44 protein-coding genes and 1 pseudogene (1 of these 45 running past the window's edge) are annotated in these 57,671 nt (G+C 65.1%); 24 read left to right on the top strand and 21 right to left on the bottom strand.

What is annotated here, in order from left to right; all coding sequences use genetic code 11:
* Nucleotides 1-664: the 5' portion of a hypothetical protein gene (locus ASH04_RS06375; RefSeq protein WP_156394493.1), read on the bottom strand. 227 nt of this gene lie to the left of the window's left edge; only the first 664 of its 891 coding nucleotides appear in the window; the start codon lies at nt 662-664; its stop codon lies beyond the left edge, outside the window.
* Nucleotides 665-764: 100 nt separating this feature from the next.
* Between ASH04_RS06375 and ASH04_RS06370 the strand changes: the two genes are divergently transcribed.
* Nucleotides 765-1,505, top strand: coding sequence for a lysophospholipid acyltransferase family protein (locus ASH04_RS06370; RefSeq protein ID WP_032371702.1), 741 nt, complete (start codon nt 765-767; stop codon nt 1,503-1,505).
* A 9-nt stretch (nt 1,506-1,514) separates the two neighbouring features.
* Nucleotides 1,515-2,000, top strand: coding sequence for a GNAT family N-acetyltransferase (locus ASH04_RS06365; protein ID WP_057473091.1), 486 nt, complete (start codon nt 1,515-1,517; stop codon nt 1,998-2,000).
* A 25-nt stretch (nt 2,001-2,025) separates the two neighbouring features.
* Here ASH04_RS06365 and ASH04_RS06360 read toward each other — a convergent pair whose 3' ends face one another.
* Nucleotides 2,026-3,441: a sensor histidine kinase gene (locus tag ASH04_RS06360; RefSeq protein WP_235579946.1), complete on the bottom strand. Its 1,416-nt coding sequence runs from the start codon at nt 3,439-3,441 to the stop codon at nt 2,026-2,028.
* Nucleotides 3,438-4,121 (bottom strand): response regulator transcription factor, encoded by a 684-nt coding sequence (locus tag ASH04_RS06355; protein WP_072691980.1) that lies wholly within the window; start codon nt 4,119-4,121, stop codon nt 3,438-3,440. The genes ASH04_RS06360 and ASH04_RS06355 overlap by 4 nt, the downstream gene beginning before the upstream one ends.
* 118 nt (nt 4,122-4,239) lie before the next feature.
* On the opposite strand from ASH04_RS06355, the gene ASH04_RS06350 reads away from it, so the two are divergent.
* Nucleotides 4,240-4,836 carry a hypothetical protein gene (locus tag ASH04_RS06350; protein ID WP_057473089.1) on the top strand — a complete coding sequence of 199 codons (597 nt, stop codon included), beginning with the start codon at nt 4,240-4,242 and terminating at the stop codon, nt 4,834-4,836.
* 83 nt (nt 4,837-4,919) lie between these two features.
* Here the strand turns inward: ASH04_RS06350 and ASH04_RS06345 are convergent, their stop codons facing one another.
* From ASH04_RS06345 to ASH04_RS06320, 6 genes are all read right to left on the bottom strand, one after another.
* Nucleotides 4,920-5,753: an LLM class F420-dependent oxidoreductase gene (locus tag ASH04_RS06345; protein ID WP_057473088.1), complete on the bottom strand. Its 834-nt coding sequence runs from the start codon at nt 5,751-5,753 to the stop codon at nt 4,920-4,922.
* A gap of 61 nt (nt 5,754-5,814) precedes the next feature.
* Nucleotides 5,815-6,273, bottom strand: coding sequence for a nitroreductase family deazaflavin-dependent oxidoreductase (locus ASH04_RS06340; RefSeq protein ID WP_052053248.1), 459 nt, complete (start codon nt 6,271-6,273; stop codon nt 5,815-5,817).
* A gap of 393 nt (nt 6,274-6,666) precedes the next feature.
* Nucleotides 6,667-7,260, bottom strand: coding sequence for a DinB family protein (locus ASH04_RS06335; protein WP_051365305.1), 594 nt, complete (start codon nt 7,258-7,260; stop codon nt 6,667-6,669).
* Nucleotides 7,261-7,265: 5 nt separating this feature from the next.
* A complete protein-coding gene (locus ASH04_RS06330; RefSeq protein WP_027494825.1) occupies nt 7,266-8,009 on the bottom strand; it encodes a CPBP family intramembrane glutamic endopeptidase in 744 nt (247 codons plus the stop codon).
* Nucleotides 8,010-8,028: 19 nt separating this feature from the next.
* Nucleotides 8,029-9,327, bottom strand: coding sequence for a YhgE/Pip domain-containing protein (locus ASH04_RS06325; protein WP_370878641.1), 1,299 nt, complete (start codon nt 9,325-9,327; stop codon nt 8,029-8,031).
* 51 nt (nt 9,328-9,378) lie between these two features.
* Nucleotides 9,379-9,972 carry a TetR family transcriptional regulator gene (locus ASH04_RS06320; RefSeq protein ID WP_057473087.1) on the bottom strand — a complete coding sequence of 198 codons (594 nt, stop codon included), beginning with the start codon at nt 9,970-9,972 and terminating at the stop codon, nt 9,379-9,381.
* Between the two features lie 94 nt (nt 9,973-10,066).
* Here ASH04_RS06320 and ASH04_RS06315 point away from each other — a divergent pair, with 94 nt between their 5' ends.
* On the top strand, nt 10,067-11,113 hold the full coding sequence (locus ASH04_RS06315) for an NAD(P)-dependent alcohol dehydrogenase (RefSeq protein ID WP_032366747.1): 1,047 nt from the start codon (nt 10,067-10,069) through the stop codon (nt 11,111-11,113).
* Nucleotides 11,114-11,163: 50 nt separating this feature from the next.
* On the opposite strand, the gene msrA is transcribed toward ASH04_RS06315, so the two are convergent.
* Both msrA and ASH04_RS06305 read right to left on the bottom strand, forming a co-directional pair.
* Nucleotides 11,164-11,676, bottom strand: coding sequence for a peptide-methionine (S)-S-oxide reductase MsrA (gene msrA, locus ASH04_RS06310; RefSeq protein ID WP_057473086.1), 513 nt, complete (start codon nt 11,674-11,676; stop codon nt 11,164-11,166).
* 55 nt (nt 11,677-11,731) lie between these two features.
* Nucleotides 11,732-12,763 (bottom strand): NADP-dependent oxidoreductase, encoded by a 1,032-nt coding sequence (locus tag ASH04_RS06305; RefSeq protein WP_057473085.1) that lies wholly within the window; start codon nt 12,761-12,763, stop codon nt 11,732-11,734.
* Between the two features lie 75 nt (nt 12,764-12,838).
* Between ASH04_RS06305 and ASH04_RS06300 the strand changes: the two genes are divergently transcribed.
* Nucleotides 12,839-13,675, top strand: a complete 837-nt coding sequence (locus tag ASH04_RS06300; protein ID WP_027494821.1) for a Cof-type HAD-IIB family hydrolase — start codon at nt 12,839-12,841, stop codon at nt 13,673-13,675.
* Nucleotides 13,676-13,753: 78 nt separating this feature from the next.
* Here ASH04_RS06300 and ASH04_RS06295 read toward each other — a convergent pair whose 3' ends face one another.
* The gene (locus ASH04_RS06295) at nt 13,754-15,922 is read right to left on the bottom strand and encodes an N-acetylmuramoyl-L-alanine amidase (RefSeq protein ID WP_057473084.1); all 2,169 of its coding nucleotides are present in this window, start codon (nt 15,920-15,922) and stop codon (nt 13,754-13,756) included.
* Between the two features lie 249 nt (nt 15,923-16,171).
* Here ASH04_RS06295 and cobM point away from each other — a divergent pair, with 249 nt between their 5' ends.
* The 16 genes from cobM (at nt 16,172) to ASH04_RS06215 (ending at nt 40,405) form a co-directional block, all read left to right on the top strand.
* Nucleotides 16,172-16,915: a precorrin-4 C(11)-methyltransferase gene (cobM, locus tag ASH04_RS06290; RefSeq protein WP_057473083.1), complete on the top strand. Its 744-nt coding sequence runs from the start codon at nt 16,172-16,174 to the stop codon at nt 16,913-16,915.
* Nucleotides 16,912-17,661, top strand: a complete 750-nt coding sequence (gene cobF / locus ASH04_RS06285) for a precorrin-6A synthase (deacetylating) (protein WP_032407198.1) — start codon at nt 16,912-16,914, stop codon at nt 17,659-17,661. Before cobM ends, cobF begins: the two co-directional genes overlap by 4 nt.
* A gap of 67 nt (nt 17,662-17,728) precedes the next feature.
* Complete coding sequence (gene glf / locus ASH04_RS06280) at nt 17,729-18,958, top strand: UDP-galactopyranose mutase (protein WP_032366753.1); 1,230 nt, start codon at nt 17,729-17,731, stop codon at nt 18,956-18,958.
* Complete coding sequence (locus tag ASH04_RS06275; protein ID WP_057473082.1) at nt 18,955-20,862, top strand: glycosyltransferase; 1,908 nt, start codon at nt 18,955-18,957, stop codon at nt 20,860-20,862. Before glf ends, ASH04_RS06275 begins: the two co-directional genes overlap by 4 nt.
* A complete protein-coding gene (locus ASH04_RS06270; protein WP_174557191.1) occupies nt 20,840-21,376 on the top strand; it encodes a phosphatase PAP2 family protein in 537 nt (178 codons plus the stop codon). Before ASH04_RS06275 ends, ASH04_RS06270 begins: the two co-directional genes overlap by 23 nt.
* Nucleotides 21,373-22,278 (top strand): decaprenyl-phosphate phosphoribosyltransferase, encoded by a 906-nt coding sequence (locus ASH04_RS06265; RefSeq protein WP_027494814.1) that lies wholly within the window; start codon nt 21,373-21,375, stop codon nt 22,276-22,278. The genes ASH04_RS06270 and ASH04_RS06265 overlap by 4 nt, the downstream gene beginning before the upstream one ends.
* The gene (zomB, locus tag ASH04_RS06260) at nt 22,256-24,121 is read left to right on the top strand and encodes a flagellar motor control protein ZomB (RefSeq protein ID WP_057473081.1); all 1,866 of its coding nucleotides are present in this window, start codon (nt 22,256-22,258) and stop codon (nt 24,119-24,121) included. The genes ASH04_RS06265 and zomB overlap by 23 nt, the downstream gene beginning before the upstream one ends.
* 213 nt (nt 24,122-24,334) lie before the next feature.
* Entirely contained in the window at nt 24,335-25,345 is a 1,011-nt protein-coding gene (locus tag ASH04_RS06255) for an alpha/beta hydrolase (RefSeq protein WP_174557192.1), read from the top strand.
* Nucleotides 25,346-25,676: 331 nt separating this feature from the next.
* The gene (locus tag ASH04_RS06250) at nt 25,677-26,690 is read left to right on the top strand and encodes an alpha/beta hydrolase (RefSeq protein WP_057473080.1); all 1,014 of its coding nucleotides are present in this window, start codon (nt 25,677-25,679) and stop codon (nt 26,688-26,690) included.
* A gap of 219 nt (nt 26,691-26,909) precedes the next feature.
* Nucleotides 26,910-28,811 carry an alpha/beta hydrolase-fold protein gene (locus tag ASH04_RS06245; protein ID WP_082519181.1) on the top strand — a complete coding sequence of 634 codons (1,902 nt, stop codon included), beginning with the start codon at nt 26,910-26,912 and terminating at the stop codon, nt 28,809-28,811.
* An 83-nt stretch (nt 28,812-28,894) separates the two neighbouring features.
* On the top strand, nt 28,895-29,446 hold the full coding sequence (locus tag ASH04_RS06240) for a DUF732 domain-containing protein (RefSeq protein WP_032374174.1): 552 nt from the start codon (nt 28,895-28,897) through the stop codon (nt 29,444-29,446).
* A gap of 9 nt (nt 29,447-29,455) precedes the next feature.
* On the top strand, nt 29,456-30,409 hold the full coding sequence (locus tag ASH04_RS06235; protein WP_027494808.1) for a cutinase family protein: 954 nt from the start codon (nt 29,456-29,458) through the stop codon (nt 30,407-30,409).
* Nucleotides 30,410-30,698: 289 nt separating this feature from the next.
* Nucleotides 30,699-31,697, top strand: coding sequence for an LLM class F420-dependent oxidoreductase (locus ASH04_RS06230; RefSeq protein WP_057473079.1), 999 nt, complete (start codon nt 30,699-30,701; stop codon nt 31,695-31,697).
* A 179-nt stretch (nt 31,698-31,876) separates the two neighbouring features.
* Nucleotides 31,877-33,775, top strand: coding sequence for a long-chain-fatty-acid--AMP ligase FadD32 (gene fadD32, locus ASH04_RS06225; protein ID WP_032382997.1), 1,899 nt, complete (start codon nt 31,877-31,879; stop codon nt 33,773-33,775).
* Nucleotides 33,776-33,817: 42 nt separating this feature from the next.
* Nucleotides 33,818-38,857, top strand: coding sequence for a polyketide synthase Pks13 (pks13, locus tag ASH04_RS06220; RefSeq protein ID WP_057473078.1), 5,040 nt, complete (start codon nt 33,818-33,820; stop codon nt 38,855-38,857).
* Between the two features lie 3 nt (nt 38,858-38,860).
* Nucleotides 38,861-40,405 (top strand): acyl-CoA carboxylase subunit beta, encoded by a 1,545-nt coding sequence (locus ASH04_RS06215; RefSeq protein ID WP_027494804.1) that lies wholly within the window; start codon nt 38,861-38,863, stop codon nt 40,403-40,405.
* A gap of 163 nt (nt 40,406-40,568) precedes the next feature.
* On the opposite strand, the gene ASH04_RS06210 is transcribed toward ASH04_RS06215, so the two are convergent.
* The 5 genes from ASH04_RS06210 to ASH04_RS06190 form a co-directional block, all read right to left on the bottom strand.
* Nucleotides 40,569-41,540 carry a hypothetical protein gene (locus ASH04_RS06210; RefSeq protein ID WP_032366761.1) on the bottom strand — a complete coding sequence of 324 codons (972 nt, stop codon included), beginning with the start codon at nt 41,538-41,540 and terminating at the stop codon, nt 40,569-40,571.
* Between the two features lie 305 nt (nt 41,541-41,845).
* Entirely contained in the window at nt 41,846-45,163 is a 3,318-nt protein-coding gene (locus ASH04_RS06205) for an arabinosyltransferase domain-containing protein (protein WP_057473077.1), read from the bottom strand.
* A 75-nt stretch (nt 45,164-45,238) separates the two neighbouring features.
* The gene (locus ASH04_RS06200; RefSeq protein WP_235579945.1) at nt 45,239-48,415 is read right to left on the bottom strand and encodes an arabinosyltransferase domain-containing protein; all 3,177 of its coding nucleotides are present in this window, start codon (nt 48,413-48,415) and stop codon (nt 45,239-45,241) included.
* A 10-nt stretch (nt 48,416-48,425) separates the two neighbouring features.
* Entirely contained in the window at nt 48,426-50,195 is a 1,770-nt protein-coding gene (locus ASH04_RS06195) for a hypothetical protein (protein ID WP_057473075.1), read from the bottom strand.
* Nucleotides 50,196-50,291: 96 nt separating this feature from the next.
* Nucleotides 50,292-50,990: a nitroreductase gene (locus ASH04_RS06190; protein ID WP_052053690.1), complete on the bottom strand. Its 699-nt coding sequence runs from the start codon at nt 50,988-50,990 to the stop codon at nt 50,292-50,294.
* 79 nt (nt 50,991-51,069) lie between these two features.
* On the opposite strand from ASH04_RS06190, the gene ASH04_RS06185 reads away from it, so the two are divergent.
* Entirely contained in the window at nt 51,070-51,522 is a 453-nt protein-coding gene (locus ASH04_RS06185) for a winged helix-turn-helix transcriptional regulator (RefSeq protein WP_032371687.1), read from the top strand.
* 45 nt (nt 51,523-51,567) lie between these two features.
* On the opposite strand, the gene ASH04_RS06180 is transcribed toward ASH04_RS06185, so the two are convergent.
* The 3 genes from ASH04_RS06180 to ASH04_RS06170 are packed head-to-tail and all read right to left on the bottom strand — an operon-like array spanning nt 51,568 to nt 55,744.
* A complete protein-coding gene (locus tag ASH04_RS06180; protein ID WP_057473074.1) occupies nt 51,568-53,526 on the bottom strand; it encodes a galactan 5-O-arabinofuranosyltransferase in 1,959 nt (652 codons plus the stop codon).
* A gap of 5 nt (nt 53,527-53,531) precedes the next feature.
* Complete coding sequence (locus ASH04_RS06175) at nt 53,532-54,296, bottom strand: decaprenylphospho-beta-D-erythro-pentofuranosid-2-ulose 2-reductase (protein WP_027494796.1); 765 nt, start codon at nt 54,294-54,296, stop codon at nt 53,532-53,534.
* Complete coding sequence (locus ASH04_RS06170) at nt 54,293-55,744, bottom strand: FAD-binding oxidoreductase (protein ID WP_057473073.1); 1,452 nt, start codon at nt 55,742-55,744, stop codon at nt 54,293-54,295. The genes ASH04_RS06175 and ASH04_RS06170 overlap by 4 nt, the downstream gene beginning before the upstream one ends.
* 47 nt (nt 55,745-55,791) lie before the next feature.
* On the opposite strand from ASH04_RS06170, the gene ASH04_RS06165 reads away from it, so the two are divergent.
* Together ASH04_RS06165 and ASH04_RS06160 are read left to right on the top strand one after the other, a co-directional pair.
* A complete protein-coding gene (locus ASH04_RS06165) occupies nt 55,792-56,310 on the top strand; it encodes a GtrA family protein (RefSeq protein ID WP_080729430.1) in 519 nt (172 codons plus the stop codon).
* Nucleotides 56,311-56,483: 173 nt separating this feature from the next.
* A complete protein-coding gene (locus ASH04_RS06160; protein ID WP_057473072.1) occupies nt 56,484-57,512 on the top strand; it encodes a TerC family protein in 1,029 nt (342 codons plus the stop codon).
* Nucleotides 57,513-57,574: 62 nt separating this feature from the next.
* On the opposite strand, the pseudogene ASH04_RS26765 reads toward ASH04_RS06160, so the two are convergent.
* A pseudogene (locus ASH04_RS26765) lies at nt 57,575-57,671 on the bottom strand (dTDP-4-dehydrorhamnose 3,5-epimerase); the annotation flags it as partial.

Raw genomic sequence — 57,671 nt, 5'->3', positions numbered from 1 at the left:
ACGTGCCGCGGCTGTCGCACACCAGCGGGTAGCTCTCCTCGACGTCGCCCCGATTGACGGGGATACCGGCGATGCGTCCCAGATAGCGATCGACGGTGTACACCGCGTCCGTCGCGTCGAACACCGGCGTCGTGCCGGTGGGATAGACGGTCGGGCAGGCGTAGCCCGACGCGATCTCGCTGCGTTTGATGGCGACCGTTGCCATGGGTCCGGTCCACGTCACCGCGTACTGACCGTCGACCGCGGGAGCCGCCACCGCAGCGAGGATGGCGCCGGTGTCGAAGTACATCGTCGGAATGTCGGTCGGCGGCACAGTCCAGCACCTCGCGGTGACGACACCTATTCCGCCGCCGGTGAGATCGTTGACGAACGGCCGTAGCGCCGCGGCGGCCGCAGGATTTCCGGGGGCTTCGCCGACGGGCGGACCTGGTGGGATGGGCGGCGGTGCCGGGGTGGTGGTGATCGTCGGCTCAGGGGTGCTCGACCCGGCGGAATTCGCGGACTCGGCGGTGGACTCGGCACTGCCGCTGGACGGGGCTGCGGCCTGATCGGATGGGATCCCGACCGCGGAATCGCAGGCACCGACCAGCGCAATCAATGCGATCAGCGGCAGCGTGGTTCGGCAGACTCGGCTGCGCCGCGGTGAAGCCGCTCTGTTCTTCACGTGAATTCTCTCCCCCGTAGCTTCTCGAACTGCGCACGACCCGACCGCGCTCCTGGCCGGACCTTTCTCCGACCCCGTCCACCGACTACGCTAACCGACTGTGGAACCCGTCTACCGATCAGTCATCGGCATCGCTCGCACAGTGTTCGCGTTCGAGGGCCTGAAGTTCGAGGTCGAGGGCGAGGACCACATCCCTGCTACCGGTGGAGCGGTCATCGCCGTCAACCACACCGGATACATGGACTTCACCTACGCCGGGTTGCCGCCGCGGCGAGTGAAGCGCTACATCCGCTTCATGGCCAAGAAGGAAGTCTTCGACAACAAGATCTCCGGCCCCATCATGCGCGCACTCAAGCACATCCCCGTCGACCGCGGTGCCGGTGCGCAGTCGTACAAGGCGGCCGTCGACAGTCTGCGTAAGGGCGAACTCGTCGGCGTGTATCCCGAAGCCACCATCAGCCGGAGCTTCGAGATCAAGGAATTCAAGTCCGGTGCAGCGCGGATGGCCATCGAGGCCGGCGTCCCCATCATCCCGACGGTCATCTGGGGTGCGCAGCGAGTGTGGACCAAGGGCTACCCGAAGCGATTGGGCCGCACCAACACTCCGATCTCCATTGCCGTCGGTGAACCGATTGCGCCGGTCGGGCCGCCGAACGAACTGACCGACAAGCTGCGGTCGGTCATGCAGAAGATGCTGCTCGAGCTTCAGGAGGGCTACCACCACGAGCCCGGCGCGTACTGGGTTCCGGCCCGACTCGGTGGCAGTGCCCCGACCCTGGAGGAAGCCGACAAGCTCGACGCCCAGGATCTGGCGGCACGCGCAGCCAAGCGCGTCGAGTAGTCGGCGGGCATGAACCTCCGCGGTGAACGGGTTGTGTTGCGGCCGATCACCGCCGAGGACGTGCCGGAGCTACGCCGAATACTGCACACCCCCGAGGTGCATGCGCGGTGGGGTGACGAGGACGCCGACGAGATCTGGCCGTTCGACAACCCTGAAGAGACTCGCCTGGTTGTCGAATTGGGCTCCGCAACAGTGGGTTTGATTCAATACGGCGAAGAGACCGACCCGATGTACCGGCACGCGTCGATCGACATCTTCCTCGATCCGGCGGTGCACGGTCGCGGCATCGGGAAGGACGCGGTAGGCACGCTGGTGCGGTACCTCACCGTCGATCTCGGTCATCACCGCCTGGTGATCGATCCGGCCGCCGACAACGCGGTAGCGATAGCCTGTTACAGCGCAGTCGGTTTCGAGCCTGTCGGGATCATGCGCAAGTACGAGAAGGGACCGGACGGCTGGCACGACAGTCTGCTGATGGACCTGATCGTCGAATAGCTGACATGTTCGGGGTTTCAGGTGTTCACGCGTTCAGGGGGAGAGTCAGCCGGAATCGCGCGCCCGAAGGCCCTGCGAGGCAGACGAGTTCGCCGCCGTGGGCGCGCGCCAATGTCCGAGCGATCGACAGCCCCAGTCCGACGCCACCGGATGCGCGGTCACGGGCGGAGTTCAGCCTGACGAGTCGTTCGAAGATGCGCTCACGGTCTGCCTCTGCGACACCTGGTCCTTCGTCGTCCACGGTGATGAATGCGTGGGTGTCCCGGCCGACCGCTACCCGAATCGTGCCGCCGGACGGGGTGAAACGACCGGCATTGTCGAGCACGTTGGACAGGATCTGTTCGATGCGTCCGACGTCGAGGTGAACCGTAATCGGTTGCGCGGCATCGACATCGAACCGAATCTCCGGCATGAGTAGAGCTGCTCGCTCCACTGTGCGCCGGGTGATCTCGACGAGATCGATATCGGTTGCATCGAGATCCGACGTGCTCTCCGCACGAACGGAATCGAGCATGTCGCCCACCAATCGTGACGCCCTGCTCGATTCCCCGACCAGCAGCTCGCTCCAGCGCGCGACTCGATCGGGACGATGCTCGGCGTCGCGCTGCAACGACTGCGCCAACGCCGAGATCCCGGCGACGGGAGTGCGCAGCTCGTGTGCGGCGTCGGCCAGAAAGCGCCGCATGTCCTCCTCGGCGAGGCGGGCTGTGCGCGCCGCTGCTGCCTCGCGGCGCTCGGCGTCCTCGAGGGCGTCGAGCATCTCGTCCACGGCCGAGGCGGTACGGCCGAGGTCGGTGTTCGGTTTGGTGGGAAGTAGCCGTCTGCCCCTGTCGCCATTGGTTATTCGGCGCGCGACCGATGTCATCGAGTCCAGCGGGGACAGCGCTCGCCGCACGGCAAAGGTGAGTGCAGCGGCGGCCAGTAGCAGCGTCACAGCACCCGCTACCAGCATGAGGATGCGCAGTTGTCGCCGAACATCGGCGATGGCGGTGGTATCGCCGAGGAGAGACAGCGTCGAACCGTCGGGCAACGGTTCGGTGATCTCGAACGAATCGGACGGGGGCGCAGGAGGATCGGGCGGACCAGGGGGACTCGGAGTTCGCGACTGGCCCGCAGGCGGAGCCGGGGTGGCAGGCCGGATGTCCGGGCCAGGCGGTCCGCTGCCGGGAGCCCCGTACACCGTGCCGTCCGCAGCCGTGACCCGAACTCGGATGGCGTCGCCCTGCAGGGCCTGCACCAGATCCCCGGGCCCGACGCCGCTCTCCACGAGCTCGACAGCCCGAGTTGCCCGGTCCGACAACCGTGCCTCAAGATCACGCCGAAGCTGTTGACCCAGAACGACATCCACCGACGATCCGACAATCACCAGCAGTGCCGCGAACAACACGACGACGGTGGCGACCACCCGCATCCGAAGCGACGGGGTCGGCGTCCGCTTCACTGCGGAGCCCGCAATGCATAACCCAAGCCGCGGACGGTATGGATCAACCGCGGCCCATGCGCTTCCATCTTGCGACGCAACGCACTGATGTGAACTTCCACCAGGTTACCGTCGTACGCGCCGTAGCCCCAGACCGATTCCAGGATAGAGGTTTTGGAGACGGTACGTCCGCGTTGTGCGACGAGGAACGTGGCCAAACGGAGCTCCGTCGCCGTCAGATCGAGAACCTGACCTGCCCGAGTGACCACTCCGGCGGGCTCGTCGACCAGTAGATCACCGACCTGGACCGCGTCGGAAGAACGACCACGACGCCGCAGCACGGATTTGGCGCGGGCGACCACCTCGTCGAGTTGGAAGGGCTTGACCACGTAGTCGTCAGCGCCGTCGCCCAGGCCCCGCAATCGGTCGGCCAGCTGATCTTTCGCGGTGACCATGATGATGCCCGCGTCGCTGCTCTGCCTGACGACGTCGATGAGATCGAACCCGTCCCGTGCACCGGGCAGCATGACGTCGAGGATCACGACATCGGGACGGAAGCCTGCCATCGTGGTCTCGAAGTCGTCGCCGTCGGGTAGGGACACGGCGGTGAAACCCGCGTCCTCGAACGCCGCTACGAGCGCTTCCCTGATGGGTAGCGAATCCTCCACCACCATCACCCGGGGAGCGGAACTGTATGTCATGCCTCGATTGTCACCCACCAGCTGAAGTGATCCTGAAGATGCGCTCGGCTTCAGGGTGACTTCAGCTAGCGGCGGCAGTGTCGGAGACAGACCGAAACAGTCCGAACAAGGAGTCAACGTGAACGATCAGACCCAACCGATTCCCGCCGCATCGAACCCCGAGCCCGGCACCGCTCGGGAGAACAAGCCCAAGCGGTGGAAGGGACGGGTGCCGCTGGCCGCGACCGCAGCAGCGGGACTTGCCATCGGAGCCCTGGTGACGGCGGCGGTGTTCGCAGCCACCGGACCCGCCGCCTCGCCTGGCGTGTCGACCTTGGCGTCGTCTTCTGCCCTCGGACAGCGAACCGACGGTGGTGGCGGTGTGGATGCATCGGAGGTGCCTGCGGCTCCTGCGGCACCCGATTCCGGTGACGGATCGACGGTTCCCGCAGTTCCGACCCCACCGGGTGATGGCGCAACACCACCGGCACCGGATAACGGCGCAACTCCGCCTGCCCCGCCCGCGGGTGGTCCGGGCAAGGGCGGACCGGCCGATGGTGGTCCGGGTAAGGGTGGGCCGGGCGCAGGTGGCCCGGGAGCGGTGTGCGCACCAGAAGACGGAGCGACGCCGCCCGCGCCGCCGGCACCGGCCGATGGCACAACTCCGCCCGCGCCGCCGGCACCCGCTGATGGTGCGACGCCTCCCGTACCGCCGGCAGCGCCGTCCGGTTCCTGAACGCAAGCTAGGTCGGTCCCCGCACCGGATCGGTGCGGGGACCGGTGTGGGTGGACGCGCGACTTCCGAACGCGCCCAGGGTTTTATCTCCCGCGGTACGCGGACGCCAGCGCGGCGTACTCGTCGAGGATTTTCAACGATTCGTCGTGCGGCGCGGTGGGCAGCATGAGCGCAAGCTGCCCGAATCCCAACTCTTCGCAGGCGTGCCAGTACTCGGGATCCGCGGGGGTGCCGAACTGTAGCAACGGAACGTCGTGCCCGAGTCCTTCGCGCATCGCATCGATGCGCGCGGACATGACATCGACGGGCTGTGGGTTGGCTATCCACCCGGCGTCGTGCCGGATGACGCGCTTCACCGTCGCATCGGAGGCACCGCCGATGAATATCGGGGGGTGCGGTGTCTGCACCGGCTTGGGACGGAGGTAGGAGGGTTCGATATCGACGTGCTTGCCGTGATACTCGGCCGGCTGGTTCGTCCACAGGGCTTTGATTGCTTCGATCTGCTCGTCCAACAGTGCACCCCGTGTCTTCGGGTCGGTGCCGTGGTTGCGGATCTCCTCGAGGAGCCAACCCGCTCCCACGCCGAATACGAACCGGCCCCGTGAGATCAGGTCGATACTGGCGGATTCTTTTGCAGTGGTGATGGGATCACGCTGAATGAGCAAGGTGATACCGGTGACCAGCTCGATCTTCGATGTCACCGCTGCGGCCGCTGCCAGAGTGACGAAGGGGTCGAGCGTCCGATAGTAGAAGTCGGGCATCTCTTCGCCGGTGGGAAACGCCGTCTCCCTACTGGCTGGGATGTGAGTGTGCTCGGCAACAACCAGCGAGTCGAATCCACGCTCCTCGATGGCGCGAGCCAGCGACACCGGGTCGATCCCGTCGTCGGTGACGAAGGTGGAGATTCCGATTTTCAAGGCTGTTCCTAACGTCGGGTGTCGCCCGTGCACGGGGCGTGAAGTGGGATCACAGCCGGGGTCACTCCAGGATGAAGACGGGGAGTTGCCGGTCTGTCTGGGACTGGAATTCGGCGTACTGAGCGAAGGACTCGACGGCTAGCGTCCACCATTTCTCGCGCTCGGCCCCGTCGAGCTCGCGGGCCTGGAGGGTGAGAACCTTCGTCCCGTCTTGCACCGTGACGGTGGGGTTTGCCTTGATGTTGTAGTACCACGACGGGTTCGTGGCACCGGCACCGTTGGAACCGACCATGGCGTACTTGCCGTCGGCTTCGACGCGCATCAAGGGCACGTACCGCTTCTTGCCGGACTTCGCCCCGGTGATCGTGAACAGCACGACAGGCAGACCCTGATACTCGGCCCCCTCGGTGGTGCCCTGCTCGAGAATCTGCTCGGTCAGCTCGCGGACCCAGGACTTGGGGCTCAGCTCGGTTTCGGTGGCGGTCTCGTTGTTAAGCACGTGGGCGCCAACAATCGCCATGGCCGGAAATTCCTGACACGTCTCGCTCACCGAAACTTTGCCCCTCTCCTGGTAATTCCACCCCCTTCCACACCGGGGATCGTGGCATCGATGCGTGGGCAACGCGTGGTTGGCCGCGGGCGCAGATTATTGCCGAAGACATTTTGGGGTACATCCGTGTCGGACGTGCATCCGATGCGCGATCGGGCAGGCTGGGGTCTTCGCTTCGATAGCAGGGGCGACACCGGTATCGAAGCTGCGCTCCGGGAAGGCCGTGAGAATCGAGAAAAAGAACGGTAGACGGACAGTGATCACTGCCCGGGATTTCCGCGCAGGCTGTCGTCGCGCTGAATCGGGTCATCGATCGCGGTTGGACAGGTACACCGCGAAAATAGCCGTCGAGCCGAAAATGGCTCAGTCGGCGGGACGGGCTTGATCAGCCTCTAGAGCAACGGTTTCCAACTCGGATCGGTACTCTGCCCACCATGCTGCGTCGCCGTCGGCCATGTTCTCGTTGCCGAGGCGCAGTCCGACGGAGTTGTCGATCAATTCGCGCAGTATGTCTGCGTGTCCGGCATGTCGATTCGTTTCGATGCACAGATGCACCAGTACGCGATGCAACGTCACTTCTTGTTTGTCCGCAGGCCAGTGCAGGACGCGTCCCGCTGCATCCAGGTCGAGTGAATCGATGGTCTTGTCGGCATACGTCCACGCCTCGCGGTACAGGGCGACAATGGATTCCGACGATTCTTCGGCGGTGGCCCACATGTCGGAATTCAGCCGGGCCATGCCCTCTGCTTCCAATTCCGCGAAACGAGCTGGAAACTCACGACCGAACGTGAGGCCGAAGTAGCCGTATTCGACGATGGCGAGGTGTTTGACCAACCCCAAGAGGTTGGTTCCCGTCGGCGTCATCGGTCGTCGCTTCTGGTATTCGGTGAGGCCGTCGAGCTTCCACAGCATGTTCTGGCGAGCGATCCGAAGGTATTGGTGCAGCTCGTCTTTCATGTCGCTCAGCTCGTCGATGCGTGCCACACGAGGGCTGCGGCCAGTGCGCCGAGTCCGTTCAACGACCAGTGCAGGGCGATGGGTGCGATGAGACTCCCGCTTCGACTGCGCAGCCAGGTGAAGACGACCCCGGCTGCTGCGGTCGCGACGACTGCGAGCGCGATCCCGACGATTTGCCCGAACAGCCCGCCGCCGAGAAATCCGCTGAGTCCCACGTTCCCGGCGGTCAGTCCGAGCGAGGACGCGATGTGCCACAGACCGAACAGTAGGGATCCCGCCGCGAAGACTCCGCGGGCACCGTAGATGCGGCCCAACGTGCCGTGCAGCACCCCACGGAACGCAAGTTCTTCCGGGATGACCGTCTGCAGCGGAATGACGATCATCGAGGCGACCAGCGCCGCAGAGATGGTGGCATAGCGATCGGCCATGAAGAAGGGCCGCGTCATCGGTAGCAATGCACCGATGGCGATGACCGTCAGGACGATGCCGACGGCACCGAGTGCGTAGAGCGAACCCGTCTTCCACTGCTTGGGTGACAGTCCCAGCTCGGCCCATCCGAGTCCGCGACGGTTCGACAGGATCACCAGGAGAACGGCGGCGATCGGAACCGTCGCGATACTCGCCCACACCGTGGTGAAGTGTGCGATGAGGTTGGTGCCCACGAGGACGAGAACGACGATGGCGACGTCGAGATAGGCGCGGACGGCCCGTCGGGGTGCCACGCTCCCGGCTGGATTGACGGCAAGCATTGGATCGAGTGTACCGGCGTCAGCTGATGACACCCGGAGAATCGAGGCCTCTGTCGAGGCCCTTACGGTCGTAGAGAAGGGTGAACACCAGGCCGAACACGAGCCCGATGAGCAGCCCGAGGGACGTCATACCCACCGAATGCAGCAGGCCGGCGTCGGGCGAGGCGTTGAAGTACAGGATCGATCGGGTGCCGAGGAAAATCTGATGCATCGGCTCGAACTGGGCCAGCCACGTGAAAATCGGCGGGCTCGCCTCGAGAGGAATCGTGCCACCCGAGGACGGCAGGGCCAGGATGATGAAGACGACCAAGTTGACCAGCAACCCTGCTGTGCCGAATGCGGACATCACCGCCAGCGCCGTGAATCCGACGGCGGTGATCGCGAACGCGCCGTACATCCACAGGGTCCACGCATGGGTGATGGGCATGCTCAGCAAGTGGCTGATCAGTAGGTACAGGGCGGATACGAGCATGGCCAGAACGAACATCACCAGCCACTTGACCAACAGCGTCTGGAACCGGCTGATCCGGGTGGGTCCGCGGTGGATGTACTTCGGGCCGATTTCGGTTGGAGTGAACCCCAACAAGCCGTCGACGAGGGTGCTGACGATGGTCGCACCGGTGAATCCCGCCAGGACGAGCAGTAGCGCGTAGTAGAACGCAGACAGGCCACCGCCGGTACCGTCGGGCAGTGGATCGTGCTGGGCAACAATCACATTGATCGGCTGCGCCAACGTCAGAGCGCTCGCGCCCGCCAGGGGAGTGTCGCCGAGCTGCTGGCGAACCTGATCGGTGATCTGTTGGCCCACGGTCTGATTCACCGATTCGAATGCAGGAGTGGCAACTCCGGTCACGAGCGACATTCCGAAGCTACCCGCCCGCGGATTGGTGTAGACGGTGATGATCGGCTTCTCGATATCACCGGGAACGATGCTGCCCTCGGCCAGGATTCCCATTCTCTTGGTGAAATCACTGGGGATGACGATGGAGCCGTAGACCTCGGCCGTGGACAGCAACGATTCGGCCTGCGCCGGGCCTACCTCGCGGAAAGCGACCTTCTCGGAATCGACGTTCTGAATCAATCCGTCGACGATGTCGTTGCCGATATTGCGTTGCTCACCCGCGAGGGTGTCGCCCTCGTCCTGGTTGACGATCGCAATGGGCAGATCGTGCAAGTTGCCCCGTGGATCGAGAACACCGCCCAGATACAGGGCCGCGAGAAACGACATGAGGGTCGAGACGACAAGGATCGGAGCGAGCCAGAAGCGCGGCGAACGAAGGACGTCGGCCATCGACCGAGGGGTTCTGTCGGGTGTCACCGGATCAGTGTCGCAAGTTCGGCTCCCATGTGCGCGGTAGTTCGACCCCTGCTAGGAAGTCCCGCCCTTCTGGACAGGTCGGCAGAATGCACGCCGGACGGTGGCGGCGAGGGCGGCCCGGCGTCGGTCGTGGTCCGTCTCGGGCTCACTACGGTCGGCGGTGTGAATGATCGCCGCCTGAGCCCACGTGCCGGCCAACGCGATCAGCATCGACCAGATATCCGCGGGGTCTACGTCGTCCACGAGCAGCCCGGCGCGTTGAGCCTCGGCGATCATGACGAATTTCTCATCGTCGTGTCCGGGTCTGCGGTCGAACAGCGGCCCGGTCGGGGTTCGCTCCAGCCGGGCCCACGTCAGCAGACGTACCAGCGTGGGGTCGCCGAGGTACATGTCGTAGAGCTTCATCGCGTACCCGGGCAGGTCGCCGGGAGTGAAGGCGATGTTCTCGACATCGGTGTCGACTCGCGTGTCGAAGGCGGTGTCGAACAAGGTGTCCTTGTTGCCGAAGTAGCTGTAGATCAACGATTTGTTCGATGCGGCCGTCGCCGCGATTCGGTCCACTCGTGCTCCGGCGATGCCGTGCGTCGCGAACTCCTCGGTGGCGGCGGCCAGCAGCCGAGCTCGGGTAGCCGTCGAATTGCCCATGCGAGAACCATACATTTCCAACTGGTTGGTTGAAAACTGTCCCACGACCCGCTACCGTTTCCAACCAGTTGGTTATTTCTGAAGGGATACGAACATGCGGACAGCTACCGGATACAGAGCCGTCGACGAGACCGCGGCACTCGAGCGGTGGACATTCGACCGGCGGGATCTTCGCGACGACGACGTTGCCGTTCGGGTAACGTACTGCGGGGTGTGCCACACCGATCTGCACTCGACGCGGAATCCCGGTGACTTCCCTGTGGTGCCCGGGCACGAGTTCGTCGGGGAGGTGACCGAGATCGGTCCCGGAGTCACGGATTTTGCCGTCGGCGATGCGGTGGCCGTCGGAAACATCGTCGACTCGTGCGGGCGGTGCGATATGTGCACGGTGGGTCAGGAAAATTTCTGTCGAGAGTTCCCGACCCTGACCTATGGAGGGCGCGACAGACACGATGGAATTACCACTCGCGGTGCGTATTCCGACGAATACGTGGTTCGCGATCGGTTCGTCTACCACCGCCCGGAGAACCTCGACCCAGCGGCAGTGGCACCCCTGATGTGTGCCGGCATCACCGTGTGGGAGCCGTTGCGCCGCTGGAACGTCGGCCCCGGCGTGAGGTTGGGGGTGGCCGGAATCGGCGGGCTCGGCCATCTGGCGGTCAAGCTGGGCCGCGCACTCGGGGCGGAGGTCACCGTATTCACCACCAGTGCAGGCAAAGCCGCCGACGCGAAGGAGCTGGGTGCTCATCACGTGGTCGTCTCGACCGACGACGCCGCGATGAACGCACTGGCAGGTGGTCTCGATCTGATCATCGACTGCGTGCCCGTCGAGCACGATCTCGCGCCGTACCTACGTTGCCTCGCACTCGACGGAACGCTCTGCACAGTGGGCTATCTCGGCTCGACGACGGTCGATTTCCTGGATTTACTGATCGGCCGGAAGAGTCTGGCGTCGGCGGGCAGTGGTGGACGCCGATACACCCAGGAATTGCTTGATTTTTGTGGCGAACACGGCATCGTCGCCGAGGTGGAGACGATGCCGTCCGCTCGAGTGAACGAGGCTTTCGATCGGTTGGCAGCCAACGACGTTCGGTACAGGTTCGTACTCGATATGTCGGACCTGGCTGCCCTACCCATGTGAGTGGAACTTCGTAGCAGGCTACGAAGTTCCATGCACATGCGGCGCAGCCGCTAGGCGGTTGCCCGACGCGGCAGCTTCCAGTCCGGGCGAACCCAGTGGCAGGTGTAGCCCTCGGGGTACTTCTGCAGGTAGTCCTGGTGCTCGGGTTCGGCTTCCCAGAAATCTCCTGCCGGGGTCACCTCGGTGACGACCTTGCCCGGCCACAGCCCCGACGCGTCGACATCGGCGATCGTGTCCTCGGCCACGCGCTTCTGCTCGTCGTTCAGGTAGAAGATGGCCGAGCGGTAGCTGGCGCCGATGTCGTTGCCCTGACGATTCTTCGTGCTGGGATCGTGAATCTGGAAGAAGAACTCCAGCAGATCCCGGTACGACGTCTGGGTGGGGTCATAGATCACTTCGAGGCCCTCGGCATGGTTGCCGTGGTTGCGGTACGTCGCGTTGGGGATTTCGCCGCCGGTGTAGCCGACGCGAGTGGAGACCACCCCGGGCAGCTTGCGGACGAGCTCCTCGGCTCCCCAGAAGCATCCTCCGGCGAGAATGGCGGTTTCGGTGGCTGCAGACATGTGCTCTCCTAGTTCTCTATCGAGCGATACGTGGGGTTCAACGAACGAGTTGTCCTCATAATTCCGAATCGTGGGTGCGTTCGCCGACCTCCAGGACGAGTTTGCCGGTATTGGCACCGTCGAACAACAGATTCAGCGTCGATCCGAACGCCGTGATTCCGCCGATCTCGATCTGCTCGTGCGCGGTCATCTTGCCGCTGGTGAGCAGCTCCGACAGAGCGTCGACGCCTTCCTGGTAGCGATCGAGATAGTCGAAGATGATGAACCCGGTCATCGACGCACGGTTGATCAGCAGGGACAGGTAGTGCGCGGGTCCGGGCTGCGGTTCGGTGGCGTTGTAGCCGGAGATGGCCCCGCACAACACCACTCGCGCACCCTTACGCAGGCGCGAGAGCGCCGCATCGAGAATCTCGCCGCCGACGTTGTCGAAGTAGACGTCGATGCCCTTCGGTGCAGCAGCCTTCAGGGCCTTGTACACCGACTCGTTCTTGTAGTCGATCGCCGCGTCGAAGCCCAGCTCCTCGGTGAGCCAGGCGCATTTCTCGGGTCCGCCGGCAATTCCGATCACGGTGGCTCCCTTGGCTTTCGCGATCTGACCCACGATGCTGCCGACGGCACCAGCCGCCCCGGAGATGACGACGGTATCGCCCTCGGCCAGCTTGCCGACGTCCATCAACCCGAAGTAGGCCGTCAATCCCGGGAAGCCGAGGGTACCGAGCCAGGTGGGTGCCGGTGCGATCGATTCGTCGACCTTCTGCACCCCCGACCCGTCCGAGATCGCATGCTCGGTGACGCCGAACGAGCCCGAAACGACTTCGCCGACAGCGTAATCCGGATGCCGGGACTCGAGGACGCGGCCGACGGCATGAGCACGCATCACCTCACCGATGCCGACGGGAGGCACGTACGAGCGCGCATCGTTGAGCCAACCGCGCATGGCGGGATCGAGGGAGACGTAGTCGACGGTGACGACGAATTCCCCGTCGCCCGGGGTGGGGATGGGTTCCTCGGTGAGATCCCACGTCGACTCGTCGGGACGCCCCACGGGCCGCTGAGCCAAGCGGATCTGACGGTTCACGGATGTCATCTACCGTTCCTTCCACATCGAAGACGTGCATGTCGAAAACAGGGTCCTTCGACACTAGGGCAGAATGACGTCACGATGACCAACGCGCCGAACACCACCCGCCTCGCCCCTCGCCTCGTCGCCAGCGATGTCGACGGGACCCTGCTCGACCAGCACGAACGTGTCAGTGAACGCACCAAGCGAGCTGTCGCAGCCGTCGTAGCGGACGGAGTGCCGTTCGTGCTGTCCACCGGCAGGCCGCCGCGGTGGATCCACCCCGTCGTCGACGGTCTCGGATACGCGCCGATGTCGGTGTGCGCCAACGGTGCGGTCATCTACGACGCGGCCACCGATCGCGTGCTCAGTGCGGAGACCCTCGATGTCGAGACGTTGCAGTGGCTGGCCGACGTCGCGTACCGCGCGCTACCCGGCTGCGGTCTCGCGGCCGAGCGCGTCGGTCGATCGGCGCACGACGCGGCGACGCCGCAGTTCGTCAGCTCGCCCGGCTACGAGCACGCGTGGCTCAATCCCGACAACGTCGAAATGTCCGAGGACGACGTCGTCGACGTCCCCGCGGTGAAGTTGCTGATACGACTGTCGGGATCGACCAGCGGCCACATGGCAAACATTCTCTCGCCGCTGATCTCCGGCCGCGCCGACCTGACCTTCTCCACCGACAACGGGCTCATCGAACTGTCGGCGCCGGGCGTCACGAAGGCGTCGGGCCTGGCGAAGGTCGCCGAGACCCTGTCCGTGGACGTCGCCGACATCGTCGCCTTCGGGGACATGCCCAACGACGTCCCGATGCTGTCGATGGTCGGCCTGGGCGTCGCCATGGGCAACGCGCATCCGGCTGCCGTCGCCGCCGCGGACGAAGTGACCGTCACCAACGCAGACGACGGAGTGGCGCAGGTACTCGAACGCTGGTGGTGATACGCCGGTACAGGGGCGCATCGAACACGACAAGGGCCGAGTCACCACGGTGACTCGGCCCTTGTCGACTGTCTGAACTCAGCCCGCGGGTGCGGGCTCCGGTGCGGGTGCCGGCTCCACCGGCGCGGCGACCGGCTTCTGCATTTCTGCGTTGTAGGTGTCGTTGTACGTCTTGATCACCGTGGTCACGATGCCGGTGAGCTCGTTGAAGATGAGCGAACCGTTCTCGAAGTCCGTTCGGAAGCCCTCCGGCACCTTGAACTCGTCGGTGAGCGGCAGACCGAGGACGCCGTCGACGCCACCCTGCTGCAGGTACTGCTGGAAGATCTTGCCGATGACGGCCACGGCCTGGCCGGCCATGTTGGTGATGATCTCGCCGTTCTGGAACTGAGCCTTCTCGCGGCCGCCGCTGACCTGAACCAGGCCGCTGACCGGTACGCCGAGAGCGCCGGTTTCGCCGCCCGAGGACAACCACTTCTGCGCGACGGGGCTCGTCGACGCCAGGCGCTGCAATTCTGCGACCAGGGCCGGGATGTTCTCGCCCAGAGTCGAACTGACGTCCGTGCCCGGGCGTGACGGTGCCGGGTCGGTCACCGCGGTATCCGGTGCGGTGGCATCGGGCGCGGTCTCGGGTGCTGCCGGTGTGACGTCGCCGCCACCGCCGAGGTTCGCGGCCGCGATGTCGCGGATCTCCCCGAGCCTGGCGTATCCGGCGTCACCGGGGCATTCGGTGTTGCCGACGTCGCGGTGACCGAAGATCACCGGCAGGTCGACGCTCTTGCCTTTGCCGATGAACGTGAAATCCGTTCCCTCGGAGGTCATCGTCGTGGTCCCCTTGGGATCCAGACCTGCCTTGCCGAGTCGCCAGCCGAGGAACTTGCCGACCGAATCGACGGTCTCCTGCGACGGATCCTGAGTGGAGTAGTCGCCCATCATGGCCACTCCGACGGTGTTCTCGTTGAATCCACCGGCGTGCGCACCCTGGACCGGCTTGTCCAAGCCGCCGGCGCGACCCTCGAAGATCTGGCCGTACTTGTCGACGAGTGCGTTGTAGCCGATGTCGCACCAGCCCAGAGTCTGTGCGTGGTAGGCGTAGATGGCGCGGACGATCTCGGCCGATTCGGACTTCGAGTAGTCGTTGCTGCCCGCGGTGTGGTGCACGGTGGCACCGCCGATGAAATCGTCGATTGTCGGGTTGGCACAACGGATCGACTCGTCGGCACCCCACTGGGCGCGGGTGATGACGTTGGGGCCTGCATCGCCCGCCACCGGAGTAGCGAGGTCGCTCAACGCCGAATCGGCGGGGGATGTGCCGGGGGTGATGAGCACGGCGCTGATGTCGCTCACTGCCGACGCCAACTGCTCGGCCGACACCTCAGGAGCGGCGTCGGGCGCAGCGGGCTCTATCGGTGCCGGATCCTGTTGGCGCAGCGGCTTGCTCGACGACGCGGGCGTGTAGCCCAATGGCTGCTCGGCAACGGCGGGAGCAGGTGCAGGTGCGGAGGCATCGGAAGGCAGCGGAACAACCGGGACCTCCGGAACCGGCGGCGTTGCAAAGCTTTCGGGAGCTGCACTGCTCGTCAGCGGAGTCAACAGCACCTGCACGGCCTTGGTGAGTCCCACGAAGATCGGTTCGGTGCCCTGCTTTTCCGCAGCGGGAACGGCGTCGCTCGCAGTGGTGTCCACCGGTGCGGTCTGCAGCCACGGGCCCCAGGATCCGTCCTCGAGCTGACGTCGAACCTGCGCGCTCGCGCCGTTCAGCTGCTCGGAGGTCAACGCCACCATGCTGAACGGGGTGTCCTGCGAGATTTCCTTGACTGCGGCTCCGAGCGGCGGCCCGGTGGGGTCGGCCGCTTCAGGATTGACCGGTGCCGAGGCGTCCACCCTGGGGATCGGGGCCTGCGCGGTTGCGCCACCCGGAGCCGGCGTCGTGAGACCCGGGATGTCGGGAATCTCGATCGGCGGGATCACGATGGAATCCGGCAACGGCAGGTATTTCAGATCGGAGAGCCGTAGATCGGGCAACGGCAGGCCGGTGAGCTCCTGCAGCGGAACGACGATGTCCGGTGCAGCGCTCAGCGCGGTCTCGACGATCTTCGTCGGCACGGTGACCGGGGTTGTCTCGTTGGCCGGTCGAACTCCGGTGGTCGTGCTGTCTGTCAGCCCTGCGACCGCAAACGGGGTCGCGACGGCGAGTAGTGCGACAGCACCGAGAACGATCGACGGCTTCGTTCGACGGTTCGGCAAGGCGGTACTCCCTGGTTGGTGGTAGGTACGCGTCGTAGAATCTCCCACTACTGAACAACAACAATCACATCAGCAACATGAGTCCCATCAGACACAAGGCTAAACCTTAGCTTGACAGTTAGCCATCCACGGGAAGTTCTGGTGGCGCGGCGCGTCGGGGCTTGCATTCCTGGGTCATTCCGCAGGCTCCACTCCCGCCTTCATGGGTCATTCCGCAGGCTCCACTCCCGCCCCCTACGCTTTCCACCTGTGACTGTGCACTTCATCGGAGCCGGACCCGGAGCGGCAGACCTGCTCACGCTGCGGGCCGTCGAGTTCCTGCGATCCAGTCCGGTGTGTGTCTACGCCGGTACCTATATCGACGACGCGATCCTCGAACATTGCTCGGCCGGTACTCGCCTGGTCGACACCGCGAAGCTCGATCTCGATGCCATCACCGCCGAACTCGTCGCCGCCGACCAGCGCGGGGACGACGTCGCACGCCTGTGCTCGGGTGACCCTTCCCTCTACTCCGCGATCGCAGAACAGTCGGCTCGACTCGACGCCGCGGGTGTGCCGTGGGACATCACGCCGGGAGTGCCCGCCTACGCGGCCGCTGCAGCCACGTTGGGCGTCGAGCTGACCGTTCCCGAGGTGACGCAATCGGTGGTCCTCACCCGCGCGCAGGCCCGCTCGACGGCGATGCCGGACACCGAGGCGCTGGCCAACTTCGCCGCCACTCGCGCGACGTTGGCACTGCATCTGGCCATCACTCGCACCCGCATCATCGCCGACGAGTTGGCGCAGTTCTACGGCTCGGACTGCCCCGCCGCAGTCGTCTTCCATGCCAGCAAGCCCGACGAGATGGTTCTGCGCGGCACCCTGGCCGACATCGCCGACCAGGTCGAGGCCGCCGGGCTGCGGCAAGCTGCGGTGATCCTCGTCGGTCCTGCTCTGGCTCGTCGCGTCGTCGCCGAATCCCACCTGTACGACGCCTGCCGGGACCGCTCGTGAAAATCCATCTGATCGGCATCGGCGGTGGTCACCCGGATCAGGTGACGGTGCAAGCCGTCGAGAAGCTGCGGGCTGTGGACGTGTTCATCGTGGCCGACAAGGGCGCGTCCGTCGGGGATCTGGCAGCAGCCAGGCAGGAGATCCTCGAGCGCCACCACGGTGGCAGCTACCAAGTCGTCGAGGTGCCCGACCCCCCACGCGACCGGTCACCTCGGCAGTACGAGACCGCCGTCCTCGATTGGCACGACGCCCGCGCCCGGGCGTACGCCGACGTGCTCGACGGTCTCGCCGACGGCACCGTCGTCGGGTTTCTCGTCTGGGGAGACCCCGCGCTCTACGACAGCACTATCCGCGTCGTCGAGCGGATCGCCGAACTGCGCGGCGACATCGAGTTCGATGTCACACCCGGCATCTCCAGCGTGTCCATGCTGGCGGCGAGTCATCGACTCGTGCTCAATCGCATCGGGGGCCCGATCGTCATCACCACCGGCAGAAACCTGGCCGGCGACGTCGCAGCCGGGCTGGACAACCTCGTCGTCATGCTCGACGGCAACCTGGCCTGCAGTGCGCTGACCGGCGCAGGCTGGGGCATCCACTGGGGAGCCAACCTGGGTACGACCGACGAGAAGCTCGTGGCCGGGCCGCTCGACGCCGTGCTCGACGACATTCGCCGCGCCCGCGCCGAGGTCAAAGAGGCGCACGGCTGGGTGATGGATACCTACCTGCTCCGACGCCTGCCAGGTTGACACCGGACCGGCCGGGCGGTGCCTGGCGGGGTGGAGCCGTCACGATCGTCGGATACCCTGGTTGCCCGTGACTGCTGTAAGCCCCGAGACCACCTCTTCCGACGCCACCGCGACCGGCCGCTACGACCTCATCGTCGTCGGATCCGGGTTCTTCGGTCTGACCGTGGCAGAACGGGCGGCGTCCCAGCTGGGCAAGCGTGTTCTCGTTCTCGACCGGCGGCACCACCTGGGCGGCAACGCGTACTCGGAAGCCGAGCCCGAGACGGGTATCGAGATCCACAAGTACGGTGCGCACCTGTTCCACACGTCCAACAAGCGCGTGTGGGACTACGTCAACCAGTTCACCGACTTCACCGGCTACCAGCACCGCGTCTTCGCGCTGCACAACGGTCAGTCGTACCAGTTCCCGATGGGCCTGGGGCTGATCTCGCAGTTCTTCGGAAAGTTCTTCTCCCCGGCCGAGGCGCGGGCCCTGATCGAGGATCAGTCCAGTGAGTTCGACTCCAAGGACGCGCAGAACTTCGAGGAGAAGGCGATCTCGCTGATCGGACGTCCGCTCTACGAGGCATTCATCCGGGACTACACGGCCAAGCAGTGGCAGACCGATCCGAAGGAACTGCCCGCGGGCAACATCACCCGGTTGCCGGTGCGCTACACCTTCGACAACCGCTACTTCAACGACACCTACGAGGGGCTGCCGGTCGACGGCTACACCGCGTGGCTCGAGAACATGACACGCGACGAGAAGATCGACGTCCGCCTGAACACCGACTGGTTCGATGTTCGCGACGAGTTGGTCGCCGAGAGCCCGAACGCTCCGATCGTCTACACCGGGCCGCTGGACCGCTACTTCGACTACTCCGAGGGCGAATTGGGCTGGCGCACCATCGATTTCGAGACGGAGGTGCTCCCGGTCGGCGATTTCCAGGGAACGCCGGTGATGAACTACAACGACGGCGACGTGCCGTTCATTCGGATCCACGAGTTCCGCCACTTCCATCCCGAGCGCGAGTACCCGACCGACAAGACGGTCATCATGCGCGAGTTCTCACGTTTCGCCGAGAGCGGCGACGAGCCGTACTACCCGATCAACACCCCCGACGACCGGCAGAAGCTCGAGGCGTACCGCAACCGGGCGAAGGCCGAGACGGCCTCCAACGGTGTGCTGTTCGGTGGTCGACTCGGCACGTACCAGTACCTCGACATGCACATGGCCATCGCGAGCGCACTGAACATGTACGACAACACCCTGGCCCCGCACTTCGAGACCGGCACCGCCCTGGCGGGGGACAAATGACCGCCAAGCACCTGCTCGAGGACGGGGTGGCAGACGTCGCGCCGATCCTCGGAAAATCGCTGTTGCAGCGTGTACTGCTGCCCCGTTCGGGTGAGCCGCTCGACGTGCGCACGCTGTACCTCGAAGAAGCGACCACCAATGCCAAACGCGCGCACTCGCTCTCGCGTACCTCGCTCACCATCGGCGGCGAGTCCGAGGTGTCGTTCTGCACGTACTTCAACGCATTCCCGGCGAGCTACTGGCGGCGCTACAGCATCCTGAAGTCCGTGGTGCTGCGCGTCGAGGTGTCCGGCCACTGCCGAATCGACGTCTACCGGTCCAAGGCCGATGCGTCGCGCATCCACGTCGAGGGCCGCGAGGCCGTGGACGGCGATGCGGCGCAAGAGTTTCTGATCGACCTCGGCCCGTTCGAGGACGGCGGGTGGATCTGGTTCGACATCACCTCCGATTCCGAGGTGGTCCTCGAGAGTGCCGGTTGGTACGCGCCGATCGACGCTCCCGGCGAGGCGACCGTCGCCGTGGGTATCCCCACGTTCAACCGACCGACCGACGCCGTCAAAGCGCTTGTCGCCCTTGGCTCGGACCCGTTGGTGCTCGACGTGATCCAGGCCGTGATCATGCCGGATCAGGGCACCCGCAAGGCGAAGGACGAACCCGGCTTCGACGAGGCCGCAGCTGCGCTCGGTGGCCGTCTCGCGATCCACGATCAGGCCAACCTCGGTGGGTCCGGTGGCTACAGCCGGATCATGTACGAGGCGCTGAACAACACTGCCTGCCAACACATTCTGTTCATGGACGACGACATCGAGATCGAGACCGACTCGATTCTGCGGGCGTTGGCGATGTCGCGATTCGCCAAGGTGCCCACGCTCGTCGGCGGCCAGATGCTGAATCTGCAGGCGCGTAGTCACCTGCACGTCATGGGTGAAGTGATCGACCGCGGGAACTTCATGTGGACCGGCGCGCAGAACGTCGAATACGACCACGACTTCTCCGAGGACCCGCTGCGCACCAGCAAGCTGCTGCACCGCCGCATCGACGTCGATTACAACGGCTGGTGGATGTGCATGATCCCGCGCGTCGTCGCCGAGGAACTCGGGCAGCCACTGCCACTGTTCATCAAGTGGGACGACGCCGAATACGGCTTGCGCGCACGCGAAGCCGGCTACCCGACGGTGACGCTGCCGGGTGCTGCGATCTGGCACATGGCGTGGAGCGACAAGGACGACGCCATCGACTGGCAGGCGTACTTCCACCTGCGCAACCGTCTCGTTGTCGCGTCGCTGCACATGCCCGGCGACGGCAAGGGCCTGGTGCTCGACACGATCAAGGCCACCGTCAAGCACCTGCTGTGCCTCGAGTACTCGACGGTCGCCATCCAGAACCTCGCGATCCGTGACTTCCTGGCCGGTCCCGAGCACATCCTCGAGATCCTGCCCACGGCATTGCCGACTGTGCACGCACTGCGCAAGGAATTCCCCGACGCCGTCGTTGTCGGCAGTTCCACGGAGCTCCCGCTCGCATCGGGTGAGGAAGTCGGAGCCGTCGGCCTGCCGACCAACCCGATCTCCAAGGTCCGTCGCCTGGCCAAGGGCTTGCTGCACAACGTCAAGCCAGCGCACGAGCAGCACCACGAGCGTCCGCAGCTCAACGTGCCGACTCTCGACGCACGCTGGTTCCTGCTGTCCCAGGTCGACGGGGTCACCGTCACCACCGCCGACGGCCGAGGCGTGGTCTACCGCAAGCGCGACCGCGCGCAGGCCGCGGCGTTGCTGAAGGAAGCGCTGTCGTTGCGCAAGCAGTTGGCAGCCGAATTCCCTGCTCTCAAGGCTCGATACCGTGATGCCGTGCCGCACCTGACCAGTAAGGAAACGTGGGAACGTGTCTTTCGTTACCAGGCGTAAAGGCCAGACCGAGGTGCCGACCGAAGTGCGCATCCTCGAAAAGGTGCAGGCCACGGTCGGCAGCGCCCCCGGTGCGATCACCGTCGCGCGCGGGATGTCGCACTTCGGCGAACATGCCCTCGGCTGGGTGGCGATCGCAGGTATCGGCGCTGCTCTGGACGCGCCGCGGCGACGCCAGTGGGCGTCGGTGGCCGTCGGTGCCGTCGGATCACATGCCGCGTCCATCGTCATCAAGCGCATCGTCCGCAGGCCACGTCCCCACGATCCGGCCGTCCGGATCAATGTCTCGACGCCGAGCAAGCTGAGTTTTCCGTCGTCACATGCGACATCCACCACAGCGGCTGCGGTTCTCCTCGGCCGCGTGACCGGGCTACCGTTACCGGCGGTCCTCGTCCCACCCATGTTGCTCTCGCGCTTGGTGCTCGGAGTCCATTACCCCACCGACGTGCTGGCCGGATCTGCACTCGGCGCGTTGACGGCTGCTGCCGTCGTGAAGTTCGAAGGAGACAAATGAGCGAGGATGCCGCACCCGTAGGCGCACCGCCGAAGAATCTGGCGGACGGCATCGTCAAGGCGCTTCGCCCGCGTCAGTGGGTCAAGAACGTGCTGGTCCTGGCCGCGCCGTTGGCGGCAGGCTCGGTCACCGATCGCGACGTGCTGCTGTCCGTCGCGCTCGCGTTCATCGTGTTCTGCTTCGCCGCCTCCGGTGTCTACCTGGTCAACGACGCCATGGACGTCGAGGCCGACCGCGCGCACCCCACCAAGCGGTTCCGGCCGATCGCTGCAGGAGTCCTGCCCGTCACGATCGCCTACGCGATGGCCGTGGTGTCGCTCGGACTCGCCGTCGGCCTGTCGTTCTTCGCGAACTGGAAGCTCGCGCTGGTCATCGGCGTCTACATCGTCATCCAGCTGGCGTACTGCTTCGGCCTCAAGCACCAGGCCGTGCTCGACATCTGCATCGTCTCCTCGGGCTTCCTGCTCCGCGCGATCGCCGGTGGCGTCGCTGCCTCGATCCCGCTCTCGCAGTGGTTCCTGCTGATCATGGCGTTCGGCTCGCTGTTCATGGCGGCAGGCAAGCGCTACGCCGAGCTGCAACTGGCCGAACGCACCGGGGCGAAGATCCGTAAGTCGCTCGAGAACTACACCACGACATATCTGCGCTTCGTGTGGACGCTGTCCGCGACGGCCGTCGTCATCTGCTACGGCTTGTGGGCTTTTCAGCAGGACGCCGAAACGGACTCCAACTGGTTCGCCATCTCGATGATTCCGTTTACTATCGCAATCCTGCGATACGCAGTGGATGTAGACGGCGGCGAGGCAGGCGAACCCGAAGAGATCGCGTTGGGAGACAGGGTTCTCCAGCTACTCGCCATAGCGTGGATCGGAGTGGTTGGTGTCGCTGTCTACCTCGCCTGACCAGCGAGACACGCGAGAAGACACCCCGGCACCGGCGGTCTCGACCAGGGCGGTCTTCTGGGTCGGGACCGTCGTCACCGGTGCCCTGTTTCTGTGGGGTGCCTGGGAACGTCGCTGGATCGCCGACGACGGCCTGATCGTCCTGCGCACCGTCCGCAACCTGTTGGCCGGCAACGGCCCGGTGTTCAACGCGGGCGAGCGGGTCGAGACCAACACGAGCACCATCTGGACGTACCTCGTCTACGCGGGTAGCTGGCTCAGCGACGGCCGGCTCGAGTACGTGGTCCTGACGATCGCGCTCGTGCTGTCCACAGCGGCCGTCGTCATCGCGATGATCGGCACGTTCTCCCTGCGTGGGCGCACTGCGTCACGCACTCTCTTCCTCCCCGCCGGTGTACTCGTGTACATCGCGGTACCGCCGGCCCGTGACTTCGCGACGTCCGGGCTGGAGACCTGCCTGGTCATCTTCTGGCTGGCGGTTTTGTGGCTGCTGATGGTTCGCTGGGGGCAGCGCCGCGGAGGTGGCGTCGAGCTGCTGCTGCTGGCCTTCTTCGCGGGCCTGGGCCCGCTGGTGCGCCCCGAGTTGTCCATCGTGTCGGTTCTGGCACTGGCGATGATCTTCCTCGCCCCACAGACGTGGTTGTCGAGGCTGCACGTGTTCGCATTCGCGGGCGCGGTTCCCGTGCTGTACCAAATCTGGCGCATGGGCTACTACGGCCTTCCGTACCCCAACACCGCAGTGTCCAAGGACGCCGGCGGTGCCAAGTGGTCGCAAGGGTGGGCGTATCTGACCAACCTGATGGGACCGTACCTACTGTGGCTCCCGCTGGTGCTGCTCCTGCTCGGTGCCGCCCTGTCGATGACGCGCGTGCGCCCGACGCTGCCCAGAACAGTGGGCGGCCTGCTCGCCGCGTTGCGCACGCCGACCGCTGTCGTCGTATTCGTGCTCGTCAGTGGATTGTTGCTCGCGATCTACGCAATTCGAGTCGGTGGCGATTTCATGCACGGGCGAACATTGTTGCCCGCCCTGTTCACGCTGCTGTTGCCCATTTCGATATTGCCCGTCGCGCTCCCGCAACGATGGTCCGGTAATCGTGCGACTGCTGTTTTCGTCGCGGATGTATTCGTCTGGGGTGGGATCGTCGTCTGGGCTGTGATTGCGGCGAACACGACGGGAATGCCCCAGGGCTCGATCGTCGGACGAAGCGGAATCGTCGACGAACGAGCGTTCTATTCGCTCAACACCGGGCACGCTCATCCGATCCTGGCGTCGGACTATCTCGACTATCCGCGGATGCGGGCGATGGTTCAGGCGATCGACGACACCCCGGACGGCGGATTGCTGCTGCCGTCCGCGCAATTCACCTACTGGGATGTCGTCCCGCCGCCCCTCCCGATCCCCGAGGGTGGATTCGGTCACACCGTCTACTTCCTCAACCTGGGGATGACGAGCATGAACGTCGGCCTCGACGTGCGGGTCATCGACCAGATGGGGCTGGCGTACCCGTTGGCATCGCACACCGAACGCCTCGAGAACGGCCGTATCGGTCACGACAAGAACCTCTACCCGGACTGGGTCGTCGCCGATCTGGGACTGGTCGGCATCCATCCGTACCTGCCCTGGTACATGGACGAGGACTGGGTGACCGAAGCTCAGGTGGCGTTGACCTGCCCGGACACCCAGGAAATGCTGACGTCCTACCGAGCACCGTTGACGAAGGATCTGTTCGTCCGGAATGTGAAACGTTCGTTGTTCTATGCCGGTTATCGATTCGACCGGGTGCCGAAATACGAAATACAGCGATGTGATCTTCCGGCACCTGTATTGAAGGCGGATGATTAGCCGACAGAACACGAGAAGATCACCGGGTTGCGCCGATTCGGTCTCGACGCGAAGATGAGCTGTCTCGATCCTGTAACGGGCGACGTACTTCGTGCGATAAGTGCGGAGGATATGTATGCGCCAGACCCTGGGTCGGGCGCATACATGATGAACTTGCGAGATCAATCGTTGATTGCGTAACCGATGTGACGAAGCTGCTGAGAGGTCGAGTGCATGCTGGGTAGATGGAAGAGCCGGTCCGGGGACAAGCGAGCGGGCTCCTGGGGACGCCGCGCCGCAACATCCATGCTGATGGCAGTGGTGCTGCCACTGGGCTTGGCCGTGGCGGGCGGTGGCGCAACTGCCAACGCAGCGTTCGACGGCAACGCCATCGACGTTTGGACGGACTCGAGCATGGGCCCGATCAAGAGTCGGGTGTGGCGGGCAGCGGACGGTAACACCAACCGCGTTGTCTACCTGCTCGACGGCCTGCGCGCCACGACGGACATCTCGGGCTGGGAGCACGAGACCGACGCCGGAGCAGTTCTCGCCTCGTGGAACATCAACGTCGTCGAGCCGGTCGGTGGACAGTCGAGCTTCTACTCCGACTGGTACGCACCGTCCAACTTCAACGGTCAGAAGACCACCTACAAGTGGGAAACCTTCCTGACGCAGAACCTCCGCGAGAACCTGCGCGCGAACTACGGCTTCAACCCGAACCGCAACGGTGTCATCGGCATCTCGATGGGCGGCTCCGCAGCCCTCACGCTGGCTGCATACCACCCGGACCAGTTCAGCTATGCCGGTTCGCTGTCGGGCTACCTGAACATCTCCGCACCCGGCATGCGCGAGGCCATGCGCCTGGCACTGCTGGACTCCGGCCGCTACAACATCGACGCGATGTGGGGCCCGCCGTGGGATCCGGCGTGGCTGCGCAACGACCCGTTCGTCTTCGCGCCTCGCTTGCGTGACAACGGCACGCGCGTGTGGGTCTTCGCAGGCAGCGGTCTGCCCGGCGGTCTCGATCGCCCGCAGAGCTTCATCGATTACTACAACACCGCGAACGGTATGGGCCTCGAGGCCATCGCTTTGGCGAACAGCCGTGCCTTCCAGATCCGCATGGCGAGCATCGGTGCCAACAACGTCACGTATGCGTTCCCGGCCGTCGGTACCCACCAGTGGGGCTACTGGGGCGAGCAGATCCGCGTCATGGCACCGGACCTGAGCGCCAACATCGGTAACTGATCCACCCGGTAGCGTTTGCTGTCGCAGTCCCCGCTTTCGGCCCTGTAGTGATATTTCACGACTTTTCAGGGCTGTTCAGCGGGGACCGCGCAGGATAGTCTCCTGTTTCAGAAACTCGCAGGGGCGAAACTGGGACGCTGATCACAGTTTTGCCTTGGAACCGCTCGATGGAATAACCTCCATCGAGCGGTTCGCCTGTTATGCAGCAGAACCTCGACGTTTCGACACACCACAGCTTCACCCCGGCCTCATGGGCCGTCAGTCAGCCCTGTTCGATTGCCGGGGGCCGCTACGACAGCGGAGACCGCGTAGATGAGAGAGAGCACGATTCATGCGATTTGCCGGCCTCAGCAGTAACCCGAAGGCGTCATCACGCTGGCGTCAGCGCCTGCTCGGCGTGGGTGCTGCCGCACTCGTTCTGCCGATCGCAGCCGGTGTCGTCGGCGGCGCAGTCGCAGTCGCTGCCCCCACTGCCGTCGTCCATCAGACCCCGGCCGGTGGCCGCGAGGACCTGATCGTCCCGTCCGAGATGGGTCCGATCAAGGTCCAGGTCCAGTGGGCGGCACGCGGCGGCAACGCTGCTCTCTACCTGCTCGACGGCCTGCGTGCCCGCGACGATCGCAACGCCTGGACCTTCGAGACCAACGCGCAGGATCAGTTCGCCAACGACGACGTGACGCTGGTCATGCCCGTCGGCGGACAGTCCAGCTTCTACAGCGACTGGTACACCTCGTCGAACTTCAACGGCCAGGAAGTCACCTACAAGTGGGAGACGTTCCTGACGCAGGAGCTCCCGGCGTTCCTGGAGAACTACGGCGTCTCGCGCAACAACAACGGTGTTCTCGGCCTGTCGATGGGTGGTTCGGCTGCCCTGACGCTTGCCGCGTACCACCGCGACCAGTTCAAGTTCGCCGGCTCGCTCTCGGGTTACCTGAACATCTCGGCCCCGGGCATGCGTGAGGCGATTCGTATCGCGATGCTCGATGCCGGCCGCTTCAACGTCGACTCCATGTGGGGACCGCCCTGGAACCCGGCGTGGCTGCGCAACGACCCGTTCGTCTTCGCACCCAGGTTGCAGGGTCTGTCGCTGTACATCTCCGCAGCCAGCGGCCTGCCCGGTCAGTTCGATCACCCGGCCGCGCCGATCGATTTCTACAACACCGCCAACGGCATGGCGCTCGAGGCACTCTCGCTCGCCAACACCCGTGCATTCCAGATCCGCATGGGCACCCTTGGTATCCCGGCGACCTACAGCTTCCCGGCCAACGGAATTCACGCCTGGCCGTACTGGGGTGCCGAGCTGTGGAAGGCACGCACCCAGATCCTGGACGCGCTGAACGCCTGATTCGGTTCCGTAACGTGCTCTCCGACAATGCCGCCCCACGCTCTCGCGTCGGGCGGCATTGTCGGTTCGAGCGCCGGCTCTTCGAGCCTCCCCAATTCACATTCGCACCACCAGTCACAGCGAGTCTGCTGTTCGTGGCCATCGGGCACGTGTAGAAAGACATACGAAGCATGTCTCGAGACGAGACCTTCGGTCGTCACAGGAAAGAGAGTCACCATCATGCGCACTGCGCTTGTTCGGTTCGGTCGTACCCCATCGGCCGGCACACGGGCTCGGCGAGCGGCAGCAGCAGTGACTGTTGCCTCCGCGCTGATGATTCCCTTCGCGACGACGACGTTGGCCACTGCAGCCCCGGTTGCTCATGCCGCCCCGATGGCGCAGACCGGCCCCGCCTACACCCAGACCGGTGGAGCAACCGTCACCTCGGTGGACTGGCTCTCCGATCGCCGCGTCGCGCTGTGGATCCAGTCGCCCTCGATGGGAACGCCCATCCAGGTGCAGCTGCTGCTCGCGCGTGACTGGAACATCAACCCGCAGGCCACGTTCCCGCAGGTGTACATGTTGGACGGCCTCCGGGCGACCGACCAGGAGAACGGCTGGACGGCCGAGACCGACGCCGAGGCCTACTTCGCCGACAAGAACGTCAACGTCGTGCTGCCGATCGGCGGACAGTCCAGCTTCTACTCCGACTGGGTCGATCAGGACAACGGCAAGAACTACCAGTGGGAGACGTTCCTGACCAAGGAGCTGCCGCCCATCCTGGCCAAGGACTGGCGCAGCACCGACAACCGCGGCGTCGTCGGGTTGTCGATGGGTGGCACGTCGGCAATGTTCCTCGCGGCCCGCAACCCCGGCTTCTTCAAGTTCGCCGGTTCGCTGTCGGGCATCCTGACCACCACCTCCCTCGGCATGCCGCAGGCCATCCAGTACGCGATGACCGACGCCGGCGGCTACAACTCCAAGGCCATGTGGGGCGCACCGTCCAACTCGCTGTGGGCTCAGCACGATCCGTACCTGCTGGCCGACAAGCTCAAGGGCGTCAGCCTGTACATCTCGAGCGGCAACGGCTCGACCGGCCCGTACGATCAGCCGTCGCCGATTCCGGGCGTCAGCACCAACTACGCGGGCATGGGCCTCGAGATCCTCTCGCGACTCACTTCCCAGACCTTCGCCACCAAGCTCAACCAGCTCGGAATCCCCGCGCAGGTCAACTACCGCCCCTCGGGAACGCACTCGTGGCCGTACTGGCAGTTCGAGTTGCACCAGCTGTGGCCGCAGCTCGCCACGGCACTCGGCGTCGAGGTCGACAAGCCCGCCTGCAGTGTCGCGGGCATGATCGGCAATGCGAGCGGCGCGAACTCGTGGCTGGGTCCCTGCCTCACCGCGGAGTACAACGTCGCCGGTGGTCGAGCTCAGGACTTCACGTTCGGTCGGGTCTTCTTCACTCCCGACACCGGGGCGCAGGTGGTTGCCGGCGCTATCGGCGGCATCTACCAGGGCAATAAGGGCCCCGAGGGTGCGCTCGGCTTCCCGAAGACCGGCGAGATCGCCACTCCCGACGGCCGCGGCCGCTTCAACGCCTTCCAGAACGGCATGGTCTACTTCACGCCGCAGACCGGAGCCCATGTGGTCAAGGGTGCCGTGCTAGACGAGTGGGCAGCCCAGGGGTACGAGGGCGGTCCTCTGGGATACCCGGTGCTCGACGAGGTGGCAACACCCAACAAGCCCGGCTCGGTGCAGGGCTTCGAGATCGGCGCGATCTACACCTCGCCCGACGCGGGCGTGCATTCTGTGCAGGGCATGATTCTCGGTAAGTACGGTGAATTGGGTTGGGAGAGTGGACCTCTCGGGTTCCCCAAGTCCAACGAGATCGGCCCCATCCGGGACGGCGGACGGTTCAATCAGTTCGAGACCGGCAACATCTACTGGAGCCCGGTCAGCGGAGCCTGGTCCATGCCGTACGGCCCGATCTTCGACGCCTGGGGATCGGTGGGCTACGAAGGTGGCCGCCTCGGCTACCCCACCAGCGATCAGTTCGACATCGACGGTGGCGGTAAGCAACAGAACTTCCAGTTCGGCATCATCACCGTCAAGGACGGCAAGGCCACGATCGCTCCGTGACCGGAGGCAGTCACGGCTTCAGAGTTCTCTCAGAGCGTGGCTGTACTCTCGCCTGCGACCCGACGACCGAAGGATTTCGATCGATGACGCGTAACTCTCTGGCCAGAACTCTGTCCCTCGGCGTGCTCGCCGTGGCGGCGAGCTCGATGCTGGTGGCGTGTGGAAGTGACGACTCGACGGCCACCGGCGCGCCGACGAGCACCACCACGGCAGCTGCGACGACGACCGAGGCGAGTTCGTCGACGTCGGCGGCCGAGAGCACCACCACTACTGTCGCTCCGACCACCAGTCCGGGCGAGGCGGCGACGGCACCGCCGGAGCAACCCCAGGCCGTGCCGGACGACTTCCCGGGGCCGACGGAGAGCCAGATCGACAACCGTGGCCAGCGTTTCCTCGACGAGCTGAAGAGCAAGGGCGTCACCCCGGCGGGCAACGGCGACATCGCGGTGTCGACGGCCAACTACATCTGTGCCGCGCAGGCGCAGGGCGTCGCAGCCGACGAAATCACGACCTACGTCACCGCGAACGTCGGCGTCGAGGCCAGTGCTGCCGGAACGCAGATGAACGAGACGCAGGCCCAGCAGGCAGCCCAGACCTACATCGCCGCCGCGCAGGCGACGTACTGCACGCCGTAGTTCGCGCTGATGGCCAAACGTAAACGTAGAGTTCTGCCGGTGATCGCCTTCGCGGTGATCATCGGGCTCGTCATCGTGGCCCTGTGGTACCTCCTCGCCGGGCGTCTCGGACCCGGACCGGGGCCGGTACCGCCGCCGGGACCCGAGCAGCCGACCTCACAACCGGCGGACTGCCCGGACGTCCAGGTCATTGCCATCCCGGGTACGTGGGAGTCCTCGTCGACCGATGACCCGTACAACCCGACCGCCAATCCAGTGTCGCTGATGCTCAACGTCACTCGGCCGCTGCAGGAGCAGTTCCCCGGATCTCGCGCGGACGTCTACACGGTTCCCTACGTCGCACAGTTCTCGAACCCCATCGCGCTGCCGCCGGACGGCCAACAGTCGTACAACAACAGCCGTACCGAGGGTAAAAACGTTGCGGTACAGAAGATGTCGGACGTCGCGGCGCGATGCCCACTGACCAACTTCGTCATGGCCGGCTTCTCTCAGGGCGCAGTCATCTCCGGCGACATCGCGGCCGACATCGGCGCGGGTAACGGACCCATCTCCGCCGATCGTGTCCTCGGCGTCACCCTCATCGCCGACGGCCGCCGCGACGGAGTGTCGGGTACCGACGTGCCGGGACCGCTCGACGGCGTCGGAGCCGAGGTCGCCCTCGGGGGACTCGACCTCCCCGGCATCACCATGACGGGGCGTCGGGACGGCGGATTCGGCGCGCTCGACGACCGGACCAATCAGATCTGTGCGCCCGGCGACCTCATCTGTGCGTCCCCGTCGGATGGACTGTCGCTACGCAACATTCCGCAGAGCATCCAAATTCTGATCGGGGCGGCGGGCAATCCGGTGCACGCGTCGTACAACAGTTTCGTCGTCGACGGTTCCGGCACGACGGCCACCCAGTGGACGGCGGCATGGGCGGCCGATCTGATCGAGAATGCGCCGACGCCTCCGCACTCGTGATCGGGTCGTGTGGACGACGGCGTGATCGGGGTCGTGGGTAGCGCAGTGACCGGTGTCATCGATAACGGACAGGTCACAACGCGGCGTGTCGCCAACTGGTGCAGGGCACAAACCTGTGGTCTGCGACCCCCAGTCGGTGGGATCCGCTCCCGCGAGCGGCTAGAGTGACGCCTTGGACCTGCGCGGATCGGCCCCGGCCGACTGCCCCGCACGGTGTGCCCAGACCCCCGGTGCCGACCACCTCAGACCCCAGGTGCCGGCCGCTCCAGACCCCAGAGGAGAGCAATAGATGAGTTCCGCCGAGGCCGCGACCCCCGGGCCGCGCAAATTCCGCTTCGCTGCAGGCGGAGAGGGAAACGCGGAGGAGGGCGGGGCTCGGAAGTTCATCAAGCTGGCTCAGCAGGCCGAGGAACTGGGTTACGACAGCTTCATGATTCCCGATCATCTCGGTAATCAGGTCGGGCCGATCGCGGCGCTCGGAGCTCTCGCCGTCGCCACCGACAAGATTCGGCTCGGCACGGCGGTGCTCGCCAACGGCTTCCGCCATCCCGCGGTGCTCGCCAAGGACGCGGCGACCATCGATGTGCTCTCCGGCGGACGGCTCGAACTCGGACTCGGCGCGGGCTGGATGCGCGAGGAATACGACAAGGCCGGCATCACCTACGACCGTCCCGGCGTCCGCATCGAAAAGCTCGCAGAGACCCTCGACATTCTCGACGTGTTGCTGCGCGGTCAGGAATGCAACTACGAGGGCAAGCACTACACGATCACCGGTCTCAAGGGCAGCCCTCGTCCGCGTCAGGGACCGCGTCCGCCGATCTGCATCGGCGGCGGCGGCCCCAAGATGCTCGCGCTGGCGGCCAAGCACGCCGACATCATCTCCGTGGTGCCGAGCACCTCGAAGGAAGGCAAGTTGCTGCTGTCGGGCATGACCATCGAGAAGACTCTCGAGCGCGTCGAGCTCATCCGGGCTGCCGCAGGGGATCGGTTCGACGACATCGAGCTGAACTGGGCGATCACCACCATCGTGGTCACCGACGATCGCGAGCAGATGGCCGAGATGGCGTTGGCCGCGCTGGACAACGGTTATCCGCCCAACGTGGACGTCGACGTCAAGCTCACGGTCGACGACATTCTGTCGTCGCCGTACCTTGCCTTCGGAACGTACGAGGAAATCGCCGATCAGATCCGTAACGTTCGCGCGCGGACGACGATGTCCTATGTCGGGGTTTTCCCCACACAAATGGAAGCATTCGCTCCGGTTGTCGACTTGCTGAAAGGCGAGTGACGCAGGCGCGTGTCGGTAGCATGGAGTCGGCCTCGAGGTCGACCGAAACCGCCACCGCTGGAGTTACCACTTAGTAACATAAAACGCTGTTCGGGGTCTGCATCGATGAACGTCGTCAATGCAAGGCCAGGTCACGCACGATGTGTGGCAGCGATTCGTGTCGGAGGAGATTGAAGCAAATGAGCCACACGTTCGATGATTTCATCGATGAGAACGGCCACATCACCATCGGTGAAGGGCAGACACTCGTCCGCCACGTCGAGGCGAACGTCGAAGAGAACGCCGACACGCTCGCGTACCGGTTCATGGACTACTCCCGGGAACGGGACGGTGAAGCGCACGAGTTGACCTGGTCACAGTTCGGCAAGCGGCTGCGCGCTGTCGCCGCCCGCCTGCAGCAGGTCACCGAGCCCGGTGACCGCGTGGCGATCCTCGCCCCCCAGGGCCTCGAGTACGTCATCGCGTTCTTCGGCGCGATCTACGCGGGCACCATCGCGGTGCCGCTGTTCGATCCCGACGAGCCCGGCCACACCGACCGCCTGCATGCCGTCCTCGGCGACTGCAAGCCCAGCGCGATCCTCACCGCCAGCAACTCCGCGGCGGGCGTTCGCGCGTTCTTCCGCGCGCTCCCCGCTGCCGAGCGGCCCCGCATCATCGCCGTCGACGCCGTTCCCGACAGCGTCGGCGAGACGTGGGTCGAGCCCAATGCAGGGTTGGACGACATCGCCTACCTGCAGTACACGTCCGGTTCGACGCGGACCCCGGCCGGCGTCGAGATCACGCACCGCGCGGTCGGCGTCAACGCGCTGCAGATGGTCGACAGCATGGAGATCAACTACGACTCGCGCGGCGTCACCTGGCTGCCGATGTTCCACGACATGGGCCTGCTCACCGTCATCCTCCCGGCCCTCGGTGGCAAATACATCACGATCATGAGCCCGCGCGCGTTCGTGCAGCGGCCGTGGCGCTGGATCAAGGAACTCGCCGCTGTCTCCGACGGAGCAGGCACGTTCGCCGCGGCACCGAACTTCGCGTTCGAGCACGCCGCCCAGCGCGGACTGCCCAAGAACGGTGAAAGTCTCGACCTGTCGAACGTCATCGGCCTGATCAACGGCAGCGAGCCCGTCACCACGTCGTCGATGAAGAAGTTCAACGAGGCCTTCGGCCCGTACGGTTTGCCGAAGTCCGCGATCAAGCCGTCGTACGGCATGGCCGAGGCCACGCTGTTCGTCTCGACGAGCAAGCACGCCGACGAGGCCAAGGTCGTCTACGTCGACCGTGTCGAGCTGAACGCAGGCAATTTCGTCGTCGTCGCACCCGACGCTCCCGGAGCCATCCCGCAGGTATCGACCGGAACCGTCGCCCGGAGTCAGTGGGCCGCGATCGTCGACTCCGAAACCGCCACCGAGGTGCCCGACGAACACGTCGGCGAGATCTGGCTGCACGGCGAGAACATCGGCAAGGGCTACTGGGGTCGCGAGACCGAGACCAGCGAAACCTTCCACAACAAGCTCGTCCACCGCGTCGCCGACGGGTCGCACGCCACGGGTGCCCCCGAGGGCGCCAACTGGATGCGCACCGGAGACTTCGGCGTCTATCACGACGGCGAGCTCTACATCACCGGCCGCGTGAAGGACCTCGTCATCGTCGACGGCCGCAATCACTACCCCCAGGACATCGAGTTCTCGGCGCAGGAAGCAAGCAAGGCTCTGCGGCCGGGCTTCGTGGCGGCGTTCGCGGTGCCGCTCAACCAGCTGCCCGACGTCGTGTTCGAGTTCAGTGGTGCCGCGTTGACCAAGGATTCGGACGACAGCTCCGAACAGCTCGTCATCGTTGCCGAGCGCGCTCCCGGCTCGGGCAAGGCAGACCCGGCTCCGATCGCCGACGAGGTGCGCACCGCAGTCTCGGCGCGGCACGGCGTCACGGTCCGCGACGTCCTGCTCGTCCCGGCCGGTTCCATCCCGCGTACGTCGAGCGGCAAGATCGCCCGACGCGCGTGCAAGGCCGCCTACATCGAGGGCACCCTGCGCGGCGGTTACCAGCAGACGGCATTCCCGGACGCCGAACTACCCGACTGATCTCTGGGCCTCCCGTTCCTTCGATACATAGCTTGGTGAGTAATGGCTGAACAAGAGACAGACAAGATTCAGAGTGCCGACGGGACGGACCTCACGGTCGCCCAACTGCGGGATTGGCTACGCAACTGGGTTGCAGACGCGACGGGTCAACCCGCGTCGGCCATCTCCGACGACCGTCCGATGGAGGAATTCGGTCTGTCCTCTCGCGATGCCGTCGCACTGAGCGGTGAGATCGAGGAGCTGGTGGGGGTCACGCTGACCGCGACCGTCGTCTACCAGCACCCCACCATCGCGTCTCTGGCCAAGATCATCATCGAGGGCGAACCCGACGAGCCGGTGGGTACCGTCGACGACGCGTTCTACACCAGCGGCGTGCAGTCGGGCGACGCCCACGACATCGCGATCGTCGGACTGTCGTCGCGCTTCCCCGGCACCGGTCACACCCCCGAGGAGATGTGGTCGCTGCTCATCGAGGGCCGCGACGGCATCACCGACCTGCCCGAGGGCCGGTGGAAGGAATTCACCTCCGATCCCGTCATCGCCGCAGCCGTCGACGCGACGGTCACCAAGGGTGGCTACCTCGACGACGTCAAGACCTTCGACGCCGAGTTCTTCGCGATGTCGCCCAACGAGGTCGTCAACGTCGACCCGCAGCAGCGCCTCGCGCTGGAACTGACCTGGGAAGCGCTCGAGCACGCGCACATCCCGGCCAGCTCGGTCAAGGGCAGCCAGGTCGGCGTCTTCATCGGCAGCTCGTCCAACGACTACCAGCTCATCGCCGTCAGTGATCCGGCCGTGCACCCCTACGCACTCACCGGCACCTCCACCGCCATCGTCGCCAACCGCGTGTCGTACTTCTACGACTTCCGCGGGCCGTCGATCGCCGTCGACACCGCCTGCTCGTCCTCGCTGGTTGCTGTGCACCAGGCAGTGCGCAGCCTGCGTACCGGCGAATCCGATCTGGCCGTGGCGGGTGGCGTCAACATGCTGCTAGCGCCGCCGATCACCGTGGGCTTCGGCCAGACCGGTGTGCTGGCACCCGACGGCAAGATCAAGGCGTTCTCCTCCGACGCCAACGGCATGATTCGCTCCGAGGGCGGCGGACTCGTCGTGCTCAAGCGACTCGAGGACGCCGAGCGAGACGGCGATCAGGTGCTCGCTGTCATCGCCGGATCCGCCATCAACCAGGACGGCCGCTCCAACGGACTCCTCGCGCCGAACCCCGACGCACAGGCCGACGCACTGCGATTCGCATACCGCGACGCCGGCATCAACCCGTCGGGCGTGGACTACATCGAAGCGCACGGCACCGGAACCATTCTGGGCGATCCCATCGAGGCCGATGCGCTCGGCCGCGTGGTCGGCCGTGGCCGCGACGCGGACAAGCCGGCACTGCTCGGCTCGGCGAAGACGAACTTCGGACACCTCGAATCTGCCGCAGGCGCAGCAGGTTTGATCAAGGTCGTGCTGGCGATGCAGGAGAACAAACTCCCAGCGTCACTGAACTACGTGGGCCCCAACCCGTACATCGACTTCGACAAGGCGCACCTGAAGGTCATCCCGGAGGCCACCGACTGGCCGCGGTACACCGGCAAGGCCGTCGCCGGCATCTCCGGTTTCGGCTTCGGCGGCACCAACGCCCACGTCGTCGTGCGCGAGTACGTACCGGGTGAGACCTCGGCCGAATTCGACCCCGCTGCCGTGGATCCCGAGGCCGCGGTGGTGGAGGGCGTCTACGAGGAGCAGCTCGACGCCGAGACGACCAGCCCGGTCGCCGAGGCCGAGACCATCCTGGCGGAGTCCGACAGTGCTCCGGAGACAGTGATTCTCGCGGTGTCGGCCGCGTTGCCGTCGCGCCGTAAGCGCGCGGCGTCGGAACTGGCCGACTGGCTCGAGACCGAAGAGGGCAGCACGACGCCTCTGGTCGATGTCGGCCGTACATTGGCTCGGCGTAACCACGGGCGTTCGCGTGCAGTGGTTCTCGCGTCCACCACAGCCGAGGCCATCGCCGGATTGCGCGCCATCGCAGCAGGCAAGCCCGGACCGGGCGTGTTCTCCGCGGACTCACCCGCGTCCAACGGCGCAGTGTGGGTGTTCTCCGGATTCGGCTCGCAGCACCGCAAGATGGCATCGCGGCTGTACCGAACCAACGCCGTGTTCGCCGCCGAGGTGGACAAGGTGGACGAGCTGCTCGTCGACGAAGCCGGCTACTCCATCCGCGAGATCATCCTCGACGACTCGCAGACCTACGAGTTCGAGAACTCCCAGGTCGCCATCTTCGTCATCCAGATCGCCTTGGCCGCAACGCTTCGCGCGCACGGTGCCGAGCCGTCGGCCGTCATCGGCCACTCGATGGGTGAGGTCGCCGCCGCGTACGTGGCCGGAGGCCTGAACCTCGAAGACGCCGTCCGCATCATCTACGCCCGCTCGCGGCTGCTGGCCGAGGGCCAGGACGGCCTCGGTGCCGCCTCGCAGGGTGCCATGGCACTCGTCGAGTACACCCCCGACGAGGTCAAGACCCTCACCGATCAGTTCCCGAACGTGGAGCCCTGCGTGTACGCCGCGCCCACGCACACCACGGTCGGCGGGCCCCGCGCCGAGGTCGAAGCCCTCGTCGAAAAGGCCGAGGCCGCGGGCAAAATGGCCCGACTGCTCGACGTCAAGGGAGCCGGCCACACCGCAGCAGTCGACGTTCTGCTCGGTGAGCTCGCCGCCGAGCTCGCCGGAATCGAACCGAGCAAGCTCACCGCGGGGGTCTACTCCTCGGTCGATCGTGAGGCGCACTACCGCGTCGGACATGCGGCGATTCACGGAGTCGACTACTGGACCAAGGGAATGCGTCACCCGGTCTGGTTCACCCAGGCCGTCAATGTTGCTGTGGGAGACGGGCACACGACGTTCGTGGAGCTCGCCCCGAACCCCGTCGCGCTGATGTCGGTTGCCGCTACCGCGTGGGCTGCCGGCCTGGCCGACGCCACGTTGATTCCGACGCTCAAGCGCAAGGAAGACGAGGCCGACACGTTCCTCGCCGCGCTGGCGCAGCTGTACGTGCACGGTCATGCGCTGGAACTGGCGACGCTGTTCGAGTCGGGTCCGTATGCCGCAATTCCGCGAACTGCGTACTTGCGCAAGGAGTTCTGGCTCAACTCGCAAGTCAGCTCCAGCGGTAACTCTCGCGTTCCCGGTGCCCGGGTGGCGCTGCCCGACGGCCGCCACGTCTGGGAAGTCCAGGCCTCGGCCGTCTCGGGATTCGATGCGTTGGTCACCGCCGCTGCCTCGCAGGTGTTCTCCGATGTGGCGCTGGGTGCTTCGGTCTCGCATGCATCGGTGCCCGTGGCCGGCACGGTCGTCACCACATTGACCTCGCACCTCGGTGGGGCGTCGGTCCAGGTCCATGCACACGAGGGCTCGGCGTTCACCCTGCTGCACGAGGCTGTCGTCACCTCGGGCGATGTGCGGCCGGAACCCGTTGTGGCGGTAGAAGAGCGATCCTCGTCTCCGATGGAAGAGTTGCCCGAGGTCGTCGAGACGTTCGGTGACCGCTGGGATCCCAACGGCAATCAGAAGCTCGAAGATCGACTGGCGATCATCGTCGCCGAGTCGATGGGCTACGCACCCGAGGACCTACCTCCCGAGGTGCCGCTGATCGAACTGGGGCTCGATTCGCTCAGCGCCGTTCGGATCAAGAACCGCGTCGAGTACGAATTCGACATCCCCACAGTGCAATTGCAGGCCGTGCGTGATGCGAACCTGCGTGAGGTGGAGAAGTACCTGCGCTACGCCATCGAGAACCGCGACGAGGTGCAGGCGCTGGCAGACAAGCAGGCCGCCGAAAAGGCTGCCGAGCAGGCTGCCGAGAGTGGCGCGACTGCACGCGACGCAGCCCTGGAGACGGCCGTCGCCGCACCGGAGACCGCGGTTCCGAGTGCGGAATACCAACCCGCACCGGTGGTCGCAGCGCAGACCGACCTGGGCGGCAAGGAAGCGTTCGCCGAGGCCGCCGGATCCGATGTGCCCCCACGTGACAACGCCGAGCGGATGACGTTCGCAACGTGGGCAGTGGTGACGAAGGAATCGGCCAAGGGCATCTTCAACACCCTGCCGATCCTCGACGACGAGACGGCCGAGAAGTTGGCCGCTCGCCTGACCGAGCGGGCCGGCGGCGAGATCACCTTCGACGACGTACTGGACTCGGAGACCATCGAGCAGCTCGCCGACAAGGTACGCCCGCATCTCGAGGACGGCGAGATCGACGGTGTCGTGCGCAATCTTCGGGCCCGCCCCGAGGGCTCCTCGGCCACACCGGTATTCGCGTTCCACTCGGCCGGTAGCTCCACCGTCGCCTACGAGCCGTTGCTGCGGAAGTTGCCGGCAGGCACGCCCATGTACGGCCTCGAGCGCGTCGAAGGACCCATCGCCAAGCGCGCCGCGGAGTACGTGCCGCTGATCAAGGCGATCCAGCCCGAGGGACCGTACGTGTTCGTCGGATGGTCGCTCGGCGGCATCCTCGCCTACGAGGTGGCGCGTCAGATGGAAGAGGAAGGCATCGAGGTCGCCTACGTGGGGCTGCTCGATACCGTCATGCCCGGCACCAAGATCCCCGACACCAAGGACGAAGTCCGCAAGCGTTGGGAGCGGTACGCCGCGTTCGCCAAGAAGACGTACAACGTCGACTACCCGATCCCGTACGACAAGTTGGTCGACTCCGACGACGAGGGTCAGATTCGGATCATCACCGATCTGGTCAAGCTCAGCGGGGCAAAGATTCCCGGCGGCATCATCGAGCATCAGCGGACGTCGTGGCTCGACAATCGGGCTATCCAGACGGCCGAGCTCAAGGAGTACGGCGGGCACGTCACGCTGTACCTCGCCGACAAGTACCACGACGACGCGATCGCCCTCGAGCCCGCATACGCCACCCGCGAAGAGCACGGTGGTTGGGGACCGGTGGTCAAGGACCTCGAGATCGTCTACGTCGGAGGCGACCACCTCGCGGTCGTCGACGAGCCGTACATTGGAAAAATTGCGGCCCATCTGTCGAAGACGCTCGAGAACATCGAGTCTGCAAGAACCGGAGCGTAGATTTTGAGTGGCACCACTGCGGAGAAGCTGGCCGAGCTACGGGCGAGGCTGGAACTGGCCAAGGAACCGGCCGGCGAGATCGGCATCGCCAAGCGCGCCAAGAAGGGCATACCCAGCGCCCGAGATCGCGTGAACTCGCTGCTCGACCCCGGCAGTTTCGTCGAGATCGGCGCGCTGGTGAAGGCCCCGAACGATCCGGGTGCCCTCTACAGCGACGGCGTCGTCACCGGGCACGGAACCGTCGACGGCCGTCCGATCGCAGTGTTCTCGCACGATCAGACCGTGTTCGGCGGAACCGTCGGCGAGATGTTCGGCCGCAAGGTCGCCGGCATCATGGACTTCGCGATCAAGATGGGCTGCCCGGTCGTCGGCATCAACGACTCCGGTGGAGCTCGCGTGCAGGACGCCGTCACCTCCCTCGCGTGGTACGCCGAACTGGGTCGACGCCACGAGGCGCTCTCCGGCCTGTGCCCGCAGATCTCTCTGATCCTCGGTAAATGCGCCGGTGGCGCGGTGTACGCACCGATCAACACCGACATCGTCGTCGCCACCGAAGAGGCGTACATGTTCGTCACCGGACCGGACGTCATCAAGTCCGTCACCGGCGAGGACGTCAGCCTCGACGAACTCGGTAGTGCCCGTGTCCAGGCCATCAACGGCAACGTGCACCACGTCGCTGCCGACGAGAAGGCCGCATTCGACTGGATTCGGAACTACCTGAGCTACCTGCCGTCGAGCTGCCAGGAAGAGGCACCGGTGATCAACCCGGGGCTCGAGCCGGAGATCACCGAATCCGATCGCACGCTCGACTCGTTCATGCCCGACGCCGACAACGCCGGTTACGACATGCACGACATCATCCTGCGCATCTTCGACGACGGCGAGTTCCACGAGATCGCCGCCCAGACTGCACAGAACGTCATCACCGGCTTCGCCCGCGTCGACGGTCGGCCGGTGGGAATCGTCGCCAATCAGCCGATGCACCTGTCCGGGGCACTCGACGCCAAGGCAGCGGACAAATGTGCGCGGTTCATCCGCCTCAGCGACGCCTACAACATTCCGATCATCTTCCTCGTCGACACACCCGGCTTCCTGCCCGGCGTCGACCAGGAAACCCTCGGCGTCATCCATCGCGGTGGCCGCTTCATCTTCTCGTTCGTCGAAGCGACGGTGCCGAAACTGACTGTCGTGATCCGTAAGTCGTACGGCGGCGGATACGCGGTGATGGGCTCGAAGCAGCTCGGATCCGACATCAACCTCGCCTGGCCGACCGCCCGCATCGCCGTCATGGGCGCCGAAGGTGCGATCAACATCATGAGTCGTAAGCAACTCGCCGAGGCAGGCGAAAATGCTCCGGCGCTGCGCAAACAACTGATCAACTTCTACAACGAGCATGTCGCAACGCCGTGGATCGCCGCCGAACGTGGCTACATCGACGCCGTCATCGAGCCCTCGCAAACGCGCCTCGAAATTCGCAAGGCCTTGCACATCCTGAAAGACAAGGAAGTACACAAGAGTCCGCGTAAGCACTCTTTGCTCCCGATCTAGCCAAGCGCGCCGGTCCTGCGTCGGGGTCGCTTCGCTCCCTTTTGGGATCAATGTGGGTTTCAGTCGCTCTGACTGCAACAAAGCCGCATTCATTCGTCTGTCTCCCCGAGCCAGAAGCGAATGAATGTGGCTTTGTTGCAGTTGGAGTGCTTGCAAGAGACATTCATCCGGTCGACGTCGCGCTCCGTCGAAGAACGAGGTTCGGACGGGGCCGCGCCAGAGCCTGTTGATAGCCGGCCCGAAGATCCGCGAGCACGCGCTGGGGGTCGTCCCGGATGTCCTGCGGCAGATGTGACACCACGATCGCGCCGTGGCGTTGCAGGAGAGCTCGGCGAGCCATCGTGTTCGCATGATCGATCGGCGAGAGGTGATGAGCGAGGGAGTCGATCTCCCACCCGAAGCAGACTGTGTCGAGGAAGCCGTCGGGGCTACCGAGGAATGTACCGTCCGAGGTGAACAGCCGGGCATTGTGAATCATTGGTGGGAGTCCGCTCGATCGGTAGAGCCGTTGAGCGTCCGCCTCGGCGACGGAGTGAGCGTTTCCTTCCAGATCCCTGATAGCCAACCGTGTCGATGCGCTGTAGCGTCTCGGCCCCTCCGCCAATTCGATTGCCAGCTCTTCGAGTGATGCCGCACCCCGTCTGATGATCTCCGCAATCAAAGCCGTGCACTGAGATCGTCCGCGTAGTGCGCGGGTCGCGTCGACGACACTCCGGGATACCGGAGCACAGCGCGGACCGTGGTCGAACACGGCTTCGGGCATGCGCCAGGTGCGTTCGGATCGGACGAATTTGACGGATGCGCGCTGCATCTCGTTCGGGACGAGAATGTGAACTTCATTCGACGGTGGATTCGGCCCCAAGCCATGCACACTCAATGCCGCGTTCCCAGTGAGGATGCTGTGTGGGCCGCCGTAAGCCAGGGCAGCAGCCATTCGCTGTCGGTGAGATGGGAAGCCGTTGTGCAACAGCACCACCCCTGGCAGCAAGTGCTGCCAGGGTCCGCCGGCTGCGCATCGGCCGGCTACCGTCCCGTCCGCGACACCGGCCGAGCGAAGCTGTGCCCTTGTCACGACGCCGTGATCGGCGACGTCCTCGAGCATTGATAGGTCTGTGGCCCAAACTCCCCGTTTCATGCCTCGACTGTCGAGCGCGACACTGACACTTCGACGTCGAAAACGGCCGTTCAGGGGTTCCCTGTGGATGGTCGACGAGGTTGTGCACAAATGTCTCGAGGGCGTGTCTTGTGCACCGAAGACTGTCGGGGGTCGGTGGTAAGCCCCCGCTCCATCGATCGTGTGCCGAACCCCGCTCCATCGGCCGTACGCCAACCCCCGTCCGAATGAATGCGGGATTCAGTCAGTCAGAGTGCAACAAAGGGACATTGATCCCAAAAGGGAGCGGGCGACACCACGCGGAGGGGCGGGTGAGGCTGGGTGGACTATTTCTCGAAGACTCGCAGCTTTCCGTCTTCGTAGAATCCCGATCGCGTGGTTTCTCCGGTTTGTAGGTCGGCGGGCACGGCGTTGGGGTAGTACTGCTCGTAGCGCTCCAGTGAGCCCCAGTCCCTGGCCCAGTCGTTTTTGAGGTAGGTGGGGACGGCAACAGGCTTGGCGAGTAGTTCGGACCATCCGAGCGGTCCGCCGTTCTCGCCGGACTGCCAGGTGTCGGTGGAGCTGACGGCCAGTGGGCGGTCGGGGAGGATGCGGTAGCCCGGTACCTCGGCGACGCCGAAGCGGTGGTCGAACGGTCGTTGGCACGGGAACTGGAGTCCGACGGCCCAGTCGAGCAGAACGGGCTGCTCACTGCCGATCATGGTGTTCAAGTTGTCCATCACCGGAACTCGCGGCGGGGTGAAAGCGAGCCACTGGTCGCCGGTGAGGTTGGGGTCGTTGGCGACGATGCGGACGGCGTCGGCGTCGGGTGCGATGTCTGCCAACGGAACTCGCAGGTTGCGCCACGAGGGTGCAGGTCCGATGTCGCGAGGCAGGTAGGTGCCCTGTGCCTGGACGCTTCCGTCGGGCTGACGCTTGCCGTATTCGAGCAGCAGCGACTGGCCGTAGGTGAGGGCACCGGTGTCGTCGTAGGACCAGATACGTCCGGCCGCGGAGAACACGACAAGTGGTGCGTCGTCGCTGCGGGCGGGTAGCTGGTACCAGCTCGAGGTGGCCTCGGCCGGTTCCTGGATTCCTTCTTGGTAGGAGCCGAGGACGGGTGTGGTGGCGGGGTCGAGTCCGAAGGGCAGGGCGGCGGTGGAGCCGTTGACGCCCAGTGCGCCGGTGCCTCCTGCTGTGCCCGAGCTCTGGCCTTCCTCGAAGGCGGGGCCGACGGCTTGTTGGTCGGTATTGCCTTGTCCTGGTTTGACTTCCACGGCGTCGGCGCTGAGGTCGCTGGGGATTCCGTTGGCGGTGAAGTTGCGCAGGGTGTCACTGGCTCCGCCGAGGGGGCCTGCGACGGGATCGAATTCACCCGGCAGGGGGCTCAGTACATCAGCGTTGGGATCGGCTTCGACGAGCACGTCGTTGGCGAGTCCGCACGAATTGCCCAGTACCGATTGCACATTGGAGCGCGCGAGCGAGTAGGCGGGATATTGGGAGACGGCACCCTTGACGAGCGAGAGGACCTCGAACAGCACCATGATTCCGGCGATGACGGTCAGTGGTGCGGCAGCGAACTTGCGAATGCGTCTACCGCGGGCCGACGTCGGTTTCGGTTGTGGCGGTGCGTATCCCTCACGTAGGTATTGGAATGCCGCGACGGCGAGAACCAGTCCGAAGAGGACGAGGAACAGCGAGCCGGATTCGTTGCCACCGAGCGAGACCGTCTTGTCGAACCACGGCACGCCGTAGCTCGAGACGTACCAGTACCCGTTGATGCCCGAGAACGACAGCGCCAGAACGAACATCAGGCCGGCCGTGAACAGGGATCGATTCCGGCGTGAGCGCAGTGCGCTGGCCGAGACGGCCACTGCGGTCAGGGCAGCGAGCCCACCGGCGATTCCGGCGTAGGAACCGAAGTGGTGAGTCCACTTGGTGGGGTTGAACATCATGAAGAAGATGGTTCCGAGGACGACGCCGAGCAGTCGCCACGCAGGCCCGTTCGCGATGCCGGGAATGCGCCGGCGGCGCAGGAGCACGAACAGCGTGGTGAACAGGCACAGGAGCATCGCGAGGAACGCGAAGCGACGGGCCACGGAACCGTCGACGGTCTGGACGAAGAGGTAGTAGTACCTCAGGAAGTCTTGGTACCAAGCCTCGTTGGGGCCGATGATGGTGCGCACTCGGGTGGATTCGATGACGGTCGCGAAGGTCTGGTCGGCGAACACGACGACGAGGACGAGGACTCCGGCAGCGGCCAACGGTGCCAGCATGGCGAGGGTGCCGACCTGCCGGTGGCGTCGGACCACGATGCGAGCGATGGGCCGGGCTCCGGCGAGAAGCGCTGCCACACACATCAATCCGGTGGGCGCAGCGGCCAGGGTGAAGGCACCGATGAGGCAGGCGGCTGCGGCGGGGAGCAGTCTGCCGGTGGCGATGGAGCGTTCGATCGAGCACCAGGTCAGCAATGCGCCGAGGGCGACGATCGGCTCGGGACGCAGTCCGTTGTTGTACGGGAGCCAGAAGGCGAGGAACACCAATCCGCCGGTCCACAACGCCACGTTCGATTTGCGCACCGCGCGTCCGAGTCGCGGCACCACCTCGCGGCTGATCACCATCCAGCACAGGACTCCGGCGATCAGGGCGGGCAGGCGCATCCACGGGCTTGCGGTCGAGATCTTGGCGAAGACGGCCAGGACGTCGTAGTACCAGCCGAACGGTGCCTCGGGGACGCCGAACCAGCGGAAGTAGTTGGCCATGTAGCCGGAATGTTCGGCCGCGCGGGCCATGGTGAGCAGGTAGCCGTCGTCAGAGGTGTTGGCTCCGGCGAAGTGCCAGCCGACGAGGACTCCGAGAACCGTGACGTCGACGCCCGTGAACTTCCACCAGTGGGACGGGAAGAAGCGGCGGTGCGCGCGGCGGTCGGTGCCGTCGAGCCGTGCGAGCGCGCCCATGGCCAGCAACGTGCAGGCGATCGCCAGCACCATGATCAACGACTTCAGGATGGTCGGAGTCGACGAGAAGCGGGAGTCGACGTCGACGGTGACCGACATGTCGGCCGGGGCCGCGCCACTGAGATCACTGAAGATGCCGACGACCTGCGGACGGAGGTCGCCGTCGAGCCGACCCTGGACGGGTTGGCCGCTCTCGTCGGTCAGTCCGGTGAAGGCTGCGGAAGTGTACTGGTCGTTCGAGGTGATCTCGATGGCGGCGCAGCGCGTGCTCTGGACGTCGGCGCGCGGTGCCGTCGCGACGACGACGTTGCGGTCGAGGACATCGACGTTCGACTCGCCGACGCGAACGAACAGGCTGTTGAGGGCGGCACCCTCACCTTGCGGGGGTGCGGTCGCCAGCAACAGCCCGCCCGACGCGGGTAGCGCGGCCACAGCAGAGCACGGGAGGGTTGCGGACAGTCGCAGGGGTGCCTGGGACACCAGTGGGGCGTCCACGTCCTGTAGGAGCCCGTTCTGCGGCCACTCGATACTCGCGGTGGTCTGCGTGACGGGTGCGAACGGAGTGATCAGTGCGAACAGCACGCCGAGTATGCCGGCCACCATCGCGATCAGCCGGGGAATCCGTACCTGAGCACGAAGTTCGTCCGAGGCTCCGAGCGGAGCGGGGACGGGGGGACCAGCTGATGAATCTGTCACGACGTCGGGCACGATTGTCGATGTTATGCGAGCGTGACTTCGAGGTCACACAGGCGCCGTCCCCGGATCCGATGGAGAAACAGGGAATCAGCCGGTCTTCATCGGTCCGTCGCTGGACAGTCCCGACCGAGACTGTTGCTCGACGGTGATCCCGGCGGTCGCGGCAGCCGGATCGAGTGGCGTGTATCTCTCGATCGACCCCCAATCGCGGGCGTAGTCGTCGGCGAGATACGACGGCAGAGTCTGGGCACCGAGAAGCAGTTCGGTCCACCCCAGCGGGCCGCCGCCGAACGAGTCCTGCCATGCGTTGGTGGATTCGGCTCCGGTTCGGTCGGGCAGGATGCGGTACTTCGGCACCTCGGCGACGCCGTCACGGTGATCGAACGGACGCTGGCACGGGAACGCCAGCCCGACCGCCCAGTCGAGCAGAACGGGGTCGGTGGACCCGACCAGAGAATTCAGCGTCTGAGTTTTCGGGACGCGTGGGGGAGTGACGGCGAGCCACTGATCTCCGGCCAGGTCGTTGTCCTCGGCGACGATGCGAACGACGTCCGCGTCGGCGGGTAGGTCGCTCATCGGTACGCGCAGGTTGCGCCACGACGGTGCCGGGCCGATGTCGAGAGGCGTGACACGGCCGAGTGCCTGGACGTCGCCGCCGTCGCGGCGTCCGTATTCCAGTTCGACGCGTTGGCCCGGGGTGACGATGCCGTCCTTGTCCACCGAGCGAATTCGGCCTGCGGCGGCGATGGCGATCAGGTCGCCGCGGTCGGTGTCGGAGAGCGAGTACCAACCGGAGGTCAGTGACGCGGGCTCGGTGGCTCCGAAGCTGCCGAGGACCGGGGTCGTTTCGGGGTTCAGTCCGAACGGCAGAGCGACTGTGCTGCCGTTGATTCCGACGTTCTCGTTGGTTCCGCCCGAGGTGCCTGCGGAGTTCGACGAGGTGGCCGACGCGCTCTCTTCGGAGTCCTCGGGGCGAATGGAGTTGGCACTGCCCTGGGCGGTGTCCTCGGAGTCGGCCGTGAGGTCTTCGGCGACGCCGTCCGGGGTGAATCCGGTGCTGCCACCTGCTCCCAGCGCGTCCGGGGCGGGGTCGATCGGCTGCAGGACGGATCCGTTGACGTCCGTCTCCACCTGCACGTCACCGGCGAGTCCGCACGAGTTGCCCGCGAGTGCGGAGAAGTTGGATCGCGCGATGGAGTACGCAGGGTATTGCGCCACAGCGCCTTTGGCGAACGAAAGCACTTCGAATGCGACGACGCCGCCTGCGACGATGGTCAACGCCGAGGGTGCGAAGCGTCGACGCGTGGTGGTTTCTGCTGTGCGATAAGGCAATCGGACATGTTGGTACGCCGCATACAGCAGGGTCAGCACGGTCAGGCCGAGCAGGATGGTCGAGAAACCCTTGCCGGCAATGGACGGCGGCTTGTCGAACCACGGAATGCCGTAGCTCGAGACGTACCACCAACCGTTCGAGCTGGTGAACGCCACCGCCGTCAGGAACAGCACTGCGGCAGTGAACAGCGTTCTGTTACGCGGGGATCGGACGGTGGCCGCCGTGACGGCCACCGCTGCCAGTGCGCCGAGAGACGCGGCGAGACCGGCGTACACACCGAAGTGGTGGGTCCACTTGGTGGGGGTGAACATCATCAAAGCCAGTGCGCCCAGCACGATTCCGAGTATCCGACGCGATGGCCCGGTGGCGGTACCGGGGATGCGTCCGTTCTTGCGGAGCATCACCGCGATGCAGACGACGATGCACAGCAGCATCGCGAACATGCCGAATCGTCGGGCGAGCGAGCCGTCGGGTGAGATGGTCATCAACGCGTCCCAGCGCACTCGTTCCTCGAACCAGGGCACGTTGGGTCCGAGAGCCGAGCGCACCCGGGTCGCTTCGAGCACGGTGCTCAGAGTTTGGTCGGCGAAGATCGCGATCACCACGGCCAGTCCCGACGCGATCAGTGGCGCCAGGACCGCGAGCAACCCCACTTGGCGGGCTCGTTTGACGATGATCATCACGATCGGGCGGAGTCCGGCGAGCAGCGCGGCGACGGCGATCAGTCCGGTGGGTCCGGCGGCGAGCGAGAAGGCGGCGATCAGTGTGCCGACCGCGGCGGGCAGCAGTCGTCCGGTGGCGATGGCACGCTCGATCGAGCACCACGTCAGCAGCGCGCCCAGGGCGATGACGGGTTCCGGGCGCAGTCCGTTGTCGTAGGGCAGCCAGAAGGCGAGGAACACCAGGCCTGCGGTCCACAGCGCGACGCGGTTGGTCAGTACCGCGCGCCCGAGGCGGGGGATGACCTCGCGGCTGATGACGAGCCAGCACAGCAGTGCGGCGATGGTGGCGGGTAGGCGCATCCAGATGCTGGCGGTGCTGACTTTGGCGAGGGCGGCCAGCATGTCGTAGTACGGCATGCCGAAGGGTGCTTCGGGAACGCCGAACCAGCGGAAGTAGTTGGCCATGTATCCGGCGTGCTCGGAGACGCGGGCCATGTTGAGCAGGTAGCCGTCGTCGGAGGTGTTGGCACCGATGAAATGCCACAACACCAGCACTCCGACGACGACGGCGTCGACGCCGGTCACCGTCTTCCAGCGTGACGGCAGGAAGCGGCGGTGACGTCGACCGTCCACGCTGTCGAGGCGATGCAATGCGAACAGTGAGGCGACGACGGCCAGCGCGCCGACGATCATCGCCAGCAGCTTGAACGTCGTCGGGGTCGAGGAGTAACGGGAGTCGATGTCCACGCGCACGTTCAGACCGTCGACCGGCGCGGTGAGGTCGGTGAAGATGCCGACGACCTGGGGTCGGACGTCGCCGTCGACAGTGGTGGCCGCGCCGCCGAGGTCGACCACCGTGCGAGCGGCGTTCGAGGAGATGGTCAGCGCGCAATCGGAGGCCAGGTCGGATACGGGAGCTTCGGCGAGAACGCGATCGCGGAGCAGCACCTGCAGTCGATCGTCGTCGACCCGCACGGTCAGTGCTCGCTGCTCGGTTTTCGCCGCTGCGATCGGAGCGGTGGACATCACCGTGCCGCCGCCGTCGAGCCGAGTGGCACTACTGCACGGGATCGTCGCGTTCAGTTCGAGCGGGGAGTAGCTCACCAGCGGAGCGTTGACACTGCCGAACGAGCTCTGCGGCCACGACAGCGTGGAGACGTCCTGCTGCACCGGCAGCAGCGGAGTGGCGATGGCCAGAACGGCACCGATGATGCCGGTGACGATCGCTATCAGCCGGGCGGTCGTGATGTTCGGAGCGGTCGCAGGCACACCGGCGATGCTATTGGACGAGCGAGCGCACATCCCACACCCATACGCCGCCGGTGTATTGCGGCTGGACGTCGAGCAGCTCGGTGACCGTGCTGCGCAGGGCGACGGTGTTCTTGCTCGGCGGAAGTACCACGACGTCGGCTTCCCAGAAGCGCATGTCCTGCGCCGCCTGGCTGCGCTGATCGGCGGTGATCTCGGGGACGGTGCCGGAGTCGTAGACCGAGCCGAGCAGCAGCGCCGTCGGGCGATCCACGGCACCGTACTTGGCGACCTTCTCTTCCTGATCGCTCGGTCCGACGAAGTATCCGGCGGCCAGCGTGAAGCCCATGTCCGCGTCCATCTGCCAACGCAGCGGCCGGGCGTCCTCGGGCCGTGGGAGAGGGACGGTGACGACGGAACCGTCGCCGACGTAGTTCTGCCAATCGCCGTCGGCGAAGAACCGGGGTGTGGGGGATTTGTCGACGGTGACCAGCGGCGTCGGGATCAGCGGAACGAGGGCGAGGGCGAGTCCGGCGATCCAGAATGCCGGCAACGGCCGTAGTCCGTTGCGGAACGTCCGATCGGTGGCCAGGACGAGCAACAGAGCCAGTGCGGGGACCGCGCCGAGGGCGAAGCGGGTCTCGAGGACGGATTCGACGAGTGGGTATTCGGCGAGTTTCGTCCACGGCAGGGTGATGCCGGTGTCGTTCTTGCCGATCATCAGCGTCGCGCCGAGCGAGAGCACGCTCATGACGATGGCCGTGGCAGCCGCGGCCCTGGCGCAGGCAACACGCCACATCCACACTGCCGCCACGAGGCACAGCACGAGCAGCGGCCAGCCGAAGTAGGCGTTCTCCTCGGTGGCGTTGATCCGTACGTTCTGTCCCGGGGTGGCGACGCCACCGATGGATTGCGTCGGGAACTGGAAGAGGGCTTTGGCGTCGTTGCCCATCGGGCCGTGTTCGAGGAAGGAGTACGACTGCGGTCCGAAGAACTGCCACCACAGCGGCAAGGCGACGATGGCCAGCGCGATGCTCGCCGATACCGCGAGCCGGGGTACGGCATTGCGTACGGCCGGCCACAGGGAACGCGGCCGGGACAGGTAGTAGACGACGGCGAAGATGGCGAACGACATCGCGAAGATCAGCAGCGGTTCCTCGCCGAGCAGGATCTGCAGCGCGACGATCAAGCCGAGTCCGACGGTGTTCTTGGTGGTTCCGCCGCCGTGTGCGATGCGGGTGACCAGCATCGCGATGACCGGGAGCAGGAACAGCACCACGAAGTTGGGGTGGCCGTTGGCATGGGAGATGGCACCGGGCGCGAAGCCGCACAGTGCGCCGCCCATCGCGGCGGCACCCTTGGACGCGTTCAGCTGACGCGAGAACAGCCAGTACCAGGCGAACGACGTGCCGGCGAGACCGGCGGTGAGGGCGATCGCCCAGGTGACGGTGGGTCCGAACAACAGCGTGATCGGAGCGAGCGGGATGGAGATGCCGAACATCGCCGTGTTCGCCATCAGATTCACCCCGAGCGGGTAATTCTGCAGGTCACTGGACAGTGGATTGTCCAGATGCGCGACGGCATGGGCGGCGACGGAGAAGAACCACTCCCACATCGTCTGGTCCTGGCCGCTGTTGTAGAGGTAGCCACCGTTCAGATTGCGCCACTGACCTTGCAGGACGTATACGGCGGCGATCAGAAATCCGACGGCCGCCACGACGTCGCCACGCCCGACGCCGGAGTGTCGAGCCGGTGCCGTGGTCGGCTGCCGCTCGAGAACGCTCTGGTCGTGGGTGGTCATCGCGTCGAGGTTACAGAAAGATCACGGTCGGCGAAAACTCGAACGTGCTGGGTCACACCGGCTGGAGTGCGACGCCGCCCCACCCGTATGTACAGATCAGTCACCGATCCAGGTGGCCACGTTCGTCACGTCTGCCCGTTCGGTTCGGAACGAGTTGATCGGGTGCTCCAGGTCGGCGTATCCGAACGAGATGCCGAGCACGATGCGCCGGTGCTCCGGTATGTCGAAGTAGTCGTGCAGAAAATCGGAGTACGACGCGAGGGCGGCCTGTGGGGCGGTGGCGATGCCGAGGCTGTGTGCGCTGAGCAAAAAGGTGTTGACGTACAGACCGCAGTCGATCGCTCCGTACTCGCCGAGATCGGCCTCGGTGGTGATCACGGCGACGTGTGGCGCATCGAAGAAGTCGAAGTTACGGAGCATCTGAGCAAGGGCGCGCGGATCCCCCTTCTCGATGCCGACACTGTCGTAGAGCTGCAGTCCGCACGCACGGCGACGGTCGCGATAGTCGCCGGCGTACTGGGTGGGGAACGGGATGTCACTCTGCACGGGGCCGCCGCCGCGGACGTGGTCCTGGAGTGTCCGGCGGAAGCGGTCTGTCCCTTCCCCTTCCGTCACGATGACCTGCCACGGCTGGGTGTTGCACCACGACGGTGTGCGCTGGCTCAGCGCGAGCACACGCTCGATATCGCCGCGTGGCACTGCATCCGGCCGGAACTGTCTGCACGTCCAGCGTTCTTCGAGAATTCCGGCGAGTGCCGAGAATTGCTGCCCTCGATCGTCTGTCACAGCGTCCATGTACACCCCTGGTCTCATTTCGAGACTACAAAGTAGCAGCAATAGTCTCGTTTCGAGACTGCTGGGTAAGGTCGACGGTATGCGTCACGCGGAGCTGGCCGATGTGCCCTGCTCGATTTCAAGGTCTCTGTCCGTTCTGGGTGACCGGTGGACACTGGTGATTCTGAAGTGGTCGTTCGCAGGGGTTCGCCGTTTCAACCACTTCCAGAGCGCCATGGGGATCTCACGAAGTCGGCTGCAGGATCGACTCGACCGCCTCGTCGAGCACGACATTCTCGCCAAGGTGCAGACCGATTCCACCTACGCGGAATACCGGCTGACCCGCAAGGGCCACGACATCTATCCAATTCTGATGGCCTTCAAAGACTGGGGCGACGCGTACATGGCACCCGACGGTGTCCCCGTGCACTACACGCACCGCGACTGTGGGGGCGACGCACACGTGAGGCTCGAGTGTGACTCGTGTGGGGATGAGATCACGGCTCGTCAGGTGCTGCCGACGCCTGCCGCGGGCAACCCGCTTGCGCCGTGACGTACTCGGCCTGCGGTCGCGGTCTCGATCCGGCGCGCACAGCGATTATGCAGTGCGTACGACCAGTGCGAAGGGCCCGATATCGGTCACCGTGAAGCGTGGATCGTCGAACAGTGACTCGGGGAAGGTGACGGTGTAGCGCCGCACATTCGGATCGTTCGGGTAGACGTCCTCCGCCAGTCTCAAGGTGTAGCCGTCGGCACCGCGGCGGAACAGGAAGGCATCGGGGGCGCGCCACTGGCTGGTGTCGAGCGCCTCGATCATCTGGTCGGGGGTCTCGAGCTCGGTCCACCGCTCGATGGCGTCGGCCCGCTGATCGAACTGCGCCAGTGGATTGGCGTAGTGCGACGTCAGTCCTTGGAATCCGAAGTACGGGTAGTAGCTCAGGAACGAGGTGTCCGCAGTGAGCAAGACGGTTTCGTCGCGCGGTCGACCGGTCTGTTCGGTCAGGGCGTCGTCGACCTCGCGGTAGTACGAGACGGCGCTCGGCGGACGCATATCGGCACGGTTGCCGTCACCGTCGGTGTCGGAGTACGCGACGGTGATCTCGCTCTGCAGTACCTGGGGGATGTTCTGCGCGAAGGCCATTGCGCCGATGGCCGCGACGACGACGGCAGCGATGCGGAACTTCGGTGGCTCGTTGATGGCCTGGTAGATCGCGTGGCTGCCTTCGAGGAATCCGAAAACGCCTGCGCTGCCGAGCAATACGATGAGAACCGCTTCGAGTCGGAACGAGAGCAGTGTGGTGCCCGCAGCCGTGGCCGCCATGGACAGCAACGTCCACAGGTAGACCGCGACGACGCCGACTCCGAGTGCCTGTGCTCGACGCGACGACGAGAAACGTACTGCGACCCATACCGTTCCGATGAGGCACAGAATGCCCATCATCGAGAACTCGAACATCGGGAACGGAAGCGTTGCACCGGCCTCGGGCAGGTAGTGCAGTGCGGTGCCCGATGTGGACGGTGCGCCGCGGAGGAAGTCGACGAGATACGGCAGCCATACCGTCGCCGCTATGAGGCCCGAGATGACGGCGATCGCAGCCACTTTGAGTGCAATGGGAATCAGGGCCCGCCAGGTCTTGCGCTCGCGACAGGCGAGAACGGCGGCGAACAAGGCCATCAGCACGACGGTGAACGCGGCCAGACCTAGGTACAGTGTGTAGAACGTCGCGGCCAGACCGAGGAACAGGCCGGTACCGATTACCGCTCCCCAGCCGCCCGCTGCGCGTCCCCCCGTGGGGATGAATGTCCCATTCTTGCCGTCTGACCGACTGGATGCCGCATTCATCCCGACGGGGCGATGCAACGCGCCCCAGGCCAGGAGCAATGCCGGGGCGAACAGCAGCACGATGACGGCGCTGTAGGCCTCGGGCGAGGCGCAGGCGACAACCAATGCAGTCGTGACAGCGCTGACGGCGACAGCCCAGTCACTGCGGATCAGGGCCTTCCACAGTACGAAAGCGACCACCGACGTGACAGCAAGCAGTCCGATTGCGTACGGCTTGAACACTTCCCAGCCGTCCATACCCAGCAGGTTGCCGACCCGTCCACCGAGCCAGAACCAACCGGCGGGGTAGAAGGGTGGGATGTCGGCGTACGTCATGTCGCGCAACGACGCCGAATCCGTCAGCCGCGTCAGGTATTCGGTGCGAAACTCCTGGTCGACGGAGATGCCGAACAGGTACAGCTTGGTTGCCGCCAAAGGCATTCCGAGGGTCACGGTAACGAAGCCGGACAGCCCGACCCACGCCGAGAGTCGAGCGATCCACGGCCACTTACGGATTCGGTACAGGTAGATCGACGACGCGAACAGGGCCGCGGCTACCACCTGGCCCAGAGTTGTCAGAGCGCGAGTGACGTTGGACGAGTTGAACGCCGGCCACTGAACCAGTGAGAAGGCGTACAGCCCGACCGTCGCCACCACGACTGCGACGAGCGCACCGAGAACGATCTCCCCGACGGCAGAGGCGGTTCTGCGAGCCGGTGCAACCCCGTCAGTCATCGAGATCAGATGGGCAGCTTGCGGAAGATCGGCCGCGGCACGTGTCGCAGCACCATCATCACCAGACGCCACGGTGCGGGAGTCCAGATGAGCGGGGTGCCCTTGCGCGAAGCGTTCACCGCGAGCTTCGCGATGACCTCCTTGTCGACGGTCATCGGCGCTTCCTTGACGTGGGCGCTGAACTTGGTGCGCACCATGCCCGGACGAACGACCGTGACCCGAGGACCGAACTCGCGCAACGCTTCTCCGAGTCCGAGGTAGAAACCGTCGAGGCCGGCCTTGGTGGAGCCGTAGACGAAGTTCGAGCGACGGACCCGCTCGCCTGCCACCGAGGACATGACGATGATGCGGCCGTACGCCTGCGCCTTCATCTTCTCGCCCAGCAGGACGCCGACCGACACGGATGCGGTGTAGTTGATGTTCGCGGCGAGGACGGCCTTGCGCTGGTCCTGCCAGAGCTGCTCGGCATCGAAGTCGACGGCGAAGGCGACGATCGCGACGTCGACGTCACCCTTGGCCCAGGCCGCGTCGATGACCTTCGGATGCGACGCGGTGTCGAGTGCGTCGAAGTCGATGACGTCCACGGACTTCGCGCCCTTGGCGGTGAGCTGTGCAACGGCACTCTCACGCAGCGGATCGTTGGGCAGCGCAGCGAGAACGACGCGTGCCGGAGACTTCGAGAGGTACTCCTCGGTGATAGCGAGACCGATCTCGCTGGTGCCACCCAGAACGAGAATCGTCTGCGGGTTACCTACGGCGTCTATCGTCACAGCAGTTCCAGCCTTCTAGCCATATCGGAGGCGAAAACGCCTGTGGGGTCTACAGATCGACGAACCTTGATCCATTCGTCGATCCGCGGGTACATCGAGTGGAACGTCTCGGCGTCGGTGCGCGAATCCTTCGCGGTGTACAGACGACCGCCGAACTCGAGCACACGCTTGTCGAGTTCGCGGACCATCTCGTTCAGGCCCGCCTTGATGGGGAAGTCCATCGCGACATTCCAGCCGGCCATCGGAAAGCTCAGTGGAGCTTTGTTTCCCGGGCCGAACAGCTTGAACACGTTTAGTGCCGAGTACTGGCCGGAGCGTTGAATGAACCGGATGATGTCCTTGAACTCCTCGAGCGCCTCTGTCGGAACAAGGAACTGGTACTGCAGGAAACCCTTGGGCCCGTAGCCTCTGTTCCACTCACCGACGAGGTCGAGGGGGTGGTAGAACTGCGTCAGGTTCTGCACCTTGCCGGTGTAGTTTCCGCCCATGCGGTAGTACGCCTCGCCGATCATGCTCATCGACAGTTTGTTCAAGCCGCTGATCGGAAAGATGTCCGGCACAGTCAAGAGCTGGGGTGCGTCGAACTTCAGTGGATCCTTCTGCAGTTTCGCGGGAAGTTCGTCGAACTTGGCCAGCGATCCGCGAGTAATCGTTGCGCGCCCAAGCTTGGGTGGTGCGCTCATCACGTCGAACCACGCACTCGAGTACGTGTAGTTGTCCTCGGTGCCGTCCTGGTGAGCCGCGACGGTCTCGTCGAGGCTCTCGGTGCGGATGCCGTCGTTGATGAAATAAGCCGTTTCGGTCGGCGTCATCTCGATCGTCGCACGCAGGATGATGCCGGTCAGGCCGTTGCCGCCGACCGTCGCCCAGAAGAGCTTGGCGTTCTTGCCCGTCGGCGTCAGGTGACGGATCTGGCCATCGGCGGTGAGCAGTTCCATCGAGCGGACGTGGTTGCCGAAGCTACCCGCGCTGTGGTGGTTCTTGCCGTGGATGTCGCAGCCGATGGCACCACCGATGGTGACCTGACGGGTACCCGGAAGCACCGGTACCCACAGGCCGAACGGCAGCGCAGCGCGCATCAGCTGATCGAGACTCACGCCGCCGTCCAGATCGACGATCCGCGTCGCGGTGTCGATGCTGTAAATGCGGTTGAGCGCCGTCATGTCGATGACGAGCCCACCGGAGTTCTGTGCGTTGTCGCCGTAAGACCGGCCGAGGCCGCGTGGAATGACGCCGCGTCGGAGGTAAGTCGGCTTGGAGTCGTTCTGCTCGGCGACCTGCTTGACCGCGTTCGCGATGAGCTCGGGGTCGGAGGTAGCGAGCACCTCTCCGGTCGAGCGCGCGGTGCGTCCGAATCCGGAGATCGTGCGGGTCTGCGTGGGTAGCGGCGCAGTGTTCCCGGCCTGTGGTTCCAGGGGGAAGAGTGCGTCGTCGGCTGTCGTGGACATCGCTCAAGAGGGTACCCGCATTGCGATAGCAGCTAATGTCAGTCCTCGTGTCCACCCCTGATCGCTCCATCGAAGACGGCTCCGGGAACGACGACTGGTCGCCCGAGGACGACGAGCTGCAGCATCACGTCCCGCTGCCCGTCGAGCTGCCACTGACCGAGAACATCGCCGACGCGGCCCTCGATCTCAAGACGCAGGTGGTGCGGTTCTTGGCGACGGGTGTGCTGTCGGCGATCGTCGATCAAGGCGTCAATCTGATCCTGCATTTCGTGTTCGGCGTCGGGGTGACTCTGGCCAAGGCGATCGGGTTCGTGCTCGGCACCACCACGGCGTATCTGATCAACCGTCGGTGGACGTTCAACGCGGCACCGTCCCGGGCCCGGTTCCTCGCCGTCGTCGCACTGTACGGGGTCACCTTCGCCGTCCAGGTCGGCATCTACACCTGGCTCTACCAGGTTCTTCCCGACGGCTTCTGGTACGCCAACGTGGCTTTCGTCGTCGCGCAGGGAACGGCGACGGTCATCAACTTCCTGGTGCAGCGGTTCGTGATCTTCAAAATTCGGTAACTGTTGTGGGGCGCTCAGTTTCCTTGATCCCGGGCCGAAGTCCTGGTTCAATGTGCCCCAGGAGGGGAGTATCCCCCAGCAGCTTCGTCGTCACCACGGCCCGGCAATCCGGGCCCGGCGAGCGGCCCACGTCGGGCGGGAGAGACCTCCAGTTCACCGAACTGGAGGTTGTCATGTCCGTTCCATTTTGGGCTTGGGTGGCAGTACTCGGCTTCATCGTCGCCATGCTTGCGGTCGATTTGTTCGCCCATCGGCGAGCACACGTCATCGGAGTGCGCGAAGCGGCTGTCTGGTCCGGTATCTGGGTCGCTTTCGGCGTCGGATTCGGAGTACTGATCTGGGCCACCGCCGGTGCCGAGTTCGGCCAGCAGTACTTCGCCGGCTACCTGATCGAGAAGTCGCTGGCGGTCGACAACGTGTTCGTGTGGGCCATCATCTTCACGTATTTCGCGGTGCCCAGGGAGTTGCAACACCGCGTCCTGTTCTTCGGCGTACTCGGTGCGCTGGTCTTTCGTGGCATCTTCATCGCCGGGGGATCTGCCCTCATCGCCAGCTTCAGCGCGGTGCTCTACCTCTTCGCTGCCTTCCTGATCTTCACCGGATACCGCATGGTGCGTCAGCGCAACGAGCATCTCGATCCCGAACAGTCTCGTACGCTGCGGTTGTTCCGTCGCTACGTTCCCATGACCGACGCGTTCTACGGGCAGAAGTTCGTGGTGCGCATCGGGGGCGTTGCGCTGGCCACTCCGCTGTTGGCGGTGCTGGTCCTCGTCGAAGTCACCGACATCGTCTTCGCTGTCGATTCCATCCCGGCGATCTTCGCCGTCACCGACATCCCCTTCCTGGTGTTCACCGCCAACGCATTCGCCATTCTCGGACTGCGGGCGATGTACTTTCTGCTCGCGGACCTGATGCACCGATTCGTGTATCTGAAGGTGGGACTGGCGTTGGTCCTCATCTGGGTCGGCATCAAGATGGCACTCAAGGTCGACGTGGTCTACATCCCCACCGCCGTCTCGCTCGGTGTCATCTCGTCGATTCTCGCGGTCTCCGTGATACTCAGTTTGCGAGCCACCCGAGGGCAGGATGCGCACCCGCAGGTCGACCTGTCGGCGTCTCCGTTCCGGATGGCAACAGAAGCTGAACTTGTTGCGGCTCAACCCTTGTGGAGCAGGCGCGGTCGACAGAGCGACCGTCTGTAGCCTTCGCATCGGGTGTTGGGGCGACGCCGCACGACCGCGGTGTCGCCCCAGCAACGACTTACTCAGAAGGTGGGCAGGTTTCCTGCTTCGAGGGCTTCGGTGAGGGTGGGGGCGGCTTTGTCTTTGGCGGAGAGCTCGTAGGTCAGAGGCGATCCGTCG

The sequence above is a fragment of the Rhodococcus sp. Leaf233 genome (assembly GCF_001426165.1).
Classification (GTDB): domain Bacteria; phylum Actinomycetota; class Actinomycetes; order Mycobacteriales; family Mycobacteriaceae; genus Rhodococcoides; species Rhodococcoides fascians.
Note: the sequence above shows the minus strand (reverse complement) of the source record. Positions and strands in the feature narration are given on the sequence as shown.

Excerpts from the sequence above, each read along its gene's own strand:
- ASH04_RS06365 (WP_057473091.1), top strand. The coding sequence starts at position 1,515 with ATGAACCTCCGCGGTGAACGGGTTGTGTTGCGGCCGATCACCGCCGAG.
- ASH04_RS06355 (WP_072691980.1), bottom strand. The coding sequence starts at position 4,121 with ATGACATACAGTTCCGCTCCCCGGGTGATGGTGGTGGAGGATTCGCTA.
- ASH04_RS06340 (WP_052053248.1), bottom strand. The coding sequence starts at position 6,273 with ATGGCGATTGTTGGCGCCCACGTGCTTAACAACGAGACCGCCACCGAA.
- ASH04_RS06335 (WP_051365305.1), bottom strand. The coding sequence starts at position 7,260 with ATGAAAGACGAGCTGCACCAATACCTTCGGATCGCTCGCCAGAACATG.
- ASH04_RS06330 (WP_027494825.1), bottom strand. The coding sequence starts at position 8,009 with ATGCTTGCCGTCAATCCAGCCGGGAGCGTGGCACCCCGACGGGCCGTC.
- ASH04_RS06320 (WP_057473087.1), bottom strand. The coding sequence starts at position 9,972 with ATGGGCAATTCGACGGCTACCCGAGCTCGGCTGCTGGCCGCCGCCACC.
- ASH04_RS06315 (WP_032366747.1), top strand. The coding sequence starts at position 10,067 with ATGCGGACAGCTACCGGATACAGAGCCGTCGACGAGACCGCGGCACTC.
- msrA (WP_057473086.1), bottom strand. The coding sequence starts at position 11,676 with ATGTCTGCAGCCACCGAAACCGCCATTCTCGCCGGAGGATGCTTCTGG.
- ASH04_RS06305 (WP_057473085.1), bottom strand. The coding sequence starts at position 12,763 with ATGACATCCGTGAACCGTCAGATCCGCTTGGCTCAGCGGCCCGTGGGG.
- ASH04_RS06300 (WP_027494821.1), top strand. The coding sequence starts at position 12,839 with ATGACCAACGCGCCGAACACCACCCGCCTCGCCCCTCGCCTCGTCGCC.
- ASH04_RS06275 (WP_057473082.1), top strand. The coding sequence starts at position 18,955 with ATGACCGCCAAGCACCTGCTCGAGGACGGGGTGGCAGACGTCGCGCCG.
- ASH04_RS06265 (WP_027494814.1), top strand. The coding sequence starts at position 21,373 with ATGAGCGAGGATGCCGCACCCGTAGGCGCACCGCCGAAGAATCTGGCG.
- ASH04_RS06255 (WP_174557192.1), top strand. The coding sequence starts at position 24,335 with ATGCTGGGTAGATGGAAGAGCCGGTCCGGGGACAAGCGAGCGGGCTCC.
- ASH04_RS06250 (WP_057473080.1), top strand. The coding sequence starts at position 25,677 with ATGCGATTTGCCGGCCTCAGCAGTAACCCGAAGGCGTCATCACGCTGG.
- ASH04_RS06245 (WP_082519181.1), top strand. The coding sequence starts at position 26,910 with ATGCGCACTGCGCTTGTTCGGTTCGGTCGTACCCCATCGGCCGGCACA.
- ASH04_RS06240 (WP_032374174.1), top strand. The coding sequence starts at position 28,895 with ATGACGCGTAACTCTCTGGCCAGAACTCTGTCCCTCGGCGTGCTCGCC.
- ASH04_RS06235 (WP_027494808.1), top strand. The coding sequence starts at position 29,456 with ATGGCCAAACGTAAACGTAGAGTTCTGCCGGTGATCGCCTTCGCGGTG.
- ASH04_RS06230 (WP_057473079.1), top strand. The coding sequence starts at position 30,699 with ATGAGTTCCGCCGAGGCCGCGACCCCCGGGCCGCGCAAATTCCGCTTC.
- fadD32 (WP_032382997.1), top strand. The coding sequence starts at position 31,877 with ATGAGCCACACGTTCGATGATTTCATCGATGAGAACGGCCACATCACC.
- pks13 (WP_057473078.1), top strand. The coding sequence starts at position 33,818 with ATGGCTGAACAAGAGACAGACAAGATTCAGAGTGCCGACGGGACGGAC.
- ASH04_RS06210 (WP_032366761.1), bottom strand. The coding sequence starts at position 41,540 with ATGAAACGGGGAGTTTGGGCCACAGACCTATCAATGCTCGAGGACGTC.
- ASH04_RS06195 (WP_057473075.1), bottom strand. The coding sequence starts at position 50,195 with ATGACCACCCACGACCAGAGCGTTCTCGAGCGGCAGCCGACCACGGCA.
- ASH04_RS06190 (WP_052053690.1), bottom strand. The coding sequence starts at position 50,990 with ATGGACGCTGTGACAGACGATCGAGGGCAGCAATTCTCGGCACTCGCC.
- ASH04_RS06185 (WP_032371687.1), top strand. The coding sequence starts at position 51,070 with ATGCGTCACGCGGAGCTGGCCGATGTGCCCTGCTCGATTTCAAGGTCT.
- ASH04_RS06180 (WP_057473074.1), bottom strand. The coding sequence starts at position 53,526 with ATGACTGACGGGGTTGCACCGGCTCGCAGAACCGCCTCTGCCGTCGGG.
- ASH04_RS06170 (WP_057473073.1), bottom strand. The coding sequence starts at position 55,744 with ATGTCCACGACAGCCGACGACGCACTCTTCCCCCTGGAACCACAGGCC.
- ASH04_RS06160 (WP_057473072.1), top strand. The coding sequence starts at position 56,484 with ATGTCCGTTCCATTTTGGGCTTGGGTGGCAGTACTCGGCTTCATCGTC.